40 protein-coding genes are annotated in these 48,200 nt (G+C 32.7%); 30 read left to right on the top strand and 10 right to left on the bottom strand.

The features are described 5' to 3' along the window. A partial coding sequence (locus CVD18_RS08690; protein ID WP_146052741.1) for a transposase occupies positions 1-397 on the top strand: 397 nt, incomplete at its 5' end. On the opposite strand, the gene CVD18_RS08685 is transcribed toward CVD18_RS08690, so the two are convergent. Continuing rightward, positions 394-831, bottom strand: a complete 438-nt coding sequence (locus tag CVD18_RS08685; protein WP_103865052.1) for a hypothetical protein — start codon at positions 829-831, stop codon at positions 394-396. The genes CVD18_RS08690 and CVD18_RS08685 overlap by 4 nt on opposite strands. A gap of 182 nt (positions 832-1,013) precedes the next feature. Between CVD18_RS08685 and CVD18_RS08680 the strand changes: the two genes are divergently transcribed. Next, on the top strand, positions 1,014-3,314 hold the full coding sequence (locus tag CVD18_RS08680) for a type IA DNA topoisomerase (RefSeq protein ID WP_103865051.1): 2,301 nt from the start codon (positions 1,014-1,016) through the stop codon (positions 3,312-3,314). 133 nt (positions 3,315-3,447) lie between these two features. On the opposite strand, the gene CVD18_RS08675 is transcribed toward CVD18_RS08680, so the two are convergent. Both CVD18_RS08675 and CVD18_RS08670 read right to left on the bottom strand, forming a co-directional pair. Next, the gene (locus tag CVD18_RS08675) at positions 3,448-7,128 is read right to left on the bottom strand and encodes a T9SS type A sorting domain-containing protein (protein WP_103865050.1); all 3,681 of its coding nucleotides are present in this window, start codon (positions 7,126-7,128) and stop codon (positions 3,448-3,450) included. Between the two features lie 360 nt (positions 7,129-7,488). Further along, positions 7,489-8,910 (bottom strand): TlpA disulfide reductase family protein, encoded by a 1,422-nt coding sequence (locus tag CVD18_RS08670; RefSeq protein WP_103865049.1) that lies wholly within the window; start codon positions 8,908-8,910, stop codon positions 7,489-7,491. A gap of 230 nt (positions 8,911-9,140) precedes the next feature. Between CVD18_RS08670 and CVD18_RS08665 the strand changes: the two genes are divergently transcribed. From CVD18_RS08665 to CVD18_RS08645, 5 genes are all read left to right on the top strand, one after another. Continuing rightward, positions 9,141-9,686, top strand: coding sequence for an RNA polymerase sigma factor (locus CVD18_RS08665; protein ID WP_103865048.1), 546 nt, complete (start codon positions 9,141-9,143; stop codon positions 9,684-9,686). Between the two features lie 47 nt (positions 9,687-9,733). Further along, entirely contained in the window at positions 9,734-10,627 is an 894-nt protein-coding gene (locus tag CVD18_RS08660) for a FecR family protein (protein WP_103865047.1), read from the top strand. 96 nt (positions 10,628-10,723) lie between these two features. Then, the gene (locus tag CVD18_RS08655; RefSeq protein ID WP_103865046.1) at positions 10,724-14,494 is read left to right on the top strand and encodes a SusC/RagA family TonB-linked outer membrane protein; all 3,771 of its coding nucleotides are present in this window, start codon (positions 10,724-10,726) and stop codon (positions 14,492-14,494) included. Between the two features lie 3 nt (positions 14,495-14,497). Continuing rightward, entirely contained in the window at positions 14,498-15,868 is a 1,371-nt protein-coding gene (locus tag CVD18_RS08650; RefSeq protein ID WP_103865045.1) for a RagB/SusD family nutrient uptake outer membrane protein, read from the top strand. Positions 15,869-15,962: 94 nt separating this feature from the next. Then, entirely contained in the window at positions 15,963-17,159 is a 1,197-nt protein-coding gene (locus CVD18_RS08645; protein WP_103865044.1) for a TlpA disulfide reductase family protein, read from the top strand. 63 nt (positions 17,160-17,222) lie between these two features. Here the strand turns inward: CVD18_RS08645 and CVD18_RS08640 are convergent, their stop codons facing one another. Continuing rightward, positions 17,223-17,684 carry an Lrp/AsnC family transcriptional regulator gene (locus tag CVD18_RS08640; RefSeq protein WP_103865043.1) on the bottom strand — a complete coding sequence of 154 codons (462 nt, stop codon included), beginning with the start codon at positions 17,682-17,684 and terminating at the stop codon, positions 17,223-17,225. A gap of 486 nt (positions 17,685-18,170) precedes the next feature. Between CVD18_RS08640 and CVD18_RS23340 the strand changes: the two genes are divergently transcribed. From CVD18_RS23340 to CVD18_RS08600, 8 genes are all read left to right on the top strand, one after another. Further along, a complete protein-coding gene (locus CVD18_RS23340) occupies positions 18,171-19,820 on the top strand; it encodes a SusC/RagA family TonB-linked outer membrane protein (RefSeq protein ID WP_103865042.1) in 1,650 nt (549 codons plus the stop codon). Next, positions 19,787-21,322, top strand: coding sequence for a SusC/RagA family TonB-linked outer membrane protein (locus CVD18_RS23335; protein ID WP_103865041.1), 1,536 nt, complete (start codon positions 19,787-19,789; stop codon positions 21,320-21,322). The genes CVD18_RS23340 and CVD18_RS23335 overlap by 34 nt, the downstream gene beginning before the upstream one ends. 69 nt (positions 21,323-21,391) lie before the next feature. After that, positions 21,392-23,068 carry a RagB/SusD family nutrient uptake outer membrane protein gene (locus CVD18_RS08625; protein WP_103865053.1) on the top strand — a complete coding sequence of 559 codons (1,677 nt, stop codon included), beginning with the start codon at positions 21,392-21,394 and terminating at the stop codon, positions 23,066-23,068. Positions 23,069-23,314: 246 nt separating this feature from the next. Next, entirely contained in the window at positions 23,315-26,308 is a 2,994-nt protein-coding gene (locus CVD18_RS08620) for a GH92 family glycosyl hydrolase (RefSeq protein ID WP_103865040.1), read from the top strand. Between the two features lie 176 nt (positions 26,309-26,484). After that, positions 26,485-27,420 (top strand): ROK family protein, encoded by a 936-nt coding sequence (locus CVD18_RS08615; protein WP_103865039.1) that lies wholly within the window; start codon positions 26,485-26,487, stop codon positions 27,418-27,420. Positions 27,421-27,454: 34 nt separating this feature from the next. Next, positions 27,455-28,789, top strand: coding sequence for a sugar MFS transporter (locus CVD18_RS08610; RefSeq protein WP_103865038.1), 1,335 nt, complete (start codon positions 27,455-27,457; stop codon positions 28,787-28,789). Between the two features lie 22 nt (positions 28,790-28,811). Continuing rightward, positions 28,812-31,154, top strand: coding sequence for a GH92 family glycosyl hydrolase (locus tag CVD18_RS08605; protein WP_103865037.1), 2,343 nt, complete (start codon positions 28,812-28,814; stop codon positions 31,152-31,154). A gap of 326 nt (positions 31,155-31,480) precedes the next feature. Next, complete coding sequence (locus tag CVD18_RS08600) at positions 31,481-32,389, top strand: ROK family protein (RefSeq protein ID WP_103865036.1); 909 nt, start codon at positions 31,481-31,483, stop codon at positions 32,387-32,389. 99 nt (positions 32,390-32,488) lie between these two features. Here CVD18_RS08600 and CVD18_RS08595 read toward each other — a convergent pair whose 3' ends face one another. From CVD18_RS08595 to CVD18_RS08580, 4 genes are all read right to left on the bottom strand, one after another. Continuing rightward, entirely contained in the window at positions 32,489-32,884 is a 396-nt protein-coding gene (locus CVD18_RS08595; RefSeq protein WP_103865035.1) for a rhodanese-like domain-containing protein, read from the bottom strand. A 9-nt stretch (positions 32,885-32,893) separates the two neighbouring features. Beyond that, positions 32,894-33,208 carry a rhodanese-like domain-containing protein gene (locus CVD18_RS08590; RefSeq protein ID WP_103865034.1) on the bottom strand — a complete coding sequence of 105 codons (315 nt, stop codon included), beginning with the start codon at positions 33,206-33,208 and terminating at the stop codon, positions 32,894-32,896. A 110-nt stretch (positions 33,209-33,318) separates the two neighbouring features. Further along, positions 33,319-33,945, bottom strand: coding sequence for a thioredoxin family protein (locus CVD18_RS08585; protein WP_103865033.1), 627 nt, complete (start codon positions 33,943-33,945; stop codon positions 33,319-33,321). Positions 33,946-33,969: 24 nt separating this feature from the next. Beyond that, positions 33,970-34,491: a thioredoxin family protein gene (locus tag CVD18_RS08580; RefSeq protein ID WP_103865032.1), complete on the bottom strand. Its 522-nt coding sequence runs from the start codon at positions 34,489-34,491 to the stop codon at positions 33,970-33,972. Between the two features lie 241 nt (positions 34,492-34,732). On the opposite strand from CVD18_RS08580, the gene CVD18_RS08575 reads away from it, so the two are divergent. The 14 genes from CVD18_RS08575 (at position 34,733) to CVD18_RS08510 (ending at position 46,395) form a co-directional block, all read left to right on the top strand. Further along, entirely contained in the window at positions 34,733-35,191 is a 459-nt protein-coding gene (locus CVD18_RS08575) for a MarR family winged helix-turn-helix transcriptional regulator (RefSeq protein ID WP_103865031.1), read from the top strand. Between the two features lie 27 nt (positions 35,192-35,218). Next, positions 35,219-35,785: a YceI family protein gene (locus CVD18_RS08570; protein ID WP_103865030.1), complete on the top strand. Its 567-nt coding sequence runs from the start codon at positions 35,219-35,221 to the stop codon at positions 35,783-35,785. Positions 35,786-36,014: 229 nt separating this feature from the next. Then, positions 36,015-37,412: an anthranilate synthase component I family protein gene (locus tag CVD18_RS08565; protein WP_103865029.1), complete on the top strand. Its 1,398-nt coding sequence runs from the start codon at positions 36,015-36,017 to the stop codon at positions 37,410-37,412. A gap of 119 nt (positions 37,413-37,531) precedes the next feature. Then, entirely contained in the window at positions 37,532-38,104 is a 573-nt protein-coding gene (locus CVD18_RS08560) for an aminodeoxychorismate/anthranilate synthase component II (protein WP_103865028.1), read from the top strand. Between the two features lie 46 nt (positions 38,105-38,150). Further along, a complete protein-coding gene (gene trpD, locus CVD18_RS08555; RefSeq protein ID WP_103865027.1) occupies positions 38,151-39,146 on the top strand; it encodes an anthranilate phosphoribosyltransferase in 996 nt (331 codons plus the stop codon). A gap of 21 nt (positions 39,147-39,167) precedes the next feature. Further along, entirely contained in the window at positions 39,168-39,686 is a 519-nt protein-coding gene (locus CVD18_RS08550) for a hypothetical protein (protein WP_103865026.1), read from the top strand. Between the two features lie 40 nt (positions 39,687-39,726). Next, positions 39,727-40,323, top strand: a complete 597-nt coding sequence (locus CVD18_RS08545; protein WP_103865025.1) for a GrpB family protein — start codon at positions 39,727-39,729, stop codon at positions 40,321-40,323. Positions 40,324-40,339: 16 nt separating this feature from the next. Further along, positions 40,340-41,122 carry an indole-3-glycerol phosphate synthase TrpC gene (gene trpC, locus CVD18_RS08540; protein WP_103865024.1) on the top strand — a complete coding sequence of 261 codons (783 nt, stop codon included), beginning with the start codon at positions 40,340-40,342 and terminating at the stop codon, positions 41,120-41,122. Next, positions 41,119-42,255: an SDR family oxidoreductase gene (locus CVD18_RS08535; RefSeq protein ID WP_103865023.1), complete on the top strand. Its 1,137-nt coding sequence runs from the start codon at positions 41,119-41,121 to the stop codon at positions 42,253-42,255. The genes trpC and CVD18_RS08535 overlap by 4 nt, the downstream gene beginning before the upstream one ends. Positions 42,256-42,293: 38 nt before the next feature. Further along, on the top strand, positions 42,294-42,947 hold the full coding sequence (locus CVD18_RS08530) for a phosphoribosylanthranilate isomerase (protein WP_103865022.1): 654 nt from the start codon (positions 42,294-42,296) through the stop codon (positions 42,945-42,947). Positions 42,948-43,052: 105 nt separating this feature from the next. Continuing rightward, a complete protein-coding gene (gene trpB / locus CVD18_RS08525) occupies positions 43,053-44,234 on the top strand; it encodes a tryptophan synthase subunit beta (RefSeq protein WP_103865021.1) in 1,182 nt (393 codons plus the stop codon). A 51-nt stretch (positions 44,235-44,285) separates the two neighbouring features. After that, entirely contained in the window at positions 44,286-45,047 is a 762-nt protein-coding gene (gene trpA / locus CVD18_RS08520) for a tryptophan synthase subunit alpha (protein ID WP_103865020.1), read from the top strand. A 70-nt stretch (positions 45,048-45,117) separates the two neighbouring features. After that, positions 45,118-45,708, top strand: coding sequence for a DUF1287 domain-containing protein (locus tag CVD18_RS08515; protein ID WP_103865019.1), 591 nt, complete (start codon positions 45,118-45,120; stop codon positions 45,706-45,708). A 45-nt stretch (positions 45,709-45,753) separates the two neighbouring features. Further along, the gene (locus CVD18_RS08510; RefSeq protein ID WP_103865018.1) at positions 45,754-46,395 is read left to right on the top strand and encodes a hypothetical protein; all 642 of its coding nucleotides are present in this window, start codon (positions 45,754-45,756) and stop codon (positions 46,393-46,395) included. Between the two features lie 156 nt (positions 46,396-46,551). Here the strand turns inward: CVD18_RS08510 and CVD18_RS08505 are convergent, their stop codons facing one another. After that, positions 46,552-46,956 (bottom strand): aminotransferase class I/II-fold pyridoxal phosphate-dependent enzyme, encoded by a 405-nt coding sequence (locus CVD18_RS08505; protein WP_103865017.1) that lies wholly within the window; start codon positions 46,954-46,956, stop codon positions 46,552-46,554. Between the two features lie 18 nt (positions 46,957-46,974). Then, positions 46,975-47,829 carry a hypothetical protein gene (locus tag CVD18_RS08500; RefSeq protein WP_233194510.1) on the bottom strand — a complete coding sequence of 285 codons (855 nt, stop codon included), beginning with the start codon at positions 47,827-47,829 and terminating at the stop codon, positions 46,975-46,977. 200 nt (positions 47,830-48,029) lie between these two features. Between CVD18_RS08500 and CVD18_RS08495 the strand changes: the two genes are divergently transcribed. After that, positions 48,030-48,200, top strand: a 171-nt coding sequence (locus CVD18_RS08495; protein ID WP_146052740.1) for a transposase, incomplete at its 3' end; no start/stop codon positions are given.

The following is a 48,200-nucleotide window of genomic DNA, read 5'->3' as shown; positions in this document are numbered from 1 at the left end:
AGTAACTAATCAAGGAAGTGTACAATTTATGATTTACTCAGGAACAATGAATGCCGATAGATTGATCGAGTTTTTAAAACAACTTATTAAAAATAAGGAGCAAAAAATATTCTTAATACTTGATAACCTGAGAGTACACCATAGTAAAATTGTAAAGCAATGGGTAGAGGAAAATAAAACTAGTATTGAATTGTTCTTTTTACCATCTTATTCTCCTGAGAAAAATCCAGATGAGTATTTAAATTGTGACTTAAAATATGGGCTATCAGAAAAACCTGCTCCAAAAAACGAAAAGCAACTCAAGAAAAATGTAGAAAAACACATGAAAATGCTACAAGATAATAATCAGAGAGTTATCAAATATTTTAACCATGCAGACATAAAATATGCCGCTTAATCTAGTTCTTTTACCGTCGGGTTAATAATCTCAAGTAATGAAAATTGCACTTCTCTGGGATCAAAAAAATAAGCAACTAAAGTTACAAATGGAGCATAAGGCCCACATCCTGCATAAAAGACATTAATCAACTCATTTGGATATACCTTTTGCTTATCTCTAATAGCATAAACAATTGCTTTTAAAAACCTTGTAGTTCTCTTATAATCCAACAGACATTGTGCAGCATAATTTAACCCCAAAGCTTTTCCTTTTTCGGTAGGAACAGCTGCCAAATGTTCTATATTGAAATCAAATCCAGTAATTTTAGTGATCTCTTGAAAATGTACATGGATTTGATTTATAATTTTCTCAACCTCTATTTGGTTGTATGAGTTTTCTAGTAATGACTCAGCTAATTTTTTGATATCATCAATTATTTCTTTTTCAACCATCGTTTTATACCATTTACACTCATAAAACTTACCCCCCTACACTATCTTGACAGATTGTAGTAAAAAGAATGCTACTTATGGCATATTCTTCAATTACAAATCTATATTTCTAGGATATAAATTTAAGTTGTTTTTACCAGAATCATTACCTTACTATATTTTAACTATTTTTGCTTTTAGCTATGAAAGTATGTATTGCAGAAAAGCCAAGTGTTGCCCGTGAAATTGCTGCTGTATTAGGAGCTAATACCAAATGTGATGGATATTATGAAGGTAATGGATATGCCGTAACTTATACCTTTGGTCATCTTTGTACCCTCTTTGAGCCAAATGACTATAAACCGTATTGGAAAAGTTGGGATCTTAACAATCTCCCTATGTTACCCGATAAGTTTAAAACCAAAGTAGTAGACAATTCAGGGATCAAAAAGCAGTTTGGTATTATAAAAAAATTGTTTGATAAGGCCTCTGTAGTTATCAATTGCGGAGATGCTGGACAAGAAGGAGAATTAATACAGCGATGGGTTATCGATCAAGCAGCTTATCAAGGTGAAGTACAACGCTTATGGATTTCGTCATTGACCACAGAAGCCATCAAAGAAGGTTTTGAGCAACTACAACCTTCTACACAATATGACAATTTATATTATGCAGGGTTTTCTAGAGCAATAGGAGATTGGCTATTAGGTATGAATGCCACACGACTATACACTGTAAAACATGGAGGATACAAACAAGTAGTATCTATTGGTAGGGTACAAACACCTACATTGGCAATGTTAGTCAACCGATTTAAAGAGATTCATAATTTTAAACCTCATCCCTATTGGGAACTACAAACGGTATATAGAGAAACACTATTTAATTGTGAAGAAGGACGGTTCTTAAAAAAAGAAGAAGGAGAGGCTTTTGCCAAGGCAGTAAAAGAAAGTGATTTTGAGATTCAATCCATTACGAAGAAAAAAGGTAAAGAATATGCCCCCAAGCTTTTTGATCTTACAGGATTGCAAGTATATTGTAATACAAAATTTGGCTTTTCTGCAGATGAAACCTTAAAAATAGCCCAGAAATTATATGAACAAAAGGTTGTTACCTACCCTAGAGTAGACACTACTTTTTTACCAAATGATATCTACCCAAAAGTATCAGGGATATTAAATAAATTAACCAATTACCAAAACCTTACTCAACCCCTATTAGGAAAGAAAATCAAAAAATCTGCTAAAGTCTTTAATGACAAAAAAGTAACAGACCACCATGCTATTATTCCCACAGGAGTGCAAATTAATCTACAATACAATCAACAACAAGTATATGATATTATTACCAAACGATTTATTGCAGCATTCTATGACGACTGTTTGGTCGCCAATACAACAGTAATTGGTAAAGCAGATACAGTAACATTTAAAACTACAGGAAAAGTAATCTTAGAAAAGGGATGGAGAGTAGTTTTTGAAACCCCTAGTTCTAAAGAAAAAAAAGAAAAAGGTATCCTTCCTTCTTTTGAAAAAGGAGAAAAAGGTACACACGAACCTTCTTTTTTAGAAAAAGAAACCAAACCGCCTAATCAATATACAGAAGCTACCTTATTGCGTGCTATGGAAACAGCAGGAAAACAAGTGGATGATGATGAAATGCGGGAATTGATGAAAGAAAATGGTATCGGTAGACCTTCTACTCGGGCTAATATTATCGAAACTCTTTTTAAACGAAAGTATATCAAACGAAATAAAAAACAGATCCTACCCACCCAAACAGGAATACAACTTATTGATACAATACAAAATAAACTACTTACCTCTGCTGAATTAACAGGGCAGTGGGAAAAGCAATTAAAAGAGATTGAAAAAGGAAATTTTCATGCTGGAGCTTTTATCAAAAACATGAAAAAAATGGTTGATGATTTGGTATACGAAGTGCGTACCGAAAAAAAACGTGCCAACATTTCTTATACCGCGACTGCTAAAGAATCTGTCTCAAAAAAAGAAAAGAAAGTAATAACAATTAATGGACAATCATGCCCTAAGTGTAAACAAGGCATGCTCCTAAAAGGGAAAACAGCATATGGTTGTAGTGCGTATAAAAAAGGCTGTGATTTTAAACTCCCTTTTTCTTTTGAAGGCAAAAAAATATCAGAAAAACAGTATCTACGCCTACTGCAAAAAGGATGTACTGTAAACCTAAAAGGTTTTAAAACTTCTGATGGAAGCAAAGAAGGTTTAATTCGTTTTAACGATCATTTTAATTTACATCTCGAAGAAAAAAAAACGAACCATTCTCTTACCGCTAGTAAAGCTCCTGACTCAATACCATGTCCAGCTTGTCATCAAGGAACAGTGGTCAAAGGAAAAGCAGCTTATGGATGTAGTGCATACAAAAGCGGATGTAACTTTAGATATACATTTGATAAAATTCGAGAAAAGGCTAATGGAAAACCATTGACCGCCTCATTGGTTGTTTCTTTACTTAAAGAAAACTAAAAACAACTATCTCAAAATAAAACTAACTTCATAAAATAAAACCTGACCAAAAAATGAATTTGCTCAGGTTTCACATGTCTATACATAGGGTAGATTAGAATAGTTTACACAACCTATCTAAAAAAAAGAAATCTTATTTCTTAATTATTTTTAATTTTTCTGTGGTTTCACCTCTTACTATCTTCACAAAATATATCCCTTGTGACATATGAGAAGCATCCCATTCAAAATTTGAGGATTTATCAATGTTTGATTTTGAATACACCTGTCTCCCCCAAAAATCGTGAATTGAAATCGATATATTACCATTTCCTTTTACATTCTCTAAATGAAATGTAAATATCCCAGATGAAGGGTTAGGAGATACAATGGTCTTTTTAGACGCTGTATTTACTGGTGGATTAGGCACAGCAGGAGCTACACTCCCAAAAATCTGAAATCGTAAATCAATACCTGGATCTAGCGGGTCATTTTCATCAATTTGTATAGGGCTCCAGCCACTGTATACTCCACCTAAAGTCGATACTATTTGTGCTCTTTCTCCTACCCCAGGGTTTTTTATCTGATACAACCAATTCCATCGTTTTTGCTCTGGTAATGTTCCCGTATCTTCAATAATAGGAGAAACCGATATCCAATACCTCCCTGCAGGCAATACTTGAGGAGCAAAGCTTATATCAATATCATTATTATATGGATTTACAGGGTTTAGGGTTTGGAATGGTTGTTCTTGATAAATTATATTTTGATCTAAATCAATAGAGTCATTATTAAAAAGAGCTAACAGCACATTTGTCCCTACAATCAAAGCATCGTTTTCACCAAATCCAAAGGCTTTTATTCTATCTATTGTCCAGGTTTCCCCTTCTGGAACAATAAAATCATCTGCTGCCACAAATTGGATAAGTTGCCCTTGTTGCTCAGGGTTAATATAAATAGGATAGCCATTTTCTGTAGCTCCTTCTAGTTGACTATATATTGGTGCTTCATCTACTGTTACTGTAAACCCTTCTGATACCTGCTCTGTTCCTGAGGTAGCAATTAAACCAATAGTAGCTCTTCCTGTAGTATTTGGAGTATAAACTAATGTTACTACTCCATTATTAAGTGTTGCTGTAACCAAGCCTGGATTTGAATTAGTAATTTCTATAGCTATTGGATTCAAATCAGTATGTCTAAATAAACTATCCGTATTAACTAGGGTATCTGCACTATTCTCTACAACCGTAAAATCTTCTAACAATCGGGTCACACTTAGCTTTGGTTGTGGTAAGGGTTGAGAAAGTGGAAACTTGGCACTATAAACACCACTACCATGAGTTCCTACAGCAATAAATCCATCTTTTCTAATATCTATATCTTCTACTAATGCTTCTCCTATCACAATATCTTCTCTCGTCCATTTTACTTTTCCTCTAGCTAATAGATCCCCTGTAGTATAATACAAACCTGTACTGGTACCTACATATACCTTTTGCAGTCGATCTTCTACTTGATTTCCTTCATAAAATGCAACTGAACGTACAGAAGGTCCATTTCCTGTTCCATCTACATTCTCTTCAAGATTACCACTGATATCCTGCCAGGTATTCCCTGCATCGTTACTCATAAAAATACTTGGAATATTATAATTAGAAAATACCACAATCACTCTATCTGAATTAGAGGGATCTACAGCAATATCAGTAACATTGGATCCAGGTATAAAATTTTTCCCTGTAAAAATATCAACTACTTCCTGATTATCCAGATTAGCATTATCGATTCTAAAAATTTCTCCTACAGTAGACCCATAGTATAAACGATTAGCTACAGGATATGTTGATACATCCATTGTACTGATATTACTACCAGAAGGGCTTAGTGATTCGAATAATACAGTCCAATTTACCGAAGCGTTTTTGAATTCTGGATCAAAAGGGATCTCATCTAGGTTATTATTCCTCCAAATTGCATTCGCTACACCTAAATACATAATATTATCATTATTATGATCTAGGATATAAGGTGTAAGAAACGAATAAAAAGTACCAGGGCTATTAGATGTCCCTTCAGGAGTTATTATAATCCTAGAGGTCACTTCTCCCGTTGGGCTTATATTTTGTCTACGTATACTTCCATATTGAGAAGATACATACCGAGTATTCCCATTATCTGCTATATGATTTACACCTCCATCTCCTCCTGAAGCTTTCCCCCATATTGTTGTAGGAACACTAGAAGAAGTAAAATAAGTACCATTATCTTGAAATCCAGATAATATGTGCTCATTAGTAGCTTGTGGATCAAACGATAAATCATACACCTGAGTAGTTTGATACCCATTATTAAGAGAAGTCCAGTTAACAGATTCATTTGCTGCTACCCGAGTAATGTCATTGGTTATAAATACCCCTCCATCATTTCCAGATAATGCCATATTGGGATTAGAAGGAAAAAACAGCAGGTTATGTTGATCAGCATAATGATTCGTATATATATCTACATCTCCTGTTTGATTGGGTTTATATCCGCCAATCCAATTTTGCACCTCTTGTGCTACATTAGGAAAAGGAGTCGTAAACCCATCAAAAGATCTATATAAATTTGTTCCTCCTATAAATACAATATTAGGATTGGTGGGATGCACTTTGATAAGCATATTATAGCTTCCTTGAAAATTCAAGTTAGCTATTCTAGTTCCTATACCTGTAGGCAAATTTGAAGATAAATTTGCTAGCCTAGGTAAGTCACCATGATCATATCTAAAAAGAGTAGCAGAGTTTTCTAAAGGCTGTGCTCCTTGACCTTGATTCCCATGAAATGATAAAAAGTATACTCGATTTTCATTAGATGGGTCTATCCCAATAACAGTTCTTCTATAAGTCGCATTAGGAATAGGCGTAAAATCAGTCCATTCTGTCGCATTTCCTGTAGCAGATGTAAAAAAACCTTTTACTGGATCTCCCTGCCCATCTATAGTAGCATACAAACGCCCCGTAGATGTAACTGCTATCTCAGAAAATGAAATATCATTGGTAGTACCTAATACTGGAGCAAATGTTACCCCTGCATCTTGTGACCTATAAATTCCTTTTTTTCCTGCAACATATACATCGCCATTTACTGGGTTTACCACCATAGAATTAACAACTCCAAAAGCATTGGATTGTGTTATATCTCCATCTGCTGTACTAGCCAATAATTGCCAGGTATTTCCACCATCTACAGATTTATAAATCCCATTACCGCTAATGGATGCTCCTAGTGCATTAGCAGTGTTTCCTCTTACTTCTCCTGCTCCATAATACCATACATTTCGCATTCCTTCTCTGGGGTCCTGTACAATAGTTGTAATATTCAAATCCTGATCCCCTTGTAAAATTCGTGACCAACTTTGCCCTTTGTCAACAGTTTTCCATAAGCCGCCACTTACTCCACCTGCAAAAATGATATTCTCATTAGTGATATCGATCGCCAATGCTCTGGTTCTACCCCCTACATTAAACGGACCTCTGCTTTTCCAATCTGAAAATTCTTTTGATTTGCTGGTACTACGAGAAAAACTTTTTTTGACTCTGATTTTTCTTGAAAACTTTAATTCTTTTCGCCTGATATCATCAGGTACTTTTCCTGTTCTAGGATCTTTAATTTTATTATACTCAAAATTAAACCGCTCTATGGCATTATCATACAAGCGTTCTTTTTTGCTTTTACGTTGTTTTTGAGCATTGCTTCTTTGTGAGTTTGTTGTTTGGCCATGTGCTACTACATGTCCTAAAAAAGATAACACTATAACGAGCATTACCTTACTTGTGGGTTTTAAGAATTTCATGATTATACGTGAGTTATATTAAGAAAAAAATATGTTTCTATAAACATCATTACAAAAGCTACTGCTCTGTATATTGTCCAGAACCTTTCCGTAAAAAATTACATTATGAGAAAGGTAATAAAGGTGGGTATGTAATAAAATAAATTGATCAATTTATTTTATTACAATAATACAAAACAACCGCTTAGAAAATTCTTATAAAAAAGTTAATACAAACATAAAACACTGTAAAGAAATAGTTTACAGAAAGTTAATTTTTATAAAATATTTTACAATTACTTAAACCTGAATTATGCAATAGGGTTCATATAACTCTTTCTTATTTACTATATACATAGTAGTTAATACACTACCTTTTCATTACTGAATATGAGCTTCAAAATAAGTATCTATTTCAGGATTAGAAGGTCTCATTGCATTTACTGAAACAATTTTACCTTCGGGATCTACTAATACAAATGTAGGGTATCCAGGTATTTTATATAATTCTGTAATATTCATTTTAGATTTTCGTTCTTCGTATAATTGAGTACCTTTCAGGTTTTCTTTTTTCACAAATTCTTTCCAAGTTTCTTTTTTATCATTCACAGAAACACTCAAAAACTCTATATTTTTATCATGATGTCGTTGTTCTAGTTTTTTTAAGTAAGGGATTTCCTGTTTACAAGGTCCACACCAAGTACCCCAAATATCTATATAAACATATTTCCCTTTAAAATCACTTAGCGACACCATATTTCCTTCAATATCTTCATATGTAAATTCTGGAGCAGGGTTACCTGGTGCTAATTTTTTAATTTCCTGATATCGTTTTTCTACATATTCTTTTTTAGAAGGGCTTGTTATAACATCAATAGTTTCAGTATATATTTTTTCAAAATTTGGATTAGAAGAAACCAAACTTCGTATTGGGTGCTCCCATAACAAATCATCCCTAATATCACTAGATGTATATGTTTTAATTTCGGCAATAGCAGCATCCATAAATTTGGTTCTATAATGTTCGTATCCTCCAATCTTTTCTACAATCTTTTTAGTAAAAAAATCTTTCACCAAACGTTTGTAGGTTATCGAATTTTTATAATCTTCGTTATTATCAAAATTAGTAGTATCCATAAAATCTTTGGTGATCTTTTCTGTTTTGGGATAGTGTTTACTTAATTCATTTTCTATATCTCTATAAATTTTATTAGTATATCTACAATTATTATAAGGATAATCTTTAATTATATCAAAATATTCATATTCAATATTCTTCTTTTGATGTTTTTTGAAAGCTTCGCTATAATCAGTAGCATCTATTAGTTCATTAGCCTTCTTTTTTTTGGAATTTAGTGCTGCCAAAAATGCATCTTCATGCAAACCATAAAGCTCTTTTTCTTTATCTCTTTCAGGATAAATGCTTGCTTTTTTCTGTATAAAATCATTTATTCCCCCCCCTTCTCCCGAAAAAACTAATGAAGACCCTCCTTCTCTAAAATTGATAGTAAAGGAAATATCTTTTTCTGGTATAATATATACAGGTATGCTATAATAAGTTCCAAAATTAACACTGTAAAACCCTTCTTTTAAGGCTAGTGTATCCTTAAAATTATTGGTATCATCAAGTGTGATCTTTTTGGTTACTATACCTTGTCCACTAATTGTAAATACTTTTGTGTAATAATCTTCAATTGCACCTGAAATAACTGTCTTAGATGTCTCGGGTTGGCTTTTACATGAAAAAGCAATAGCTGTAAATAAAACTAAAAAATAATATTTAAATTTCAGTAGATAAAACATTTTATAGATATTTTTGGTTCTACTTCATAAAGACGTAACAGAAAGCTCGCTACCCTTACTTTTTTTTCTGTTATTTTTTATTTCTACCTCTATTCTCAACAAGATAAAACTTATAAAAGACGGCAAAAAAGTAGAATACCCTTATAAAAATCGCTTTTATTTTTATTCTTTAAATTGGCTGTTTATCAGCCTAAAAAGAATCACTTAAAAAGAATCACAACCTAACTAACATGAAAAAAAATGAAGATTACTTCTGGGTTCAATTAAAAGGTAAAAATCAAAAAGCTTTTTCTTCATTTTTTGATAAATACTATTCTAGGCTTTTTTCTATAGCCTTCAAATCTATCAGTGACAGAGAAGAATGTGCTGCAATCTTACAAGAGACTTTTTCTAAGTTTTGGAGCAAATTAGATGACATCAAGCCAGAAAAAAAGTATATGGAATCGTATATCGTGCGAATCTTGAAAAACAAAATCATTGACTACTACAGAAAGAAAAAAAACAAATTTATATATCTAGATGAGCTTTCTTTTGAAATAGAAGATATTCATGAGGAACATTCAAACGATCTAAATGAAGAAATATATCAAAAAATACAAATCATAATAGAAAATCTACCTCCAAAAGTAAGAGATGTTTTTTGTCTATCTAGAATGAATGGATATACCTATCCAGAAATAGCTAAAGAAAAAAACATTTCTATAAAAACCGTGGAAGCTCATATTACCAAAGCTTTAAAGATCTTAAGACAGGACCTCAAGAAATATATAAATTAGGGGGTGCACCTTTTTCAACGTCATTAATAATATGTTAAACTACCCAAATGCGCAAAAAAAAAGAGAAAATAGAATCTATATATAAGGCACTAAAATACATGCCTGAGGAAATAGCTATAGATACAGAAGCAGAAAAACGTAAAGTATTTACCTCTATAAGAAAAAGAGAAAATAAAGTCAACCAATTAAAACGATTTTTAAAATATGCAGCAATATTCATCTTGGTATGCTCTATGTCTATCACATATTATATATATAGCCCCTTATCTCCTGAAATTATTTCTAATCACCTAGCTAAAACGGTAATTCCTAATGGAAATACAGGGAAAGTCATTTTACCAGATGGATCAAGCGTATGGTTAAACTCTGGTAGTAAACTTATCTATACTAATTTTTTTAAAGAAAACGAAAGAAGGGTTACTCTGGAAGGAGAAGGTTATTTTGAAGTTGTAAAAGATAAAACCAAGCCTTTTATAGTATCAACAAAAAAAAACATGAAAATACGCGTTCTAGGCACCTCCTTTAATGTAAAAGCATACCCTGAGGATAATCAAATAGAAACAGCTCTTATTACAGGAAAAGTACAACTAAATATTGACAATAATACTTCTGAAAAGAATATCGACATGATTCCTGGGGAAAAAGTTATTTATAAAGAAAAAGCACATGAAATACATTTAAAAAAAGAAGAAAACATAAATGATGAAAGTAGTTGGAAAGAAGGTAAATTAATCTTTAAAAAAGAATCACTCAAATTGATAACAAATGAACTAAGTAGAACTTTTAATGTTGACATCATAGTAGATAACGAAGCTAGCAAAGAAATCATTACAGCTTCCTTTGATAAAAACACATCAATACGAGAAATATTTCAAATCTTGAAACTGGTTTCTGATTTCAAATATGAATACACTAATAACAAATGGATAATTACAAAATGAAAGATTAAAAACAAAAAAGTGAAGAGCGGTAACTCTTCACTATAATCGTAAAATTAATAAAAAAGGATTCATTAATTTATAAAATCACACAAAATTATGAAAAAAAAACCAAAAGTAACCTTTGGTTATAAAAAACTACCCATTAACCAACCCCTAGTAATGAAGCTAACTATCTCATTCTTTTTTTTTAGTATTCTTCAAGTTTTTGCTTACGATTCTTACTCACAAAATATAGTAACACTCGACGCTAAAAATATTTCACTAATCCATGTATTATCAGACATTGAAAAGCAAACAGACTTTTTATTTGTTTATAATCACAATACTATAGAAAAACATAAGGTTAGTATTAAAGTAAAAAATGAAAAACTGGAACATGTTTTATTTTTACTGTTAAAAAACAAAGGAATTAAATACAAAAAAATAAAAAAACAGCTTGTTTTTTATTCTGCAAAAGAAGATCTTAATACTCTTTTAAAAAAACTAGAGTATACAAAAGAAAATACCTCTAAAGATAAAAACACATCAGCATACCATACTATTTCTGCTACCATAAAAAAACCAATTATTCAAAAAAAGAAAATAGTAGGTAAAGTACTTACTAAAAACAATACGCCTTTACCAGGAGTATCTGTTATTATAAAAGGCACAAAAAAAGGGGTTACTACAGATTTTGACGGTGTATTTTCGATTACTTTACAACAAGATCAGAACATATTGATTTTCTCTTATCTAGGGTTTGAAACCAAGGAGGTAGATACTTCTAATTCAAAATATGTTACCATCATACTTAGTGAATCTACCAACGCTTTAGAAGAAGTAGTAGTAACTGGTTATCAAAAAATTAGTCCAGAGCGGGTAACTGGCGCTTTTCATAAAGTAACTAGTAAATCATTAGATAGAAAAATATCGCCTACCAATAGCCTAATTACCGAATTAGAAGGACAACTTACAGGTTTTCAACAAAACCTCGATCATGATAACCCAGACAGAGCTTTTCTTATACGAGGAGTTTCCAGTCTTTTAGGCCGTAATTCACCTCTATTTATAATAGATGGTTTTCCTATGGAAGCTTCTTCTATTGATGCACTCAACTCTAATCATATAGAAAGCGTTACTGTATTAAAAGATGCAGGAGCTGCTTCCATATATGGTAAGCAAGCATCAAATGGAGTTATTGTCATTGTAACCAAAAAAGGAAAAGAAGGAAAAGGAAAATTTAATTACCAATCCTCTATTTCTATTACCCCCAGACCCGACCTATCTTATCTTAATTATGCAGATACCAAAACGCATATAGAGTTAGAAAAACTTACCATTGATCAATTTATACAACCCTATATCGAACAAGGAATTCCCATAGATAGAGAAAGAGCAACTAGGTTTGGACTGACCTCTCCAGTTCATGTTACTACACTGAATCAAGCTCAAGGCTTAATAACTACAACACAATTAGAAAATCAATTGGCAAACTGGAAAAAAATAGATAACACTCAACAGTTTGAAGAGTTGTTTTACAAAAATCAATATTCTACCCAACATGATTTTAGCTTTTCAGGTGGTAGTAATACATCAAATTATCTAGCAGCTTTTAATTATGTGAAATCAGAGTTAAATACCTTAGAGAATGATGCAGAAAATTATCGCTTTTCATTCAACGGTAATCATCAACTGAGCAATAGAACTCAAATACGATTAATAGCCAATTACACAAAGAACAGTAGGAAGTATCTGAATATAAATTTATCCAACTTAACTAGTATACGACCCTATGAACTATTTGCTGATTCTCATAAAAATCCTTTAAGCATTTCTGGTATAGAATACACTAATGCCTCTATAAACAGAGATGGCAGAATCCCTGATGACATAGCAACTAATCTATTTGATCTCACCTATAAACCTTTGGAAGATGTTTACGAAACAGTTAATACATCAAACAATAATATATTCAGGGTTCAAGGCGGTTTAAATTATAAAATTAATGATTACCTCAATATCGATCTGGGCGGGGTATACGAAAAGAGTAATGCTACTTTTGACACGTATTATTCTGAAGATTCTTATGATATGCGACTATATTTTAATGCTTTCGCAGAATATAAAAATGATCAACTTACTTTTCATCTACCTACAACAGGAGGTAGACTCACTCAAAATAGTAATGATTCTGATCACTATACAACTAGAGTACAATTAAACTACAACTACACTTTGTTTGATAAACACAATATCAATGGATTGATTGGAACTGAGATTCGTGAAATCAGAAGAACCGACAGAGTTAATTCCTTATTTGGGTATGATCCAGAAACCAATACAAGTGGCATTGTAGATTTTAAACGATTATTTATTAATGGTATAGAATATTCTGCCATACTTCCAGAATATTACACTTCTGTAAACACAACATTTGATGAGCTTTATGCTAGATGGAGAATAGGAGATATTTTTTCTTATAATCAATTATTTTCCAATAATAAAAGTATTGTTAGAAACACATCGTTGTTTGGTAATTTATCATATACCTATCATAAAAGATACTCTCTTACTTCTAGTATACGAATTGATAATGACAATGTAATTTCTCAAAGCCCCAAATTTAAAAACTTACCTGTCTGGCATATTGGTGGATTATGGAATATTCATAACGAAAGTTTTTTTAATGTAGACTGGGTTAATAATCTAAAAATAAGATATACCTATGGTCTAACTGCCAATGCTTCTCCTCTATCCAATGGAGCTGGAATTTTCCTTCAAGGATTCAGAGGTACTTCAATCATATACAATCAAAAACCTACTTTTGATATTACTAGCCCTATCAATGCTGATTTACGTTTCGAATTCACCAAAAATCATAACTTGGGAATAGATTTCAGCCTATTTAACAACAAAATTAGTGCTTCATTAGATCTTTACAAAAAAAATACAGAACGCCTATTTGGTAATGGTCAAATTGACCCTACCAAAGGATTTTCCAATGTTTTATTAAACAATGGAATAATTAGTAATAAAGGTTTTGAAATTACAATGAACACAACCAATATTACTACTAATAATTTTTCATGGAATACCTCATTAGTATTTTCTCATAATAAAAATACAGTAGAAAAAGTAGACCACATCGAATCCACTTTTCATAGCAGACAAATACGTAATATGGTAAATGGTAGAGTTCCTGTAGAAGGCTATCCTGCAGACGCTATATTTAGCTATCAGTTCGCTGGTTTAGATTCCAATGATGGATTTATACTCATCAAAGATCAGGATGGCTTGGACTATAAAAACTTTTATTTTAGCCCGCATGATGGATATAATATTAATGACAAAGAACTTACCAAAGATGCACTAACCTATAGCGGAACACTAATCCCTATTTATAATGGTAGTATTACCAATAGATTACGATATAAAAACCTTGATCTATCATTTATGTTTGTTTACAGAGGAGGAAATAAATTTAGAGGAGAATACCTAGATAGGCGTGGTGGAAATTTACGCTATGATAGATCTACAGAAAGCGCATGGAGAAATCCTGGGGATGAAGCAAATACCAATATCACATCGATCCATAACAGAGATTACTTAAATATCCCAACAGGAGTTTTTGCAGATATCAATATACATGATGCAGATTTCATAAAACTTAGAGAGGTAATCTTATCGTATCAATTGAATCATGAGTTTTTGAAAAAAACACCTTTTACAGGTGTAGGTTTTAGTATACAAGGAAGGAATTTATGGTATTGGGCTGCCAATGACATTGGTATCGATCCAGAAGCATTCTCTACACAAAGAAGTGGACCTGGCAGAAGGCTTCTTCCTATTGAACCCACTTATACTTTTGGAATTAATATAACCTTTTAAAAAATGAAAAAATTAATATATCTCTTATCATACTTACTTTTGATAAGTTGCACCAACGATTTTCTTGACGAATTACCTACTACGGTAGTAACTCCTCAATTTATGGATGATTATGACCAGATGCTTAATAGTAGATCTGTTATAAGAGGAGTTGCTGATGAGTACTTGTATTTATCTGATAATTCATTTGAGGAAGTTTTCAGACCAGAATTTAGATCAAAACAGAGAGCTTATTTTTGGATAGATGAAATATATCAGGAAGATGAAATCCCAATACTATGGAATAACCCATATAAAAAGATATATACTTACAACGTGATTATAGCACAAGTAGAAACTTCTCAAGGCGGTACAGATACAGAAAAAAAGAAAATTAAAGCTGAAGCAATAGTTGGTAAAGCTTTTGATCTGTTTTATCTTGCCAATACATTCTGTAAGCAATACGATAAAACGACTGCCAGTACAGACCTAGGAATCCCTATTGTAAATTCAATAAGTGTCTCTGATTCTATCCCAGATAGAGGTACTTTACAAGAAGTATATGACTATATCACCAATTCTACCCATGAGGCGATTCCTTTTTTACCCGATGATAGCCCTGATGACAATTATAGAGCATCAAAATTGGCTGCCTATGGATTATTGGCAAGAGTATATTATTATATGTCTGAATACGCCAAAGCAGAAGAATTTGCAGAAAAAGTACTATCTATACGAAATCAGGTATATAACTTAAACACAACAACAGATTACAATACGATTCAACTTATCAATCATCAAGAAGAGTTCTATGCTCGTGTACTCGCTAATTCTGGAATTTATGGACCTAATTATTTTTATATTTCACAAGAACTTACAGATACCTATAATCTAAGCAATGACTTAAGGTTACATACAGATTCTGACAACACTAATGCTTATGCAACTCTAGAACCATTTGGTTTTACTGGATTGTATGAAAATAAAAAAGAATTGAATCTTGGATTCTCTGTACAAGAAATGTTGTTCATTCAGGCAGAAGCCAAAGCTCGATCAGGTAACCTATCAGAAGCAGTAAATATTATAAATAATTTTTTAAGAACAAGAATAGATACTTCAGGTTTTACTCCTTTTGTTTCTACTACCCAGGAAGAAGTAATTGACTGGATTACTATCGAGCGAAGAAAAGAATTATATTTTAGGGGGTTACGATGGTTTGACATGCGAAAATTATCAAAAGAAAATAAAATGCCCACGGTAAGCAGAACTTTTGAAAATTTTGAAACAGGAGCTATTAGTCCTTTCACACTTGAAGGTAATAGTAAAAAATACACCTTATTAATTCCTTCTCAGATTTTAGGTTTCAATCCCGATATGTCACAAAATGAAAGATAAAAAATTCAGTTAGTGAATTTTTATAAATGCCTATGCTTTGAATTTACAGAGCATAGGTTTCTTTTAACGCTAGTAATAATCTATACACAACAATATGTCACATAAAATAATCCAACTTCTATTCTTATGTGTTGTTTTTTCTACATGTTTTCAACAGAAAAAACATATACTTACAGGGAAAATTACTTCTTCTACGGCTCCAAAATACATGTATTTGCTAAAAGTAAATGAAAAGGACCAGTTTAAAGGGTTTAAAATTCTGGACTCTGCCAAAATACAAAATCATCAATTTCATTTTGATTTTCAATTAAAAAACGATTATGAAGTGTATACTGTCGGGTTCAAACCTTCGTATTCTAATAATGGAAACTACTATTATAATCGTGAAGAAAACCTACACAAAACTATTATTGTAAACAAAAAAGGAATACATATTGAAATTGGTAATGATTTTAAAGATATTGCTTTCAATGATCAATTAAATAAGGATTACAATATTTTACAAAAAGACCTTAAAACATTTACAGTTGATTTACATCCAGAATACCCTCCAATCTTAAAAGCTCAAAGTAAAGCAAGATATGAACAAGATAGTATTGCTATGAAAAAAAGCAATAAGCAATATTATCAATTGATAGACGATCTAAAGCAAGAAAAAAAAGTGTATCTGGAAAGATTTCTTAAAAAAAATAATCAAAACTTATTAGGATTGTATGTTTTTGAAAAACATCTGTTCGATTTGGTAAACAAACGTACAAAAGAAGATATTGACATACTACAAGACAAACTAACTTCTTTTAAAAACTACAATAACACTGATATCTATAACAGTCTGAATGCCAAAATAGTCAAATATGCACATTGCGCAATTGGTGGTACTTTTCCTAGACTAGAAGGAGATAATATTAACGATGAAATTGAAAAAATATCACAATACAAAGGAAAATATGTATTGCTGGATTTTTGGTTTAAAAACTGTAAACCTTGTAAGCTGGAAGTACCTTACCTTAAAAAATTACATGAAAAATATAAAGATAAAGGTCTTGTAATTATTAGTTATAGTATTGATGAGGGCAAATTCTGGAAAAAGACAGTTGCAGAAGAAAAAGAAATGAACTGGAAACATTTAAGTTCATTAAGCAATTCTTATACAAACGATATGACATACAGACTTTGTATAGAAGCTTTCCCTACTCTATACCTATTATCTCCAGAAGGAATCATACTAGAAAATAATTTACGACAAGAAAAATTATATCAAGCAGTATCTAAACGATTTGACAAAATGTAAGATATAAATCCTCTTAAAAAAGGTAGTATTAAGCAATACTGCCTTTTTATAAATAAACACACCTTACACATAAAATTCTGAAGTATGTTTAATCACCTTTAGAGAAAAAGTAGTATTCAAAACTCCTATATTATCAATCTTAGATAGCTTAGAACGCATAAACTCATGATACTCCTCAAGGCTAGGCATATTAATTTTTAATAAAAAATCTACTTGGCCAGCCATATGATAGCATTCCTGTACTTCTTTTAGGTTTTTTATTTGGTTTTCAAACTTATCAATGAATAATTCTCCATGAGACTGTAGAGATACTTGGCAATATGCAGTGATAGGTAAATCAATCATTTTTTTATTAACGATAGCTACATATTTCTCTATATACCCTTTTTGTTCTAATCGTTTAATTCGTTCATATATAGGAGACACTGTCAAATTCAAAAGATTCGCTATTTCTTTTGCTGTTTTTTTAGAATCTCGTTGAAGAATACGTAAAATGGTCTTATCTGTATTATCTAACATTTCCATAAATCTAAACTTTTAATCAACTATCAACAGTAAAAATACTTTTATTTTAAGAATATACAGATTTTTTTACTCCATAAAAAATATACAGATTTCTCATAACTATATCCTAAACATTAAAATAAATCAAAAAAAAACGAAAAAATTAAGAGTATTTTATATAAAAAAAACATTTTTAACAAAAATTAAAGTGCAAAAATCATTAAAAACATGTTTTTTAACACAAACTTCTTCTTCTTTTAACAAGAAAAAAAACTTATTTTTTTAAATAATTAACCCTAAAAAGAAAAAATAACCCCTATTTAGTACTTATAACATAAAAATCACTGATTTTAAATCCAAAATACAAATATTAATCTTCATATTATAAATTTGACAATAACATCTCTTAAAAAAACACAGATTGTTAATCTTCAAGAAATACAATTAAAAATAAAGAGTGTATCAAGGGAAATCAAAAGTCGAATTATTAACTAAATCAATTTCAATATGAAGAATAAATTAAAATATCTATTTTTTGTGTTTACCTTCATGTCTTTTTCTTCCACAATCATTGCTCAGGAAATCAAAGTCACAGGAAAAGTAACGGATGGTAATGGATTATTATTGCCAGGTGTAAATATTATTATAAAAAACACCACTACAGGAACACAAACCGATTTTGACGGAAACTATTCTTTAACACTCTCATCAGGAGAAACCTTAGTATTTAGTTATATAGGGATGGAAACTCAAAGTATTATAGCTCCTAGTTCAGGAACCTATGATGTTATCATGCAAGAAAACTCTAACGAACTAGAAGAAATTGTAGTCACTGGATACTCTAAACAATCTGTTAGAAATATTACAGGATCTGTTGCAGTAATCAAAGCAGAAGATCTTGCTGCTACCACACCTGTAGATCTAGAACAATCTTTACAAGGGCTAGCATCTGGAGTAACTGTAGGTTCTGAAGGAGGTCCTGGAGGAAGAGCCATGGTAAGAATACGTGGTTTTGGAACTATTAATAACAATGACCCCTTATATGTTATAGATGGTACCCCAACCACTACAGGGATTAATCAATTAAACCCTTCTGATATAGAGTCCATGCAGATACTAAAAGACGCATCATCTGCTGCTATTTATGGATTCAGAGCTGCAAATGGTGTTATTTTGATTACTACCAAAGGAGGAAAATACAATAGTAAAACCAAATTTACCTTCAACACCAGTATAGGAATAGATAATATTGCAAAATCTAATTTCCCCGACCTTTTATCTCCTCAAGAGAGCGCAAATGTAATTTGGGCACGATTTAACAATGACGGGGTTGCTCCTGCGCATCCTCAATATGGTACAGGAAACACCCCAATACTACCAAATTATCTAACTCCAGCTGGAGCAGACTCAGCAGACCTCTCAACATACGACGCTACAACAAATAAAATAACAAGAGCCAATAAAGCAGGAACAGATTGGTTTGATGAATATTTTAATGATGCTTTTGTGCAAAATTATAATCTAGGAGTATCTGGAGGTTCAGAAAATGCGAAATTCCATGTAGGAATGGGAGCATTAAAACAAGAAGGGGTTGCATTACATACGTCTTACAATCGATATACTTTACGAGCAAACTCAGAATTCAAAGTTACCAATACTTTTAGAATTGGGGAATCATTTAACTTATCATATTCAGACAAAGTAGGCTCTGCAGGAAATCAATCTACAGCAGGAGACATATCATTCTTATACAGAGCACAGCCAATTATCCCAGTATATGATATAGCTGGCAACTATGCAGGACCACAAAGCCCAGGATTAGGAAACGGGATTAACCCTGTAGCCAGTGCTACAAGAAATAGAAATAATCTAACTAGAAGATATCGTACAATAGGTAATGTGTATGCCGAATTGGATTTCTTAAAAGATTTTACTTTCAAAACTAATATGGGAGTTGATTATGACAATACCAATAGTTCATTTTTTACCTTTCTCAACCCTGAAGTTGCAGAGCCAAATACCGTTAATCGATTAAGAGAAGATAATTTTTATACGATCTCATCTACATGGTATAATACTTTAAGCTATTCAAAGAACATAGGCAACCACTCATTTGATGCTGTATTAGGAACAGAAGCACACAAAATAAATTCCTAAGAGCTTCAAGAACAAGCTTTCTTATAGACAATCTTGATTACAGATATATTGACAGAGGAGAACAAACAAGAGATAATAGAGGTTACGGAGGAAAAAGTGCATACTTCTCTAGTTTTGGTAAGTTAGATTATAGTTACAATGATAAATACCTCCTTTCATTCTCATTACGAAGGGATGCTACTTCAAAATTTGCACGTAATAATAGATCTGATTACTTTCCTTCATATAGCGCAGCATGGAGAGTATCTAATGAAGGTTTTATGAAAAATATTTCTTTTATCAGTGATCTAAAAATAAAAGCAGGATACGGAGAGTTAGGAAACGAAAGCATCCCACAAGGTAGAATATTCAGTCAATACATTAATGACGATGATAGAAATTATGACTTAAGAGGAAGTAATTCCGTCATATCTTCGGGTTATAGCTTGTATATAATAGGTAATCCAGATCTAGAATGGGAAACCACTACAACAAAAAACATTGGAATTGATGCAGCTTTATTCAACAATAAACTCACATTAGGCTTTGAATACTACAACTCATTAACAGAAAATTTATTGATTCAGGATCAAGCAGATATAACACTCATAGGTAATGCCCAAGCAAAATATATCAACGCTGGATCTGTAGAAAACAAAGGGTTTGATTTTTCATTAGGCTATCAAGATCAAATCAATGATAACTTAAAATATTATGCCACTGTCAACGTATCATCATACAAAAACACGGTAAAAGAACTATCTGACAATCCTGATCATTTTTTAACAGGAAATTTAGCTAGAGAAACCAGACCATCAAGAACACAAGCTGGTCAACCTATTGCTTCTTTTCACGGATTTATTATCGATGGTATTATCCAAAATGAAGCAGAACGCAATGCAACAGGAGATTACTTAGGAAAAGATATAGGAACATTTAAATACAGAGATATCAATAATGATGGGGTGATCAATGATGATGACAGAGATTTTATAGGAAGTCCACATCCCGATTTTACCTATAGTGCAAATATGGGATTAGAGTACAAAAATTTTGATTTCACCGTATTCTTTCAAGGAAGTCAAGGAAATGATATCTATAATTTCACCAAGTTTTTTACAGACTTCAATAGTTTTCCTGGAGGAAAAAGCAGAGACTACTTAAATTCATGGAGCCCAACTAATACTGGAGGTAAATTACCTCAACTTTCTAACAACCCAGCAGAACATTATTCTAGTGCTAGTAGTTATTATATAGAAGATGGGTCATACCTACGATTAAAGAATATTCAACTTGGATACAACCTCCCAGAATCAGTACTATCAAAACTAAATATCACAAAGCTCAGATTCTTTATTCAGGCAAAAAATTTATACACCTGGACAAAATATTCTGGATTAGACCCAGAAATCAATTTACAACAATATGGTGGTGGCGACTCTGTGAATCTAGATATAGGTATTGATAGAGGAGCTTATCCTGTAGCAAGAACCTTTATAATGGGAGTCAATCTCACTCTGTAACACAAAATGATCTGAAAAATGAGAAAACATCACTCATTAGAAACAGCAAAAAAATTAAAAAACAAACAGATGAAAAAAGTAATCTTATTTATACTCACAACACTAGCTCTGATTTCTTGCGAAAAAGAGTTAGACATTAATCCACAAGGAGCTCTTGTAGAAAGTGTAATAGAATTTGACAAAAAATGGGTAGACCAACAACTAATCAGTGCCTATGCTATTTTAGATGGAAATCCTGGGTATTTCTGGGCACCAGCTTCTAATTGGGCTTTAGGAGACGTAGCTTCCGATGATTTTCATAAAGGATCTTCTATAGATGACCAACCACAATTAAATGATGTAGAGCGTTTTTCTTCGGGAACCACCAATATATATTTATCCAGAAAATGGGAATCTTTGTATGAAGGTATTTCCAGAACAAATCAAACATTAGTATCAATCGATAAAGCAATAGAAGAAGGTACCTCAAAAGAAGACCTTGTTATCTTGGGTGCAGAAGCACGATTTCTAAGAGCACATTACCATATGGATGCAAAAAAAATATGGAATAACATTCCTTTTATGAAAGAAGGCTTGATTGCTACTCCACCAAATGACACTGATATCTGGCCCTCAATAGAAGAAGATCTGATATATGCCTCAGAAAACCTTCCTGAAAACCAAGAAGACCCAGGCAGGGCAACCTCATGGGTAGCAAAAGCATATCTTGCAAAAGCACATATGTTTCAAAATGATTACCAAAGTGCACGACCAATTCTAGATAATATTATAAATGAAGGTCCTTTTCAGTTGGTATCTATCTATCATGATAACTTTAATGGAGATAAAAACAATAATTCAGAATCTGTATTTGCTGTTCAAAACTCTGTAAATGATGGAGGTGATGGTTTTATAAACGGTAACAGAGGTAATAGACTTAATCACCCATATGCCTCTGATGCTCCTGGAGGAGGATGCTGTGGTTTTTTTCAACCAAGTCAAAATCTAGTAAATGCATTCAAAACTGGAGCAGACGGACTACCTCTTTTAGATACTTTTAATGACATTGATGTTACCAGTGATCAAGGAATCACATCAGATATTCCTTTTACTCCTTACATAGGAAATCTTGACCCAAGATTAGATTGGACTGTTGGTAGAAGAGGAATCGAATATCTAGAATGGGGACCTATGCCTGGATCAAGATGGATCAGAGATCAATCAAATGGAGGCCCATATGTTGGTAAAAAGCATGAAGTACTAAAATCACAAGAAGGTTCTATTTCTGCCACGGGATTCCCTCAATACAACGCGATAAACACCCCTCTTATACGATATTCTGATGTATTGTTATGGAGAGCAGAAATTTATGCAGACGATGGACAATTAACTGATGCTATGAATCTAGTAAACAGAATAAGAGCAAGAGCGGCAAACCCTAATGGTTTTGTCAAAAACTCAGATGGGACTCCTGCAGCAAACTATGTAATTAGTGAGTACACCACATTTCCAGATAAAGAATACGCTATCAAAGCAGTACGCTTTGAGCGACGATTAGAATTAGCATCAGAGGGACATCGATTTTTTGACCTCGTGCGCTGGGGGATCGCTCCACAAGTATTAAATAAATATATCAATGAAGAATCATCAAAACGAGTGTACCTTAATGGAGCTAATTTTACCTCTCAAAAAAATGAGTATTACCCTATTCCACTAGATGCTATTAACTCATCAGAAGGTGCTTTAAAACAAAACTCAGGATATTAATCAACTAATAACTTGTTATTTGACTTATTGAATTAGTTATTATTTTTTGTTTTTAGTTACGAAGACAGAATCGGTTTTTCAGATTCTGTCTTTCGTATTAAATTATTATAAAACACCTGTTGTGAGTTTTAAAACTAATACTATAAAATAGTGTAAACACAAGCTCTATAGTCTAAGCTATTTTCATATGAAATCATCAATCCATTTCTTACAAAAAACACTATTCAATCTCAAAATAAAAAGATCATGAATTGTCTTACCATAAAAAAAGTATTCCTACTATTTAGTATAGGAATCATAGGAATACAATGTTCTCACGAGGAAATAAAAGAGCCTACAGATTATGTGGATGTTTTTATCGGCACAAAGTCACCAGGACATACATTTCCTGGTCCTACATTACCCTTTGGAATGGTACAATTAAGCCCCGATACAAGGAATGATCATACAAGTTGGCCCGCTTGTGCTGGATATGATTATACAGATACATCGATTATAGGATTTACACATACTCACCTTTCAGGAACTGGAGTTCCTGATCTGGGAGACATCCTATTCATACCCACAACTGGTGACATACAGCATCAATCTGGATCTGCCGAAAACCCAGATTCAGGATACCGATCAAGGTATCATCATGAACAAGAATTCGCAACACCTGGCTATTACTCTGTACTTCTTTCCGATTATAATATAAAAGCAGAACTAACAACTACAAAACGAATTGGAGTACATAGATATACATATCCTAAAGCACAAAAAACAAATATTATTATAGACCTAGAACATCGTGATCCTGTCATAGAATCATCATTAAAAATCATTAGTGATACAGAGATTGCGGGATACAGAAGGTCAAAAGCATGGACGGGAAACCAACGCCAGTATTTTGCTGCAAAATTTTCTAAACCAATACGATCCTATGAAATCTTAAACGGAGACAAAATAGCAACTACTGGTTCAGATTTTATTAGCAAAAAAATAATAGCTGCTCTCAATTTTGACAGTTCAGAAGATCAACTACTCGTAAAAGTAGCACTATCTGCAGTGAGTATAAAAGGAGCACAACAAAATCTAGAGAAAGAGCTTACACATTGGGATTTTGACAAAGTCAAAAATGAAGCAAAAAAAACTTGGAATACTTCACTAAGTAAAATAGAGATAGATGACCCCAATGAAGATAAAAAAGAAATCTTTTATACTGCTCTATACCATAGTTTACTTACTCCTAATCTATATAATGATGTAGATGGTCAATATCGAGGTATGGATGACAAAATTCATAAAGCAGAGGGGTTTAACAACTACACAGTCTTTTCTCTTTGGGATACTTTTAGAGGACTACATCCTTTACTCACCATTATAGAACCAGATGTAACCAGAGATATTGTAGTCACATTACAGAAAAAACATGAACAATTTGGTGAAATCCCCATGTGGGAGCTTGCTGCAAACGATACTCGATGTATGATAGGGTATCATGGTGTTTCTGTAATAACCGATGCCTACCTAAAAGGAATTACAAATATAGATGTAGAAAAAACACTACAAGCTATGATAGAAAGCGCAAATGTAAAAAAGCGAGGAATCAATTATTATACAGAACTAGGGTATGTCCCCTCAAACAAAAATAGTCAATCTGTATCCAAGACATTAGAATATGCCTATGATGACTGGTGTATTGCACAAATGGCCAAAGCACTAAACAAAACTGATATCTATAATGAGTACTCCCGTAGAGCACGTTTTTTTGTAAACCTATACGACCAACAAACTGGTTTTATGCGCCCCAGATATTCCAATCGTACATGGTATGAAGATTTCAACCCTACCTCTGTAGAAAAAACATATAACTTTAACTTTACAGAAGGAAACTCCTATCAATACAGCCTATTTGTACCTCATGACATTGCTAGTATCATAGAACTCGTAGGCGGAGATGATAACTTCAACCAATGGCTAGACACTCTTTTCTCTAAAAATTTTGATGAAGAAATAAGCGATGATTCTGATGTTTCAGGCTTACTAGGTCAATACTCGCACGGTAACGAGCCTAGCCATCATCTTGCTTATTTATATAATTATGCAGGAACCCCTTGGAAATCACAAAAAACCATTCACAAAATACTCGATGAGATGTATACTTCTGAACCTGATGGATTATGTGGTAATGATGATTGTGGACAAATGTCTGCTTGGTATGTATTAAGTAGTTTAGGTTTTTACTCTGTTACCCCAGGAGCTCCTGAATATGTAATAGGAAGCCCAACTTTTGAAAAAGCTACTATCAACCTTGACAATGGTAAAACTTTTACTATAAAAGCTAATAATGCAAATAAAGAAAATATTTACTTTTCATCCTTAAAACTGAACGGACAAGAATATCCGAACACATACCTCAGACATGAGGATATTTTAAAAGGTGGTGAATTGGTATTCGAAATGACAAATACTCCAAATAAAAAATGGGGAGTCGATTCAACAAATCGTCCTATGTCTGACACCCAAAAAACAGTTAGTATTCCGTATCTTACATCTGATTACACATCATTTCTAGACTCTAAAACAATTACCTTAGGTTGTGATACCAAAGATGCAGAAATATACTATACTATTGATGGAAGCGAACCTACAAAAAAGAGTCCCAAATACATAGTTCCTTTTGAAATCAAATCATCTACTACTCTGAAAATGAAATCCTATAAAAATGGATTAATCTCAAGCTACACCCCTTCTATTTTTTTAGAAAAACTACAAAGTATAGATCGTCAAAAACTTAAAAACAATTTAAAAAATGGCTTATCATACAAATACTACGAAGGTATTTTTAGATCTGTTTATGACTTCTCAGCAGAAAAACCAATAAAAAAAGGTAAAGTCAGTACCATTAATATAAAGCCTAGATTGAGAAATGAGTGGATCGGATTTGAGTTTGATGGTTTTATCAATATTCCAAAAGATGGAATATATAACTTTGAAATAGCCGCCAACGATGGTGCTCAATTACTAATTGATGATAAAGAATTATTTGAAAGTGACGGCAGAAAATCTTTTAGTTTTACTCAAAAAAATAATATCATTCTATCCACTGGATTACATAAATTTACTGTCAAGTACTTTCAATGTTCTGACAATATCGGTTTGAAAGTATTATGGAGTGGTCCCGATTTTGAGAAAAAGGAAATAGACCCTTCTAGCCTTTTTCATATTTCTAACTCTAAAAAAAATAACCAATTATAGAATATGCTATATTCAAAACTAATAATAACCAGAATTCTATTTACTCTAAAAAAACACCCAAAAACGCTATGAAAAAAATCATAAAAACAATAAAAATCACATAAATAACATCCTAATCACTCGTATTAAAAAACTCAAATAAAACAAAAAACAAACAACTAATTGTACTATAAAAAATGATATTAGGAGTAGATATAGGAGGTAGTCATATTACGGTTGCACGTATTGATTCACAAAGTCATAATATACCCGACTCAAACATAATTTCTAGCAGTATAAACAGTACTGCTCAAGCCAGTAAAATTATTGATCAATGGATCCATGTCTTGCAAAAAAGTATGGATCCTATTGACAAAGAGTCTCTAGAAGGAATTTGTATCGCAATGCCTGGTCCATTTGATTATCAACAAGGAATTTTTGCTTATAAAATGGAACATAAATATACCGCTCTATATGGGTTAAACATAAAAGAGATTATCACCAAACGATTGGCATTATCAAAATCAATACCAGTACGTTTTTATAACGATGCTGCCTGTTTTGGTATTGGTGAATTCTGGAAAGGAAAACTAAAATCAATAGAAAAAACAATAGGTATAACCCTAGGCACAGGTTTTGGAGCTACTTTTCTATCAAATGGATTACCAATACTTACAGGAAAAGGCGTTCCCGAAAACGGAGAATTATACAATATAGTCTTCAAAGAAGGAATCGCAGATGAATATTTCTCTACTCGTTGGTTTATAAAAAAATATTATGAAAAAACAGGAGTTTCTATAAACGGAGTAAAAGATTTAATTCATGTGACAGCATCAAAAATTATAGTAAATGAAATATTTAAAAAGTTCTCTCTAAATCTAGCAACCTTCTTATCTCCATGGCTAAAGGGATATGATACAGATGCAATTGTAATTGGTGGAAACATTGCAAAAGCATGGGATTTTTTTGCAGAAGACTTACAAAAAGAACTAGAAAATCAAGGATGCTTTACCAAAATATATCAAAGTGATTTGAGAGAAAAAGCTATATTATTAGGGAGTGCCCGATTGGTAGATGAAATATTCTACAAAAAACTCCATTTTCAATCAAAAAAAACAGAAATACCTAACTAAATGAAATATCTATCTTTAATCTAAAACTACGATTTTGAAAAACAGTAAAACATATAAGAGTGCTTTTATATTCCTGACCTCACTATTCTTTTTATGGGGTTTTATCACAGTACTTGTTGACTCATTAATCCCTAGACTAAGAGAAGTTTTTACACTAAACTATTTTCAGGCTGGATTAGTTCAATTTGCCTTTTTTGGAGCCTATTTTTTATTATCGATCCCTTCTGGGTTTATTTTATCAAAAATAGGATACAAAAAAGGAATCATATTAGGACTACTAACTCTTGCTACAGGATGCCTATTATTTTATCCAGCAGCATCCTATCGTGAATTTAGTATTTTTATGCTAGCCTATTTTGTTGTAGCAAGTGGGATTACCATTCTACAAGTTGCCGCAAACCCTTATGTAGCTGTCTTAGGCCCAGAGGAAAGTGCCTCTAGCAGGCTCAACCTATCGCAAGCCTTTAACTCTTTGGGAACAACTATTGCTCCCGCAATTGGAGCTATGTTCATCTTAAGTGATAAGGTAAAAAGCACACAAGAAATCTCTGCTCTCAATGCTATAGACAAAGAACAATATTATATTTCTGAAGCAGCCGCAGTACAATCACCTTTTATAGGCATTGCTGTATTTGTAGTGATACTCGCTTTTATTTTTATATTTATAAAACTTCCTAAATTAATCAAAAGCAGTCCAAAAGGAGGATATATAAAAGTAATACAAAGTAAATCCTTACTACTAGGTGCTATAGGAATCTTTGTATATGTAGGAGCAGAAGTAGCAATTGGAAGCTATCTAATTAATTATTTTCTTGATATGAATCTAGCTACATTAATTAAGGAAAACGCAATAATGAAAAACATCTCAGAGAGTATTTTAGGATCAGATAGCGAAACCTTAGACAATAAGGCTGTAGTTGGTGCTTTTGTTACTTTTTATTGGAGTGGCGCGATGATCGGGCGATTTGTAGGAGCACACCTTACCAAAATCATAAAAGCTTCAAAAGTACTTAGCTTTTTTGCCATAGGAGCCATATTATTCATTATGGTATCTATCATAACTTCTGGTTTTGTTTCTATGTGGAGTATTCTACTCGTAGGCTTATTCAATTCAATAATGTTCCCTACAATATTCTCATTATCCCTAGAAGGATTAGATGACTTAAAACCACAGGCATCTGGCGTATTGTGCACCATGATAGTAGGAGGAGCGATAATTCCACCAGTATTTGGATTACTCTCTGATCATATAGGTTTTAAAATAGCATTGATACTTTTGATAGTATGTTATCTATACATCGTTTTTTATGGTGTCATAAAAACAAAAAAGAAAGCCTTAGAAATTAACAACAATTCATTGACTCAATAAAAGACAAACAAAATCATTACCAATGAAATATCTTTCAATTCTAATCGCAGGAATACTTTGTTTATCATCCTGTAAAGAAACAACCAAAACACCTGTTACTCAATCCACACCCAATAAAGAGATAGCAAAAGCAGATTTTACTCAATATGTAAACCCATTTATTGGTACTAGCAAAATGGGACACACCTATCCAGGAGCAACCGCACCTTTTGGCATGGTACAAGTAAGCCCACAAACCAACTTTGAAAAAATGTTTCACAAAGACGGTAAATACAACAAAGAAACATACGAATACTGTGCAGGTTATCAATACAGGGATACTACCATAATAGGCTTCTCCCACACAAACTTAAGTGGTACAGGGCACTCAGATTTAGGAGATTTTTTGATAATGCCAACCACAGGCGACCTCATCCTTGACCCTATAAAAACCAAAGACGGATCAAAAGGGTTTTATTCTACTTTCTCACATGATGAAGAGTCTGCATCACCTGGTTATTACAAAGTAAAATTATCTGACTATAACATTACCGCAGAAGTTACAGCCACAGAACGAGTAGGATTCCATCAATACACTTTTCCAGAAACAAAAGATGCACATATCCTTTTGGATTTGGTGTATAATGTATATCATCATGATGATAAAAACGTATGGACATTTATACGAGTAGAAAATGATTCTTTAATAACGGGATATAGGCAAACTACAGGTTGGGCAAGAACAAAAAAGGTGTTTTTTGCAATGCAATTTTCCAAACCTTTTACCAGTTATGGCCATAAAAAATATGATGCTGTTAAATACGATGGTTTCTATCGCCGTTTTGATCAGCAACACAATTTCCCAGAAATGGCAGGAAAAAATATTCGTGCATATTTTAATTTTGACACAAAAACCAATGAAAAAATTAATATCAAATTTGCATTATCATCAGTAAGTACTGCTGGGGCATTAAACAACCTACAAACCGAACTCCCAGAATGGGATTTTGAAAATACTAAGCAACAAACACAAAAAAAATGGAATGATGAATTGTCAAAAATAGAAGTAAAAACAATTGACAAAAAAGACAAAACCACTTTTTACACTGCTTTATATCACACTATGCTCAGTCCTATCGTATACGAAGATGTGGACGGGAAGTACCTTGGGTTGGATCAAAACATTCATACTTCAGAAGGTTTTACCAATTATTCTGTATTTTCTCTTTGGGATACTTATAGAGCATTACACCCTTTATTCAACATCACTCAACCAGCACGTAATAATGATATGATAAAATCAATGCTGGCTCATCAAGAACAGAGCGTACATAAAATGTTACCTATCTGGAGTCATTATGCCAATGAAAACTGGTGTATGATAGGATATCATGCAACCTCTGTAATTGCCGATGCAATAGCCAAAAATGTTGGTGACTTTGATAAAAAACAAGCATTAAAAGCATCTGTAAGTACCGCCAATGTCCCTTATTTCGATGGCCTTGGAGATTATATCAAATATCAATATGTACCTGATGATAAAAGCCACTCTTCGGTTTCTAAAACATTAGAACTAGCTTACAATGATTGGTGTATTGCCCAAATTGCAAAAAGTACAGACGATAAAAAAACTATGGATAACTTCCTCAATAGATCAGAGCATTACAACAATGTATATGACGCCAAAATAGGATATATGCGTCCCAAACTATCTGATGGTACATTCAGAAAAAAGTTTGATCCATTAGACACACATGGTCAAGGTTTTATTGAAGGCAATGCATGGAACTATGGATTGTATGTTCCTCATCAATTAGATAAAATGATAAAAATGATGGGCGGTAACGAGCGTTTTAGTCAACATCTGGATTCTTTGTTTACCATGAAACTAGATGATAAATTTATAGAAAAACATGAAGACATAACCAGAGATGGTATTATAGGAAACTATGTCCACGGTAATGAACCAGGACATCATATCCCCTACTTGTATAATTGGACTGGGCATCCTCATAAAACTCAAGAACGGGTTCGTATGATTATGAACACTATGTATGGTCCTACAGTAGATGGGCTATGTGGTAATGATGATGCTGGACAAATGAGTGCTTGGTACATATTCAGTAGCTTAGGATTCTATCCTGTTACCCCTGGTTCTTCTGATTATGCATTAGGTAGTCCTTTGGTAAAAGAAGCAATCATACATCTAGAAAACGGAAAAACATTGACTATCAGTGCTAAAAACCAAAGCAAGGATAATATCTATGTGCATCAAGTATCTATAAATGGTAAAATCATAGAAGGCATAACACTATCTCATCATGATATTAGTGACGGAGGAGAACTTGTATTTGAAATGAGTAATACCCTTAAAAAGATCAAATAATAGCATTCAGAACATCTATTTTTATTTTTAAATAATATATAAAACCAATAAAACCATCAAGGTTAGTCTTAGGGGTTCTCTATTAATGAGACGATATTCAAAGGATTGATAGCCTATTTTTTCTCTTACAACTGTATGTTTTTTAAATCGTAATTCTAGAAGAAATGATCATTTTTGAAGTATCAGCAAAAGTAAAGGTCGTAATTCTTCTATAACAGTAAGAATAATTAATAATTATCAGACAGAAAACTATTATAAATTGTAATTTTGATGGTAAGCAAAAGCTTTTTTTAGCACATTGTACTAAACAGATTGTATACAAAAAAATGATATTAGGAGTAGATATTGGGGGGAACTATATAACCGTTGCTGGGATAGATCCCAAAACAAATAAACTATCAGAAACTAATTTAGTTTCTATAACTGTAGATAATAAAGCAAGTGCAGATGATATATTAGAACGATGGATATTTGCATTACAAAAAGTAATTGACACTTTAGAAACCTCTATGGAAGGGATTGGTATAGCAATCCCTGGACCTTTTGATTATCATAATGGAATTTTTGCTTTCAAAATGCAACAGAAGTATGATGCTCTTTTTTGCTTAAATATCAAAGAATTATTAAAAAAGAAATTACAGTTATCAGACGATATCCCTATGCGCTTTTATAATGATGCTGCTTGTTTTGGTATTGGTGAGGTATGGCGAGGAAAACTAAAATCTATTCGTAGAGGTCTTGGCATCACATTAGGAGCAGGTTTTGGAGCATCTTTCCTTTTTCATGGACTTCCTATTCTTTCAGGAGACGGAATCCCAAAAGATGGAGAATTATATCACATACCCTATAAAGATGGGATCGCAGATGATTATTTTTCTACACGCTGGTTTACAAAACGATATAAAGAAATCACAAATACGACGATCAATAATGTAAAAGAACTTACAGAAGCTTCTTTACAAAACGATGTTGCTGTACAGCAGGTTTTTGATGAATTCTCAGAAAACTTAGCAGAATTTTTAAGTCCTTGGTTAAAATCGTATGATGCGGAGGCCATAGTTATAGGAGGTAGTATTGCAAAAGCATGGCCCTTCTTTGCAGCTACTCTAGAAAAAAGATTAAATGAACAAAAGTGTTTTATTAAAATACATAAAAGCGAACTACAAGAAAAAGCAATACTTCTAGGAAGCGCAAGATTGGTAAATGATACTTTCTATAAAGGCTTACCGTTTTAACTTTGTTATAAAAATAGAGTCTATTATAAAACATAAAAAAGCAGAATTCTTATGGTAAGAATTCTGCTTTTTTATGAATAGAATCTAGTGGTTGAAAATCTATTTAATAATCTTTTTTTGTTTTGATTTCCATTCTGTGAGTCCACCATCAAGATCATATATTTTCACAAAACCAGCTTTCTTCATATACTCAGAACATTTTTTGCTTCTCCCACCACTACGGCAATAAATAATAACAGGTTTGGTCTTATCAACCTTACCAATAAGTTCTTCAAAGTTATCAGCATTAAAATCAATATTCTCTGCTCCTTCTATATACCCTTCTGAGTACTCTCCTGGAGTTCGCACGTCAATAAGTCGTACCTTTCTCATTTCTAACAGAGAATCCATTTCTTCTACAGTAATTAATTCTACTGTAGGAGCCTCTTCTTCTTTTTTACAATTAAAAAAAACTAATGAAAGAAAAGCAACTATAAAAAAAGATTTAATTTTCATTACAATTATTTATTCTGCGGTTTCTCCATCCCAATTCATAAAACCTCCTATCAGGTTATATGCGGTTTTGAATCCCATCTGATTCATTAATGTACATGCCTGAGCACTTCTAGCCCCTGAGCGGCAATACACATAATATTTTTTTGATTTATCCAGTTTCTCTAATTCATCAAGAAAATCCTGTCCTTGACGAATATCTAAATTAAGCATATTAGGGATAAAACCATCTTCTACCTCTTCTTCTGTTCTTACATCCAGAATTACTGCATTGTTGTCATTAGCAATTTGCTCTTGCCATTCTTCTTGTGTGATATCTTCTGCCATTATAATAAATTGTACTAAAGTTTATATTTTATACTATACAAATATAAAAAGTACTTATTAAAACGACACCTTCAATGCATCAAAAATAAGAATATAATAATAGTTTTATATTATGCTTTGATACTACAACCTATTGCTTTTGTAATTTCTACAGGAACTTTCTCACCTTTTAACAAAGCATTTACAGCATCTTCTACATATTTCAGATCTGCCTTAGATGCATCTTTGTAATTATTATCGATAGCACCAATATAGCGAACAAGATTACCTGCTCCTGTCTTTTCTAGCACATATACATGTGGTGTTTTTTTGGCTCCGTACTGTGGGTATATTTTTTGGCCATCATCTAATAAATATGGAAAAGAAAAACCTTTCTCTTTGGCTCTTATCTTCATATTATCAAAACTATCTTCTGGATACGCTTTTGAGTTATTGGGATTTATTGCGATAACAGGGTACCCCTTTTGCTTAAACATTGCATCCAATGCAATGATTCTATCTTCATAAGCAACAGAATATGGGCAATGATTACATGTAAAAACAACAATAAATCCTTTGGCATCTTTATAATCTACCAATGAAATCATCGATTCATCAACATTTTTTAATTTAAAATCTCTAGCAATATCTCCTATAGTATACCCTTTATCAGTTTTACTATTAGAAACTTTATCTATTGCAAAAGCACTCACTGCTATTACAAAAGCTACTCCAACCAGAATTTTTAAAGTTTTCATTAGTTTTATTTTTATTACACTAGATTATAATACTTTCTTCAACTCTTTTTCCAGCTCATTATAAGTAAAAGATCTTTCATAAAAATTAATAGTTCCATTTTTATAAATAATCGTTGCAGGAATAGAACCCGACCAATTACTATTCACTTTTGGAATCCAGTTATTTGCATCTGGATCATCAAGTAAAATAATTTTACTTTTAATTTTTTGTTTTTTAACAAACGGAATTAATCTAGACTCTACCTGACTAGGTAAATCCAAACTCACCAAGATCACCTCTACTTTATCATCAGGATACCTACTATTTATCAATTCAAAATAAGGTAACTCTACAATGCAAGGTTTACACCATGTCGCCCAAAAGTTAATGATCCTTGTTTTTCCGTCATTAATAGTCAATAAAGGTTTAAAACTCTCAAAATCATATACAGGTATCTCTACACCTTTACTCTCAAACACATCAGTTGCATCTAGCGCAACGGTTTGTTCTCCCTTACAATTTACAAAGAATAATAGGGGCGTTATATATATAAAAAATCTCAACATCTTACTAATTTATCAAAACCATGAGCCATGCAAAAGAAAATTAACAAGATTTCTATGTTTTAACTAAAAATTATCTAAAAATTACGTTTAAACATACCCAAATGGTAATACGTTCTAAAACACAATAATACTATTAAACAATACTTCAAAACCGTACTTTAACAAAGAATTAATAACCTTTTAGGGCTTTCAAAACAAAATTCAATATACATTTGTACATACAAACGTTGTACATACAAATGTGAAAATAGAAAAAATTATAAAAACAGAAACAGCACTTCCTCTTTCAAAAAAAGTCGTGATCAATTTACTATACACCGAGAATTGGATAATGGATAAAATTAATATGGTACTAAAACCATATGACATATCATTACAACAATTTAACGTATTAAGAATTTTAAACGGGCAGAAAGAGAAACCTGCCAATCTTTCTACAATACAAGAAAGAATGGTCAACAAAATGAGTAATACGACACGGTTGGTAGATAAACTTATCAAAAAAGGATACGTACAAAGAGTTACATGTCCATCTAATCGTAGAAAGGTTGAAATTACAATTACAAAACAAGGTAAGTCATTTCTTGACAAAGTGAGTCTTGAAATAGAGCAATTTGAAAACCAAGTTACTTCAAAATTTTCTGAAGAGGATTTAATACTCCTTAATAATTTACTAAACAAACTAAGAAGTACAAATTAATAATTAACAAGCAATCTTATTTAAATCATGAAAACAAAATCTAAATTATTCGTCCTAGTAATTGCCGTAATCGCAACCACCACATCTTTTGCTCAAAAAAAAGAAATTAAAGCATCAGAAAGTTCAATTCAATGGACTGGTAAAAAAGTTACAGGGTCTCATACAGGAACATTAAATCTATCAGAAGGGTCAATCGTATTTGATGGTGATAAAATAACAGGAGGTGAATTTACAGTAGATATGACCTCACTTGCTGTTACAGATCTGCAAGCAGGAAAAGGAAAAGAAGACCTAGAAGGACATCTAAACTCTGATGACTTTTTTGGAGTTACCAATCACAAAACAGCCAAACTAGTTATAAAAAAAGCTAAAAAAAGCGAAAAAGGATACAGTATCCTAGGAGATTTGACTATCAAAGGAAAAACAAACCCTGTCAAATTTATTCTTACTGTAAAAGGAAACACCGCCTCTACAACTCTTACTGTAGATAGAACCGATTACGATATCAAATATGGATCAGGAAGTTTCTTTGATAACCTAGGAGACAAAACAATTAATGATGAGTTTGAATTAGCCGTAAACTTAAAAATGTAATTTTTTTTTAGTACCAATTATAATTAATTTATATATTTGACTCAATAAATAGAAAAATGAAAACAATCTTAACAAACAATTGGTGGTGGTCTTTTCGAAACGAAAGTGTCGTGAGATAGACCCTGTCATTATGTTAAGTAAACATATCAAAGGCTTGTCAAATCACGACAAGCCTTTTTTTTGTTTTCTATACAAGAAGTACTAATTAAAAAATTATTAGAACCATACAATGAGTTATAAATTAACCACACATTTCAAGCAAGTTCTGGCAGACACTTTTACTCCTGTAAGCGTTTATCTAAAAATAAGAGATCGTTTTCCTAATAGTTTATTATTAGAAAACAATGATTATAGAGGTAGTGAAAACAGTTTTTCATATATCTGTTGCAACCCAATTGCCAACATCAAAATAGAGAATGAAACCATTTATCAATTCTTTCCTGATAAAAGCATCACAGAAACTCCTATCACAAAAGACACCAATATCCCAGAAGTTATCGAGCAGTTCGGTAATCAATTCGAAACTTCAAAAAGTGATTTCAAATTTATTAACAATGGCCTTTTTGGGTATATTTCCTATGATGCCGTTCGTTATTTTGAAGATATCTCTATAATCAAAAAAGAAGAATCATTAAACATTCCAGACATACAGTACACCGTATATCAAAACATTATTGCCATTAGCAACTTTACAAATGAAGCCTATATTTTTGCACATTGCTATCAATCAGAAAGTAATATTGATGAGATCGAATCCTTGCTCAAAATCAAAAATTTTGCCTCTTATAATTTCTCCACAGTAGGAGACACAACCTCTAATCTAGATGACGAACAATATAAAGAGCACGTTACATTAGCAAAAAAGCATTGTCATCGTGGCGATGTGTTTCAATTAGTACTATCTAAACGATTCTCTCAAAAATTCAAAGGAGACGAATTTAATGTATACCGCGCACTACGCAGTGTCAACCCCTCTCCTTACCTCTTTTATTTTGATTATGGTGATTTCAAAATATTCGGTAGCTCTCCAGAAGCACAATTAGTTGTCAAAGATGACATTGCAGAGATTCACCCTATTGCAGGAACATTTAAACGCACAGGAAACGATGAGCAAGATGCTGAACTTGCCAAAAAATTATCTGTAGACGAAAAAGAAAATGCAGAACATGTAATGCTGGTAGACCTTGCTCGTAACGACCTTAGCCGAAACGGAAATCAGGTTACGGTAGAAAATTATAGAGAAGTCCAGTTTTACTCTCATGTAATCCACCTAGTAAGTAAAGTAACGAGTAAAAAGCACAAAAATACCTCTACTATGCAAATTGTAGGAGATACATTTCCTGCTGGTACTTTAAGCGGAGCTCCCAAACATATGGCAATGCAATTAATTGAAAAATACGAAAACATAAATCGTGATTTTTATGGAGGCGCCATCGGATTTATGGATTTTTCAGGAAATTTCAACCATGCCATTATGATTCGCACATTTCTAAGCAAAAATCATGAACTACACTGGCAGGCAGGAGCAGGATTGGTCAATGAATCAAATGAAGAAAATGAATTACAAGAAGTATACAATAAACTAGGAGCATTGACAAAAGCATTAAAACTTGCTGAAGAAATATAAGGGTGTTCCCCTACGGGTCGGGCTATCCGCGCTACATGGTAGCCAAGCTCCTATCCTTAACACAAAATAACAAAGAGGCAAAGTCTAAGACAACAAAACTTTGAAAACGAACAAAAACAATGAGCAACAAAATATTAGTAATCGATAATTATGATTCATTCGTGTATAATCTCGTTCATTATCTCGAGGATCTAGGATGCGAAGTGACTGTAAAACGTAATGACCAATTACAGCTAGAAGACATAGAGCCATTTCAAAAAATACTACTATCACCTGGTCCAGGAATCCCTGACGAAGCTGGGCTATTAAAAGATATTATAAAAACCTATGCCACAACCAAAAGTATCTTTGGTGTTTGCCTTGGTCAACAAGCTATAGGAGAAGTATTTGGTGGCGACCTCATCAACCTTGATGAAGTCTATCACGGGGTTGCTACCCACGTAACATTATCTGTAAAAGATGAACTCCTTTTTGACGGTCTAGATGCCACCTTTGATGTAGGTAGATATCACTCTTGGGTAGTAGCAGATAAAAACCTACCCGATTGCTTACAGGTCACATCATACGATCAAAATGGACAAATTATGTCATTACGACACAAAGAATTAGATGTACGAGGTGTGCAGTTTCATCCAGAATCAGTATTGACACCTAATGGAAAAAAAATATTAGAAAACTGGATAAAAAACTAACTAGAGATTTTCTGAAAAAACGAAAATAATATCAAACACGATTCAGATGAAAAACTTACTCAACCGATTAATCAATCACGAGACCATCTCAAAAGAAGAAGCCAAAAGGGTTTTGGTCAACATCTCAAAAGGAGCATACAATCAAAGTCAAATAGCATCATTTCTCACAGTATTTATGATGCGTAGTATCACCATAGAAGAATTAGAAGGATTTAGAAATGCCCTATTAGAGCTATGCATTGCAATCGATCTTAGCGAATACAATCCAGTTGATTTATGTGGTACTGGTGGTGATGGTAAAGATACATTTAATATCTCAACCCTCTCCTCTTTTGTCTCTGCAGGAGCAGGAATCAAAGTCACCAAACACGGTAATTATGGCGTTTCATCTACATGTGGCAGCTCTAATGTTATGGAACACTTGGGGATCAAATTCAGTAATGATAAAGATTTTCTCAAACGCAGTATCGATGAAGCAGGAATCTGCGTATTACACGCACCTTTATTTCACCCAGCTATGAAAAACGTAGCCCCTATTCGTAGAGAATTAGGAGTAAAAACTTTTTTCAATATGCTCGGACCAATGGTAAACCCTGCCTTTCCAAAAAATCAAATCGTAGGTGTTTTTAATTTAGAATTAGCCAGAATGTATGGATATCTATATCAAAACACCGATAAAAACTTTACAATTATACACGCTTTGGATGGCTATGATGAAATCTCATTGACAGGAAATACAAAAACCATCTCTAATACAACAGAAGGCATGCTATCACCATTGGATTTTGGAGTACCAACACTCACACAAGAACAAATCCATGGCGGTAATTCTATTGCAGAATCAGCCACTATTTTTATGAATGTACTTAGTGGTAAAGGAACCGAAGCTCAAAACAATGTAGTTTGCGCCAATGCAGGAATGGCAATTGCCACAGTAGAAGGGCTACAGCCAAAAGAAGGATTTGACAAAGCAAAAGAATCTTTACTCTCAGGAAAAGGACTGATCGCCCTACAAAAAGTACAACAGCTCAGTAAAAATTAATAGATCACAAATTATCAAAAAATGAAAGTCGAAACATATAAAATAACAGGTTGGCAAGACAAAGAAACTGGGCTACTAATTGATGAAAATGAAGAATGGATTTTGGTAAAGCATATACCTGTAGATTACGTTATTGATGGATTCAAACTCTATAAAAAGAGCGCCATAAAAAAGAGAAAATCAAAAACAAAACAAGATAAAATTGCACGTGTATTAAAACTCAAAAATATTGAATCAACTCCTCCTGATACATTTCGGTTTGCAAACATTCTAGATATTCTAAAATGGAGTGAAGAAAAATACGGTTTATTCGAGTTTCAGGATTATCATGCAGAGCTATTTTACGGAAAATTAAACACCGTAAAAGAAAATATACTCAATATAGACTTGATCACCCCCAATGGAAAAATCAAAAAAAAATATGAATATGACTTTTTAACAGATGACATCATAGCAATTACCTTCGAAACTGATTATTTTGAATCCATTAGATTGCTTATGAATGACCAGCAGAAGAAAGAATTAAAAGTAATGAAATAATAATAAAAGAGTAGCAATCTATATATTTTGAAACGATAAAATGAATGTTATTAATAAAAAACTAGAAGAATTAACTATCGAAGAATGGAGAGAACTATTTCCGATAGAGATGATCCCCTATCAAGAAACATGGGTCTCTGTTTTTCAAAAAGAAAAACATTTAATAGAGGAGAAATTATCAAAAGCTACCGCAGTAGATATTCAACATATTGGTAGTACCTCAATCTCTGGTTTGGCTTCAAAAGGTAGTATAGATATGCTGATTGATATCCCGCCTCAATTACTTTTTGATACATCTATCATTCAAGCAATGCAAACACTGGATTATGAATATTGTATACAATCAGGATATGGCCCAAATTATATGATATTTGCAAAAGGGTTTGATAGAAAAGGAAAACAACAACAAAAATATTTTGTTCACATGACTCCAAAGAGTCATACAGAACTATGGGATAGAATTTATTTTAGAGATTACCTAAGACAACATTCTGACATTGCCAAAGAATATGAGAATTTAAAAATTGAACTAGCTACAAAATTTACAAAAGACAAAAGAAGTTTTCAAAAAGGAAAGACAGATTTTGTGATGAAAATCACAGAATTAGCAAAACAAAAAACAAAGGCTACTCGCTAACGATTATATAACGACAATGAATATTCTAGATAAAATAATTGCTGACAAACACAAAGAAGTTGCACTAAAAAAAAGTATACTACCTATTACTCAATTCGAGAATTCAGTATTATTTGACCGCAAAACAAACTCACTAGCACAAGCATTACGTACTAGTGATACAGGTATTATAGCAGAACATAAACGCAGATCACCATCTAAAGCTGTGATTAATCAAAAAGTAAGTGTACAAGATGTAGCACAAGGATATCAAACCGCAGGAGCCTCTGGAATGTCTGTACTATCAGACGGAAAATATTTTGGAGGCTCACTAGAAGATGTATTATTAGCCAGAGCAACAGTACAATTACCTATCTTGCGCAAAGAATTTATCATAGATGAATATCAATTACTAGAAGCAAAAGCATATGGAGCAGATGTCATTTTATTGATTGCAGCCGTTTTATCTCGTGATGAGATCAAATCCTTATCACTATTTGCAAAAAGCTTATCACTAGATGTGTTATTAGAAGTACATAATCAAGAAGAGCTAGAAAAATCAATAATGCCCTCTCTTGATATGTTGGGAGTAAATAATAGAAACTTAAAAACTTTTGAGGTAAGTACCGATATCAGTAAAACGTTAAGTACACAAATACCCGATGATTTTGTAAAAGTTTCAGAAAGTGGCATCAGTAGTATAGAAGCCATAAAAGATCTGCAACAGTATGGATACAAGGGTTTTCTTATTGGGGAAAACTTTATGAAAACCGAAAATCCAGGTACTAGCGCTATAGAATTTATAAAAAAGTTGAAATGAATACAGTATTAGTAACAGGAGTAACAGGAAATATAGGTTCACATGTATTGTTTGAATTATTATTTGATCTGTATTCCAAAAACGAAGAAGCAGCCATTTATGTGTTAATTCGTAAACAACCAACAAAATCAGCAAAACAACGCCTTCTGGATGAAGTATTTACAGAACAACTCATCCCGCAAAAAATAGCTCCTTTTTACAAAGAATATTTAGAAAAGTATATTCATGTAATCGAAGGAGAGATTAACAACTTTACACTTCCTGCTGATGCAGGAAATAACATAACCGTGTATCATTTAGCCGCTTCTGTAAACCTAAGCAATACAGAAAAAGCAAAAAATGAAATCGCGCATGTAAACTATATCAATACGCAAGCATTTTTTGAGGTAATCAAATCACGCACAAAAAAACTCGTTTTTGTAAGCACCGCTTTTTCCAGAGGAGAAATTGAAGGTGAAATTACCGATGACTATCACTCTGCAACCGACTTTGATTTTAGAAACTTCTATGAAGCCTATAAAATGAAAGTTGAAAAACTAGTACTACAAATCGCTAAAGAAAATGATTTCAGTTGTACCATTGCCAGACCTAGTGTAGTATCAGGAAGACTTATTGATTATCCAAAATTTGTAAGCAGTCGATATATTGTATTTTATTCTATTGGAGAATTTTTCAAAAAAATGAAAAAGCTATATCCTGATCTAGGAAAAATACGAATGGCATTAAATATAGACGGAGGACTTAATATCGTTCCTGTTGATTATGTAGCAAAAGGAATCATACGTGCCGCAGGGATCAAAGAAGAACAATTGAATATTACATTAACTCAAAATGTGCCCACCCAATATATTATCACCAATATTTTGCAAAAATGCGGGGTAGAAATTGAACTAGTTGCAGAAGAACCAAAAAACAAGACTACCATAGAAAAGCTATTCTATAAAACAATTGGTAGTCAATTGGTAAAATACTCAACATCAAAAAAGCATTATTTTGAATCCAAATTAATACGTAAAATACTTGCTGATATAGAAGAGCCAAACATGCTAGACAGTTTTAGCGAAGTATATAATTTTGCCCATAACATCAATTTTGATAATACAAATATCAAATTAGAACCATCAAATCTTTAACATTGAAAAATAATAACATAAAAATAAAGGTTTGTGGAATGAAATTCTCTGAGAATATTCAGGAGGTAACCCTATTACAACCTGATTATTTAGGATTCATTTTTTATCCTAAATCTCCTCGAAACTTTGAAGGTGATATTCCCACAATACCATCATCTATCAAAAAAGTAGGTGTATTTGTAAATGCCTCTATTGATTATGTTATCGAAAAAGTAAAGCAATACGATTTTAAAGCCATTCAATTACATGGTAATGAATCTCCTGTATACTGTCAAGAATTAAAAACGCGTTGTCAATCTATATCCAATACAAAATCTAATATAGAGCAACAAGATCAAATCAAAATATGGAAAGTATTCTCTATCAAAGATAGCTTTGATTTTAGCATCCTAACCCCATATGAGGCCATGGTAGATTACTTTCTTTTTGACACCAAAGGAAAAGAAAAAGGAGGCAATGGATACACCTTTGACTGGAGCCTCCTAGAAGGTTACCCCGCTACCACTCCCTTTATTTTGAGTGGAGGTATTGGCCTTGATCAAATAGAAGCCATTACATCTTTTATGAGTAGACCAGAATCTAACTATTTATATGCCATTGATGTTAATAGTAAATTTGAAAATGCCCCTGGCATAAAAAACATAGACGATTTAGAAAAATTTAAAAAACGTGTTATCTCACAGCAAACATGAATCATTATTAAATAAAGAAAGAGATAAAAAGAAGTCATTCCAGTGAAGACTGGAATCCATAAAATAGATTTCATTATAGAACAGATGACAAAAAACACATAAATCATGAATTATCAAGCCAACGAAAAAGGATATTACGGAGATTTTGGAGGAGCTTATATTCCAGAAATGCTCTACCCAAATGTAGAAGAATTACGAAGTAAATATCTCGATATAATGAATGAGCCATCATTCAAAGAAGAATTTGACCAATTATTACGAGATTATGTAGGTCGGCCCTCTCCTTTGTATTATGCCAAACGTCTTTCTGAAAAATACAACACAAAAGTATACTTAAAACGTGAGGACCTTAATCACACGGGAGCTCATAAAGTAAATAATACCATTGGACAAATTCTTGTAGCCAAACGACTTGGCAAAAACAGAATTATTGCAGAAACGGGAGCAGGACAACATGGGGTTGCTACCGCAACTGTATGCGCTCTTATGGGGATCAAATGCATTGTGTATATGGGTGAGATTGATATAAAGAGGCAAGCTCCCAATGTAGCACGAATGAAAATGCTGGGGGCAGAAGTAAGAGCTGCCAAATCAGGAAGCAAAACACTAAAAGACGCAACAAATGAAGCCATACGTGATTGGATTAATAATCCCGTTGATACGCACTATATTATAGGTTCTGCTATAGGCCCACATCCATACCCTGATATGGTAACACGTTTTCAATCAATCATATCAGAAGAGATCAAATGGCAACTTAAAGAAAAAGAAGGAAGAGAAAACCCCGATTATGTGGTTGCATGTATTGGCGGAGGTAGTAATGCTGCAGGAACCTACTATCATTTCTTAGAAGAACCCAAAGTAGGTATTATAGCTGTAGAAGCCGCAGGAAAAGGTGTGCATAGTGGTGAGAGCGCAGCAACCTCTCAATTGGGTAAAGAAGGAATCATACACGGTTGCAAAACACTATTGATGCAAACTACAGACGGGCAAATAACCGAGCCTTATTCTATTTCGGCAGGATTAGATTATCCTGGTGTCGGGCCATTACATGCACATTTATACAAAACCAATAGAGGAGAATTCTACTCGGTTACAGATGAAGATGCAATGGCAGCAGGATTAGAACTATCACAACTAGAAGGTATCATTCCTGCTATAGAATCCTCACATGCATTGGCAATTTTTAATGATAAAAAATTCGCTCCAGATGATATTGTTGTAATTAGCCTCTCTGGTCGAGGAGACAAAGACCTTGATACATATATAGACTATTTTAAATTATAAATCAACAATATATACTCTATTTAATCAAGAGAAAAAACACACACAACTTTTATGAACAGAATCAATCAAAAATTAGCAGAGGACAAAAAATTACTATCCTTATATTTTACTGCGGGATATCCCTCCCTTCATGATACTGTAGAAATAATTCAGAATCTGGAGCAACACGGTGTAGATATGATCGAAATAGGGTTACCCTTTAGTGATCCTTTGGCAGACGGACCAACTATACAAGAGAGTTCCACTATTGCTCTTAAAAGTGGGATGACAACAAGTCTTTTGTTTGAACAATTAAAAGATATTCGTAAATCCGTAAGTATACCGCTGATTATTATGGGGTACTTTAACCCAATGATGCAATATGGGGTTGAAGCCTTTTGTGCTAAATGTCAAGAAATAGGTATTGATGGATTAATTATCCCTGACTTACCTGTAGCAGAATATCATGAACACTATCAAGATATTTTTGAGAAATATGGGCTGATCAATGTTTTTCTAATCACACCACAAACCTCTGATGAGCGAATTCGATTTATCGATAGTGTATCCAACGGCTTTATCTATATGGTAAGCTCTGCAAGCACTACAGGTGCAAAAAACACATTTGGAGACACACAGCAACAATACTTTGAACGTATTGAAGCTTTGCAACTTAAAAACCCTCAAGTAGTTGGTTTTGGTATTAGTAATAAAGACACCTTTATGCAAGCAACCAAAAATACCAAAGGAGCTATCATTGGCTCTGCTTTTATCAAGCACCTCACGCAAAATGGACCAAAAGGTATTGGTGATTTTGTAAAAAACATTCGGTAATTTGATCATAGTATAGTAACATTTAAAAAATTTGATACATTAATAAGTATACTTAAACACCTGTAAGTAAATGAAAATTAGAAATTATAGTATGCTTTTCTTTTTGTTTACCTGTACAATCCAACTTGGATTTGGGCAAGCTGATTTCAATACAAAATTATCAGATGCTGGATTAGAATTGACCAAGGATCAAGTAACCTATGACCCTACTTATTATGCAATAGCATACCCAAACGGTGATGTGCCAGAAGGCACAGGAGTTTGCACAGATGTTATTATCAGAGCATACAGAGCGCTAGATATTGATCTTCAAAAAGAAGTGCATGAGGACATGCGAGCTAATTTTAGAGTATATCCAAAAAATTGGGGGCTATCAAGAACAGATAAAAATATAGACCATAGAAGAGTGCCTAATCTAATGAAGTTTTTTTCTCGATTCGGAAAAGTCAAAAAAATCTCTATGGATCCAGAAGAATATCTGCCAGGAGATATCGTTTGCTGGAATCTGGGAGGAGGTATGACACACATTGGCCTGGTAGTAAATAAAAAATCAGAAGATCAACAACGGTATCTTATCGTACATAACATTGGTGGTGGTCAAGTAATAGCTGATTGCTTGTTTGACCATAAGATTATTGGACATTATCACTATAAAAAATAAGAATCAATACACAAGCTCTATTCAATTAATTAAAAAACAACACTCATGAAAAAAAACATAGTACTACTTCTTATGTTCGCTTTTGTCTTTGCTTGTAAAGAGGATCAAAAACAAAAAGATATCGAAACTCAAGACGAGACAGAATCAACTACAGATCGCGATATCAATCCAACAGAAGCACGGCAAACAGAAACTCGCTCTACCCCTGAATCATCTCCAAATGATGTAGATTTTGAACAGGAAGTGCAAAATTTTATCACTTGTAAAAAAGCAGCTACCGAACGTAATGATTGTAGAAACAGTATTACCAAAGTGATTACAAAAATGCATGAGCTTACCGAATTTAATGACTCCAAATTAGGATATGTGGTGTATGATAGTATTCGCCCAATTGCAGAACGATCAAAACATTGGCTACAATTAGGCACTATAAATCAAGAGAGCATACAGCAAGCTTTAGAACATAGTGAAAGAGGTGGTTTATCATTAATCATTGATACCTCAGAAACTTACGGGCATGTGGTAATGATTATCGCTGGTGAGACAACAAAATCAGGATCATGGGGGATAGAATTACCCAATGTACTATCCTTAACAAATTACAAACCTGAGAAATCGTTCTATAACAAATCACTTGCTTATGCAATGCAAAAAAGTGATGCTCTCAAAATATTTTTAAGACAATAATTCTTAAAAATTTCTGATACCATTCCTGAATTGATTTTTTGATAAATTACTTTCGTAGTAAACTCATGAAGTATTCGTTTGAAACAAACCTTTAATTTCTGAGTATTAAAATCCCACCTAATGTGTAAAAAAAGCAATTCAGGAATAGTAACCAAATTAAATATCGAAACGTTCTTTTAAAGCTTGTTTAATTCGTTCTAATCCAGACAAAATATAATCTTTGCGTTCTCCAATACCTATTCTAAAATGATGATCCATACCATAACAATCACCAGCGAGAATAAAAACACTTTTTTCTTTACGCAACCACTCTGCCAATTCTGTAGAATTGATTTCTAAATTATATTTTATAAACAGCATTCCTCCGCTTTGTGGCGGGGTATATTCAAACAAATCTCCATACTGATTCAACCATTCTTTTACTGCTTTCAAGTTTTCATTAAGCATGGTTCTATTTCTATTTAAAATTTCCAGACGTTTATCTGGTTGTAGTGCTATTTCTCCGTTAACGTCTATTGTATGTTGCGTTTGCTTGCCGAAGGCGGCATATGCAATATACAAATTGTTAGCAAACGTGTTTTATTTCCATTTAGTTCTTAATTCAGTTCCAATAGGATATTTGTCAGGTGTAAAATCGGGCATATGATATCTGCCATAACTACTATTTTTTAGAACCGAATCAATATCCATAAAAAACATATCATCCTTTGTTGTCATCGTTAGACGACTGTTCATTCCATTGTCTTCTCCTTTATTCAGTTCTATTTGCCACCAAAAATTTTCATTATCTTCTTTGTCAATCACTTTTTTTATACTTTTTATTTTTGCTGAGATAGGCTCTTTTAGAAAGTATTTTTGCCATTTTTTGGGTATCTGACTTAAGTCAAATTCTGAGGTAATAGAATCTTTAGTTCTGTTAACTAAATACATTCCACTCGTTTTAGGTTCAAATCCAGAATTTAAATAATCTGCAAATCTTATATAATCATTTTCTTTTTCAATACTCCAGCTTAAATCATAAAAATCAGATAAAAGATATTTTTTATTTTCCCAAGTAACGATTTGATATTCAGTTTTAATATTAAGAGAGTCAATTCCGTAAGCAACCTTAATAGTAATTGGTTTTGACTCCATATCCATAGGATATTGCGTAAATTCCACTTTTTTGGGAATTAATTTTAGTTTAATACTATCTAATTTATAAGTGCCAAATACTTTTTTCCTTTCCCCACCACCAGTACAACCAAACAAATATTTTTCGTTTATGAAAGTACCATTACTTAATAAATCAAGTTTAAGCCCATTATTAAATCCGCTATAATTATAGCTTATTGTGTCAATATTTTGTTCAAGAATATTTTTGTTATTCGATTTAGTTTTATTGTTCGAACAACTAAGTGTTATAATTAATATTAGAAAGTTGATATATTTCAATTTTTTCAAGAATGTTTGCTAACGATTTATAATCGAGTAGACAAGGGGGATTTCACCCCAAGCCTCTCCCAGAACCGTACGTGATAGTCTCCCATCATACGGCTCTTCTAAAATGTTTGACCTATAGGTTCTTCCTCCTTAGTTTAGCCCCCAATAAGTTCGGAGTGTTCTTTTAAATTTCAAACTAATACATTTGAGATATGAAATACAAGAAATGGACTTTAGACCAGAAGTTAGAAATACTAGCTACTTCGGAAGAGATTGGTATCGTAGAAGCTTGTCGTAAGTATGGAGTTAGCACTGGCACTTTTTATAGTTGGAGAAAGAAGTTTGACCATCAGGGAGAGGCTGGTTTAAAAGTTACTTATGAC

It is taken from the genome of Aquimarina sp. I32.4, from assembly GCF_002924285.1.
In the GTDB taxonomy this organism is placed as follows: Bacteria; Bacteroidota; Bacteroidia; order Flavobacteriales; family Flavobacteriaceae; genus Aquimarina.
This window is presented reverse-complemented; position numbering and strand designations above follow the sequence as displayed.

Bases quoted from the DNA above. Each gene is read 5' to 3' on its own strand.
- CVD18_RS08685 (WP_103865052.1), bottom strand. From the start codon at position 831: ATGGTTGAAAAAGAAATAATTGATGATATCAAAAAATTAGCTGAGTCA.
- CVD18_RS08680 (WP_103865051.1), top strand. From the start codon at position 1,014: ATGAAAGTATGTATTGCAGAAAAGCCAAGTGTTGCCCGTGAAATTGCT.
- CVD18_RS08675 (WP_103865050.1), bottom strand. From the start codon at position 7,128: ATGAAATTCTTAAAACCCACAAGTAAGGTAATGCTCGTTATAGTGTTA.
- CVD18_RS08670 (WP_103865049.1), bottom strand. From the start codon at position 8,910: ATGTTTTATCTACTGAAATTTAAATATTATTTTTTAGTTTTATTTACA.
- CVD18_RS08665 (WP_103865048.1), top strand. From the start codon at position 9,141: ATGAAAAAAAATGAAGATTACTTCTGGGTTCAATTAAAAGGTAAAAAT.
- CVD18_RS08660 (WP_103865047.1), top strand. From the start codon at position 9,734: ATGCGCAAAAAAAAAGAGAAAATAGAATCTATATATAAGGCACTAAAA.
- CVD18_RS08655 (WP_103865046.1), top strand. From the start codon at position 10,724: ATGAAAAAAAAACCAAAAGTAACCTTTGGTTATAAAAAACTACCCATT.
- CVD18_RS08650 (WP_103865045.1), top strand. From the start codon at position 14,498: ATGAAAAAATTAATATATCTCTTATCATACTTACTTTTGATAAGTTGC.
- CVD18_RS08645 (WP_103865044.1), top strand. From the start codon at position 15,963: ATGTCACATAAAATAATCCAACTTCTATTCTTATGTGTTGTTTTTTCT.
- CVD18_RS08640 (WP_103865043.1), bottom strand. From the start codon at position 17,684: ATGGAAATGTTAGATAATACAGATAAGACCATTTTACGTATTCTTCAA.
- CVD18_RS23340 (WP_103865042.1), top strand. From the start codon at position 18,171: ATGAAGAATAAATTAAAATATCTATTTTTTGTGTTTACCTTCATGTCT.
- CVD18_RS08625 (WP_103865053.1), top strand. From the start codon at position 21,392: ATGAAAAAAGTAATCTTATTTATACTCACAACACTAGCTCTGATTTCT.
- CVD18_RS08620 (WP_103865040.1), top strand. From the start codon at position 23,315: ATGAATTGTCTTACCATAAAAAAAGTATTCCTACTATTTAGTATAGGA.
- CVD18_RS08615 (WP_103865039.1), top strand. From the start codon at position 26,485: ATGATATTAGGAGTAGATATAGGAGGTAGTCATATTACGGTTGCACGT.
- CVD18_RS08605 (WP_103865037.1), top strand. From the start codon at position 28,812: ATGAAATATCTTTCAATTCTAATCGCAGGAATACTTTGTTTATCATCC.
- CVD18_RS08600 (WP_103865036.1), top strand. From the start codon at position 31,481: ATGATATTAGGAGTAGATATTGGGGGGAACTATATAACCGTTGCTGGG.
- CVD18_RS08595 (WP_103865035.1), bottom strand. From the start codon at position 32,884: ATGAAAATTAAATCTTTTTTTATAGTTGCTTTTCTTTCATTAGTTTTT.
- CVD18_RS08590 (WP_103865034.1), bottom strand. From the start codon at position 33,208: ATGGCAGAAGATATCACACAAGAAGAATGGCAAGAGCAAATTGCTAAT.
- CVD18_RS08585 (WP_103865033.1), bottom strand. From the start codon at position 33,945: ATGAAAACTTTAAAAATTCTGGTTGGAGTAGCTTTTGTAATAGCAGTG.
- CVD18_RS08580 (WP_103865032.1), bottom strand. From the start codon at position 34,491: ATGTTGAGATTTTTTATATATATAACGCCCCTATTATTCTTTGTAAAT.
- CVD18_RS08570 (WP_103865030.1), top strand. From the start codon at position 35,219: ATGAAAACAAAATCTAAATTATTCGTCCTAGTAATTGCCGTAATCGCA.
- CVD18_RS08565 (WP_103865029.1), top strand. From the start codon at position 36,015: ATGAGTTATAAATTAACCACACATTTCAAGCAAGTTCTGGCAGACACT.
- CVD18_RS08560 (WP_103865028.1), top strand. From the start codon at position 37,532: ATGAGCAACAAAATATTAGTAATCGATAATTATGATTCATTCGTGTAT.
- trpD (WP_103865027.1), top strand. From the start codon at position 38,151: ATGAAAAACTTACTCAACCGATTAATCAATCACGAGACCATCTCAAAA.
- CVD18_RS08550 (WP_103865026.1), top strand. From the start codon at position 39,168: ATGAAAGTCGAAACATATAAAATAACAGGTTGGCAAGACAAAGAAACT.
- CVD18_RS08545 (WP_103865025.1), top strand. From the start codon at position 39,727: ATGAATGTTATTAATAAAAAACTAGAAGAATTAACTATCGAAGAATGG.
- trpC (WP_103865024.1), top strand. From the start codon at position 40,340: ATGAATATTCTAGATAAAATAATTGCTGACAAACACAAAGAAGTTGCA.
- CVD18_RS08535 (WP_103865023.1), top strand. From the start codon at position 41,119: ATGAATACAGTATTAGTAACAGGAGTAACAGGAAATATAGGTTCACAT.
- CVD18_RS08530 (WP_103865022.1), top strand. From the start codon at position 42,294: ATGAAATTCTCTGAGAATATTCAGGAGGTAACCCTATTACAACCTGAT.
- trpB (WP_103865021.1), top strand. From the start codon at position 43,053: ATGAATTATCAAGCCAACGAAAAAGGATATTACGGAGATTTTGGAGGA.
- trpA (WP_103865020.1), top strand. From the start codon at position 44,286: ATGAACAGAATCAATCAAAAATTAGCAGAGGACAAAAAATTACTATCC.
- CVD18_RS08515 (WP_103865019.1), top strand. From the start codon at position 45,118: ATGAAAATTAGAAATTATAGTATGCTTTTCTTTTTGTTTACCTGTACA.
- CVD18_RS08510 (WP_103865018.1), top strand. From the start codon at position 45,754: ATGAAAAAAAACATAGTACTACTTCTTATGTTCGCTTTTGTCTTTGCT.